This window comes from Pseudomonas taetrolens, from assembly GCF_900475285.1.
Taxonomy (GTDB): domain Bacteria; phylum Pseudomonadota; class Gammaproteobacteria; order Pseudomonadales; family Pseudomonadaceae; genus Aquipseudomonas; species Aquipseudomonas taetrolens.
The window spans coordinates 4,638,318-4,693,942 of the sequence record NZ_LS483370.1 but is presented as its reverse complement, the minus strand read 5'-3'; the positions used below and the strand labels follow the sequence as shown (position 1 = coordinate 4,693,942).

The 55,625-nt window shown below is 58.4% G+C and carries 53 protein-coding genes, 1 other RNA gene and 1 pseudogene (2 of these 55 cut by a window edge); 26 read left to right on the top strand and 29 right to left on the bottom strand.

Features of this window, described 5'->3' with window-relative positions:
- The 5 genes from DQN55_RS21580 to DQN55_RS21560 form a co-directional block, all read left to right on the top strand.
- A protein-coding gene (locus tag DQN55_RS21580) for an ATP-binding cassette domain-containing protein (RefSeq protein ID WP_048383798.1) crosses the window boundary here: on the top strand, positions 1-1,153 show its 3' portion. Its footprint begins 758 nt before the window's first position; the window shows 1,153 of its 1,911 coding nt (coding positions 759-1,911); its start codon lies beyond the left edge, outside the window; its stop codon occupies positions 1,151-1,153.
- Entirely contained in the window at positions 1,153-1,710 is a 558-nt protein-coding gene (locus DQN55_RS21575; protein ID WP_048383799.1) for a mechanosensitive ion channel family protein, read from the top strand. Before DQN55_RS21580 ends, DQN55_RS21575 begins: the two co-directional genes overlap by 1 nt.
- A 109-nt stretch (positions 1,711-1,819) precedes the next feature.
- Positions 1,820-2,452, top strand: a complete 633-nt coding sequence (locus tag DQN55_RS21570; protein ID WP_048383800.1) for a LysE family transporter — start codon at positions 1,820-1,822, stop codon at positions 2,450-2,452.
- Between the two features lie 66 nt (positions 2,453-2,518).
- A complete protein-coding gene (locus tag DQN55_RS21565; protein WP_048383801.1) occupies positions 2,519-4,414 on the top strand; it encodes an FTR1 family protein in 1,896 nt (631 codons plus the stop codon).
- 90 nt (positions 4,415-4,504) lie between these two features.
- Positions 4,505-4,957, top strand: coding sequence for a YaiI/YqxD family protein (locus DQN55_RS21560; RefSeq protein ID WP_048383802.1), 453 nt, complete (start codon positions 4,505-4,507; stop codon positions 4,955-4,957).
- On the opposite strand, the gene elbB is transcribed toward DQN55_RS21560, so the two are convergent.
- On the bottom strand, positions 4,958-5,623 hold the full coding sequence (gene elbB / locus DQN55_RS21555; RefSeq protein WP_048383803.1) for an isoprenoid biosynthesis glyoxalase ElbB: 666 nt from the start codon (positions 5,621-5,623) through the stop codon (positions 4,958-4,960).
- 200 nt (positions 5,624-5,823) lie between these two features.
- On the bottom strand, positions 5,824-6,444 hold the full coding sequence (locus DQN55_RS21550) for a DedA family protein (protein ID WP_048383805.1): 621 nt from the start codon (positions 6,442-6,444) through the stop codon (positions 5,824-5,826).
- 342 nt (positions 6,445-6,786) lie between these two features.
- Here DQN55_RS21550 and ppk1 point away from each other — a divergent pair, with 342 nt between their 5' ends.
- Positions 6,787-9,024 carry a polyphosphate kinase 1 gene (gene ppk1 / locus DQN55_RS21545; RefSeq protein ID WP_048383806.1) on the top strand — a complete coding sequence of 746 codons (2,238 nt, stop codon included), beginning with the start codon at positions 6,787-6,789 and terminating at the stop codon, positions 9,022-9,024.
- 149 nt (positions 9,025-9,173) lie between these two features.
- On the opposite strand, the gene ppx is transcribed toward ppk1, so the two are convergent.
- On the bottom strand, positions 9,174-10,676 hold the full coding sequence (gene ppx, locus DQN55_RS21540) for an exopolyphosphatase (RefSeq protein ID WP_048383807.1): 1,503 nt from the start codon (positions 10,674-10,676) through the stop codon (positions 9,174-9,176).
- A 378-nt stretch (positions 10,677-11,054) separates the two neighbouring features.
- Between ppx and trxA the strand changes: the two genes are divergently transcribed.
- The 4 genes from trxA (at position 11,055) to DQN55_RS21520 (ending at position 15,455) form a co-directional block, all read left to right on the top strand.
- Entirely contained in the window at positions 11,055-11,384 is a 330-nt protein-coding gene (gene trxA / locus DQN55_RS21535) for a thioredoxin TrxA (RefSeq protein WP_048383808.1), read from the top strand.
- Positions 11,385-11,617: 233 nt separating this feature from the next.
- The gene (gene rho, locus DQN55_RS21530) at positions 11,618-12,877 is read left to right on the top strand and encodes a transcription termination factor Rho (RefSeq protein WP_003438291.1); all 1,260 of its coding nucleotides are present in this window, start codon (positions 11,618-11,620) and stop codon (positions 12,875-12,877) included.
- A gap of 143 nt (positions 12,878-13,020) precedes the next feature.
- Positions 13,021-14,487: a 4-hydroxy-3-polyprenylbenzoate decarboxylase gene (ubiD, locus tag DQN55_RS21525; RefSeq protein WP_048383809.1), complete on the top strand. Its 1,467-nt coding sequence runs from the start codon at positions 13,021-13,023 to the stop codon at positions 14,485-14,487.
- A complete protein-coding gene (locus tag DQN55_RS21520; RefSeq protein ID WP_048383810.1) occupies positions 14,487-15,455 on the top strand; it encodes a CDP-6-deoxy-delta-3,4-glucoseen reductase in 969 nt (322 codons plus the stop codon). The genes ubiD and DQN55_RS21520 overlap by 1 nt, the downstream gene beginning before the upstream one ends.
- A 5-nt stretch (positions 15,456-15,460) precedes the next feature.
- Here the strand turns inward: DQN55_RS21520 and DQN55_RS21515 are convergent, their stop codons facing one another.
- The gene (locus DQN55_RS21515; RefSeq protein WP_082150784.1) at positions 15,461-15,910 is read right to left on the bottom strand and encodes a sn-glycerol-3-phosphate transporter; all 450 of its coding nucleotides are present in this window, start codon (positions 15,908-15,910) and stop codon (positions 15,461-15,463) included.
- A 270-nt stretch (positions 15,911-16,180) separates the two neighbouring features.
- Here DQN55_RS21515 and DQN55_RS21510 point away from each other — a divergent pair, with 270 nt between their 5' ends.
- Positions 16,181-16,828 (top strand): gamma-glutamylcyclotransferase, encoded by a 648-nt coding sequence (locus DQN55_RS21510; protein ID WP_048383812.1) that lies wholly within the window; start codon positions 16,181-16,183, stop codon positions 16,826-16,828.
- Here the strand turns inward: DQN55_RS21510 and glpT are convergent.
- Positions 16,825-18,174, bottom strand: coding sequence for a glycerol-3-phosphate transporter (gene glpT / locus DQN55_RS21505; protein WP_048383813.1), 1,350 nt, complete (start codon positions 18,172-18,174; stop codon positions 16,825-16,827). The two genes, DQN55_RS21510 and glpT, sit on opposite strands and share 4 nt — an antisense overlap.
- Before the next feature lie 299 nt (positions 18,175-18,473).
- Here glpT and DQN55_RS21500 point away from each other — a divergent pair, with 299 nt between their 5' ends.
- Positions 18,474-18,878, top strand: a complete 405-nt coding sequence (locus tag DQN55_RS21500) for a flagellar basal body-associated protein FliL (RefSeq protein WP_048383818.1) — start codon at positions 18,474-18,476, stop codon at positions 18,876-18,878.
- 48 nt (positions 18,879-18,926) lie between these two features.
- Here DQN55_RS21500 and DQN55_RS21495 read toward each other — a convergent pair whose 3' ends face one another.
- From DQN55_RS21495 to DQN55_RS21480, 4 genes are all read right to left on the bottom strand, one after another.
- Positions 18,927-20,045, bottom strand: a complete 1,119-nt coding sequence (locus tag DQN55_RS21495) for an ABC transporter permease (protein ID WP_074703068.1) — start codon at positions 20,043-20,045, stop codon at positions 18,927-18,929.
- The gene (gene rbbA, locus DQN55_RS21490) at positions 20,045-22,774 is read right to left on the bottom strand and encodes a ribosome-associated ATPase/putative transporter RbbA (RefSeq protein WP_048383822.1); all 2,730 of its coding nucleotides are present in this window, start codon (positions 22,772-22,774) and stop codon (positions 20,045-20,047) included. Before rbbA ends, DQN55_RS21495 begins: the two co-directional genes overlap by 1 nt.
- A complete protein-coding gene (locus DQN55_RS21485; protein WP_048383824.1) occupies positions 22,771-23,736 on the bottom strand; it encodes an HlyD family secretion protein in 966 nt (321 codons plus the stop codon). Before DQN55_RS21485 ends, rbbA begins: the two co-directional genes overlap by 4 nt.
- A gap of 213 nt (positions 23,737-23,949) precedes the next feature.
- Positions 23,950-24,399 (bottom strand): EVE domain-containing protein, encoded by a 450-nt coding sequence (locus tag DQN55_RS21480; RefSeq protein ID WP_048383827.1) that lies wholly within the window; start codon positions 24,397-24,399, stop codon positions 23,950-23,952.
- 196 nt (positions 24,400-24,595) lie between these two features.
- Between DQN55_RS21480 and DQN55_RS21475 the strand changes: the two genes are divergently transcribed.
- On the top strand, positions 24,596-24,745 hold the full coding sequence (locus tag DQN55_RS21475; protein WP_088500048.1) for a hypothetical protein: 150 nt from the start codon (positions 24,596-24,598) through the stop codon (positions 24,743-24,745).
- 43 nt (positions 24,746-24,788) lie between these two features.
- On the opposite strand, the gene DQN55_RS21470 is transcribed toward DQN55_RS21475, so the two are convergent.
- The 4 genes from DQN55_RS21470 to DQN55_RS21455 all read right to left on the bottom strand — a co-directional run bounded on the left by DQN55_RS21470 (position 24,789) and on the right by DQN55_RS21455 (position 26,215).
- A complete protein-coding gene (locus tag DQN55_RS21470) occupies positions 24,789-25,394 on the bottom strand; it encodes a 5-formyltetrahydrofolate cyclo-ligase (RefSeq protein WP_048384031.1) in 606 nt (201 codons plus the stop codon).
- A gap of 88 nt (positions 25,395-25,482) precedes the next feature.
- A non-coding RNA gene (gene ssrS / locus DQN55_RS21465) (6S RNA) lies at positions 25,483-25,660 on the bottom strand.
- A 31-nt stretch (positions 25,661-25,691) separates the two neighbouring features.
- Positions 25,692-26,009: a cell division protein ZapA gene (locus tag DQN55_RS21460; protein ID WP_048383829.1), complete on the bottom strand. Its 318-nt coding sequence runs from the start codon at positions 26,007-26,009 to the stop codon at positions 25,692-25,694.
- Positions 26,006-26,215 (bottom strand): TIGR02449 family protein, encoded by a 210-nt coding sequence (locus DQN55_RS21455; RefSeq protein ID WP_048383831.1) that lies wholly within the window; start codon positions 26,213-26,215, stop codon positions 26,006-26,008. The genes DQN55_RS21460 and DQN55_RS21455 overlap by 4 nt, the downstream gene beginning before the upstream one ends.
- A 135-nt stretch (positions 26,216-26,350) precedes the next feature.
- On the opposite strand from DQN55_RS21455, the gene DQN55_RS21450 reads away from it, so the two are divergent.
- From DQN55_RS21450 to gcvH, 8 genes are all read left to right on the top strand, one after another.
- Positions 26,351-26,905: a YecA/YgfB family protein gene (locus DQN55_RS21450; RefSeq protein ID WP_048383833.1), complete on the top strand. Its 555-nt coding sequence runs from the start codon at positions 26,351-26,353 to the stop codon at positions 26,903-26,905.
- A gap of 29 nt (positions 26,906-26,934) precedes the next feature.
- Positions 26,935-28,269 (top strand): Xaa-Pro aminopeptidase, encoded by a 1,335-nt coding sequence (gene pepP / locus DQN55_RS21445; protein ID WP_048383835.1) that lies wholly within the window; start codon positions 26,935-26,937, stop codon positions 28,267-28,269.
- Positions 28,266-29,453 carry a 2-octaprenyl-6-methoxyphenyl hydroxylase gene (ubiH, locus tag DQN55_RS21440; RefSeq protein ID WP_048383837.1) on the top strand — a complete coding sequence of 396 codons (1,188 nt, stop codon included), beginning with the start codon at positions 28,266-28,268 and terminating at the stop codon, positions 29,451-29,453. Before pepP ends, ubiH begins: the two co-directional genes overlap by 4 nt.
- Positions 29,454-29,538: 85 nt before the next feature.
- Positions 29,539-30,756: a 2-octaprenyl-3-methyl-6-methoxy-1,4-benzoquinol hydroxylase gene (locus DQN55_RS21435; protein WP_162837547.1), complete on the top strand. Its 1,218-nt coding sequence runs from the start codon at positions 29,539-29,541 to the stop codon at positions 30,754-30,756.
- Between the two features lie 138 nt (positions 30,757-30,894).
- Positions 30,895-31,896, top strand: coding sequence for an extracellular solute-binding protein (locus DQN55_RS21430; RefSeq protein WP_048383847.1), 1,002 nt, complete (start codon positions 30,895-30,897; stop codon positions 31,894-31,896).
- Between the two features lie 163 nt (positions 31,897-32,059).
- Positions 32,060-33,676, top strand: a complete 1,617-nt coding sequence (locus DQN55_RS21425) for an ABC transporter permease (protein ID WP_048383848.1) — start codon at positions 32,060-32,062, stop codon at positions 33,674-33,676.
- Positions 33,677-33,832: 156 nt separating this feature from the next.
- Entirely contained in the window at positions 33,833-34,915 is a 1,083-nt protein-coding gene (gcvT, locus tag DQN55_RS21420) for a glycine cleavage system aminomethyltransferase GcvT (protein WP_048383854.1), read from the top strand.
- A 62-nt stretch (positions 34,916-34,977) separates the two neighbouring features.
- Complete coding sequence (gene gcvH, locus DQN55_RS21415) at positions 34,978-35,361, top strand: glycine cleavage system protein GcvH (RefSeq protein WP_048383857.1); 384 nt, start codon at positions 34,978-34,980, stop codon at positions 35,359-35,361.
- Positions 35,362-35,457: 96 nt separating this feature from the next.
- Here gcvH and DQN55_RS21410 read toward each other — a convergent pair whose 3' ends face one another.
- The 4 genes from DQN55_RS21410 to DQN55_RS21395 form a co-directional block, all read right to left on the bottom strand.
- Positions 35,458-36,600 carry a DegT/DnrJ/EryC1/StrS family aminotransferase gene (locus DQN55_RS21410; protein WP_048383858.1) on the bottom strand — a complete coding sequence of 381 codons (1,143 nt, stop codon included), beginning with the start codon at positions 36,598-36,600 and terminating at the stop codon, positions 35,458-35,460.
- 153 nt (positions 36,601-36,753) lie between these two features.
- On the bottom strand, positions 36,754-37,068 hold the full coding sequence (locus DQN55_RS21405) for a DUF2388 domain-containing protein (RefSeq protein WP_048383859.1): 315 nt from the start codon (positions 37,066-37,068) through the stop codon (positions 36,754-36,756).
- 107 nt (positions 37,069-37,175) lie between these two features.
- Positions 37,176-38,954, bottom strand: coding sequence for a type IV pilus assembly ATPase TfpB (locus tag DQN55_RS21400; RefSeq protein ID WP_048383860.1), 1,779 nt, complete (start codon positions 38,952-38,954; stop codon positions 37,176-37,178).
- Positions 38,955-39,082: 128 nt separating this feature from the next.
- On the bottom strand, positions 39,083-39,430 hold the full coding sequence (locus DQN55_RS21395; protein ID WP_048383862.1) for a hypothetical protein: 348 nt from the start codon (positions 39,428-39,430) through the stop codon (positions 39,083-39,085).
- Positions 39,431-39,557: 127 nt separating this feature from the next.
- Between DQN55_RS21395 and DQN55_RS21390 the strand changes: the two genes are divergently transcribed.
- A complete protein-coding gene (locus tag DQN55_RS21390; protein ID WP_048383863.1) occupies positions 39,558-40,022 on the top strand; it encodes an Lrp/AsnC family transcriptional regulator in 465 nt (154 codons plus the stop codon).
- A 179-nt stretch (positions 40,023-40,201) separates the two neighbouring features.
- On the opposite strand, the pseudogene DQN55_RS21385 reads toward DQN55_RS21390, so the two are convergent.
- The 4 genes and pseudogenes from DQN55_RS21385 to fdhD form a co-directional block, all read right to left on the bottom strand.
- Positions 40,202-40,627, bottom strand: a pseudogene (locus tag DQN55_RS21385) (hypothetical protein); the annotation flags it as partial.
- A gap of 214 nt (positions 40,628-40,841) precedes the next feature.
- A complete protein-coding gene (locus DQN55_RS21380; protein ID WP_048383865.1) occupies positions 40,842-41,312 on the bottom strand; it encodes a glycine zipper domain-containing protein in 471 nt (156 codons plus the stop codon).
- A 224-nt stretch (positions 41,313-41,536) separates the two neighbouring features.
- The gene (locus DQN55_RS21375; RefSeq protein ID WP_048383867.1) at positions 41,537-43,885 is read right to left on the bottom strand and encodes an FdhF/YdeP family oxidoreductase; all 2,349 of its coding nucleotides are present in this window, start codon (positions 43,883-43,885) and stop codon (positions 41,537-41,539) included.
- On the bottom strand, positions 43,882-44,721 hold the full coding sequence (fdhD, locus tag DQN55_RS21370; RefSeq protein ID WP_048383870.1) for a formate dehydrogenase accessory sulfurtransferase FdhD: 840 nt from the start codon (positions 44,719-44,721) through the stop codon (positions 43,882-43,884). The genes DQN55_RS21375 and fdhD overlap by 4 nt, the downstream gene beginning before the upstream one ends.
- A 191-nt stretch (positions 44,722-44,912) precedes the next feature.
- Here fdhD and lysM point away from each other — a divergent pair, with 191 nt between their 5' ends.
- Entirely contained in the window at positions 44,913-45,353 is a 441-nt protein-coding gene (gene lysM / locus DQN55_RS21365; RefSeq protein ID WP_048383872.1) for a peptidoglycan-binding protein LysM, read from the top strand.
- A gap of 53 nt (positions 45,354-45,406) precedes the next feature.
- Here lysM and yrfG read toward each other — a convergent pair whose 3' ends face one another.
- Positions 45,407-46,069: a GMP/IMP nucleotidase gene (yrfG, locus tag DQN55_RS21360; protein WP_048383874.1), complete on the bottom strand. Its 663-nt coding sequence runs from the start codon at positions 46,067-46,069 to the stop codon at positions 45,407-45,409.
- An 87-nt stretch (positions 46,070-46,156) separates the two neighbouring features.
- On the opposite strand from yrfG, the gene nudE reads away from it, so the two are divergent.
- Both nudE and cysQ read left to right on the top strand, forming a co-directional pair.
- Positions 46,157-46,723, top strand: coding sequence for an ADP compounds hydrolase NudE (gene nudE / locus DQN55_RS21355; protein WP_048383876.1), 567 nt, complete (start codon positions 46,157-46,159; stop codon positions 46,721-46,723).
- Positions 46,724-46,731: 8 nt separating this feature from the next.
- Positions 46,732-47,565: a 3'(2'),5'-bisphosphate nucleotidase CysQ gene (gene cysQ / locus DQN55_RS21350; RefSeq protein WP_048383878.1), complete on the top strand. Its 834-nt coding sequence runs from the start codon at positions 46,732-46,734 to the stop codon at positions 47,563-47,565.
- Positions 47,566-47,599: 34 nt separating this feature from the next.
- Here cysQ and DQN55_RS21345 read toward each other — a convergent pair whose 3' ends face one another.
- The 6 genes from DQN55_RS21345 to rfbB form a co-directional block, all read right to left on the bottom strand.
- Positions 47,600-48,055 carry a thioesterase domain-containing protein gene (locus tag DQN55_RS21345; protein WP_048383880.1) on the bottom strand — a complete coding sequence of 152 codons (456 nt, stop codon included), beginning with the start codon at positions 48,053-48,055 and terminating at the stop codon, positions 47,600-47,602.
- Between the two features lie 21 nt (positions 48,056-48,076).
- Positions 48,077-49,471 carry a sigma-54-dependent transcriptional regulator gene (locus tag DQN55_RS21340; RefSeq protein ID WP_048383883.1) on the bottom strand — a complete coding sequence of 465 codons (1,395 nt, stop codon included), beginning with the start codon at positions 49,469-49,471 and terminating at the stop codon, positions 48,077-48,079.
- Positions 49,468-51,282 (bottom strand): sensor histidine kinase, encoded by a 1,815-nt coding sequence (locus tag DQN55_RS21335; protein WP_048383884.1) that lies wholly within the window; start codon positions 51,280-51,282, stop codon positions 49,468-49,470. The genes DQN55_RS21340 and DQN55_RS21335 overlap by 4 nt, the downstream gene beginning before the upstream one ends.
- A 129-nt stretch (positions 51,283-51,411) precedes the next feature.
- On the bottom strand, positions 51,412-51,906 hold the full coding sequence (locus DQN55_RS21330) for a DUF3916 domain-containing protein (RefSeq protein ID WP_231995632.1): 495 nt from the start codon (positions 51,904-51,906) through the stop codon (positions 51,412-51,414).
- Positions 51,907-52,120: 214 nt separating this feature from the next.
- Positions 52,121-53,011: a dTDP-4-dehydrorhamnose reductase gene (rfbD, locus tag DQN55_RS21325; protein ID WP_172601037.1), complete on the bottom strand. Its 891-nt coding sequence runs from the start codon at positions 53,009-53,011 to the stop codon at positions 52,121-52,123.
- Positions 53,008-54,090, bottom strand: coding sequence for a dTDP-glucose 4,6-dehydratase (gene rfbB, locus DQN55_RS21320; protein ID WP_048383886.1), 1,083 nt, complete (start codon positions 54,088-54,090; stop codon positions 53,008-53,010). The genes rfbD and rfbB overlap by 4 nt, the downstream gene beginning before the upstream one ends.
- 339 nt (positions 54,091-54,429) lie before the next feature.
- On the opposite strand from rfbB, the gene aguA reads away from it, so the two are divergent.
- Positions 54,430-55,536: an agmatine deiminase gene (aguA, locus tag DQN55_RS21315; protein WP_048383887.1), complete on the top strand. Its 1,107-nt coding sequence runs from the start codon at positions 54,430-54,432 to the stop codon at positions 55,534-55,536.
- A gap of 56 nt (positions 55,537-55,592) precedes the next feature.
- Here the strand turns inward: aguA and DQN55_RS21310 are convergent, their stop codons facing one another.
- Positions 55,593-55,625: the end of a TonB-dependent receptor gene (locus DQN55_RS21310; protein ID WP_048383890.1), read on the bottom strand. Its footprint extends 2,040 nt past the window's final position; only the last 33 of its 2,073 coding nucleotides appear in the window; the start codon falls outside the window, past its right edge; it ends in the stop codon at positions 55,593-55,595.

The following is a 55,625-nucleotide window of genomic DNA, read 5'->3' as shown; positions in this document are numbered from 1 at the left end:
GGCGCAACGTGCGCACATGGAAAGCTACATTGCCCGCTTCAAGGCTCAAGCTACCAAGGCGCGCCAGGCGCAAAGCCGGATCAAAGCCCTTGAGCGCATGGAAGAACTGAGCGCGGCCCACGTCGACTCGCCGTTCGATTTCGTATTCCGTGAGGCGGTCAAGCTTTCCAGCCCACTGCTTGATTTGTCCGATGCGCGTTTGGGCTATGGCGACAAGACCATCCTGGAGAAGGTCAAGCTGCAGCTGGTTCCGGGCGCGCGTATTGGTTTGCTCGGGCCGAATGGCGCGGGCAAGTCGACCCTGATCAAAAACCTCGCGGGCGAGCTGGAGCCGATCTCGGGCCGTCTGGCCCGTGGCGAAAACCTGGTGGTGGGTTACTTTGCCCAGCATCAGCTCGACTCGCTGGACTCCAAGGCCAGCCCGCTGTTGCACATGCAGCGTCTGGCGCCGACCGAGCGTGAGCAAACCCTGCGCGACTTCCTCGGTGGCTTCGACTTCCGTGGCGCACGCATCGACGAGCCGGTATTGAACTTCTCGGGTGGCGAAAAAGCCCGCCTGGCGCTGGCTTTGATTGCATGGGGCCGGCCGAATCTGCTGTTGCTCGACGAACCGACCAACCACCTTGATCTCGAAATGCGCCTGGCGTTGACCATGGCCTTGCAAGAGTTCAGTGGCGCGGTACTCGTGGTGTCTCACGATCGGCATTTGCTCAAAAGCACCACCGATGAGTTTTTGCTGGTAGCCGATGGCAAGGTGCAGGAGTTTGACGGCGACCTTGAAGACTACGCGCGCTGGCTGGCGGATTACCGTTTGCGCAATGCGCCGGTCAGCAACACTCCGGTCAACCCGGACAAAACCGATAAGAAGGCTCAGCGCCAGGCCGCAGCGGCCTTGCGCCAACAATTGGCGCCGCACAAGCGTGAAGCCGACAAGCTCGAAAGCGAGTTGGGCAAAGTCAACGAGAAGCTGGCTCAGATCGAAACCAGTCTTGGGGACAGCGCCGTGTATGAAGCGGCCAACAAAGACAAGTTGCGAGAACTGTTGGCCGAACAGGCCCGGCTGAAGGTGCTGGAAGGCGAGCTCGAAGAACGATGGATGGAGGCTCTGGAGCTATTGGAGAGCCTGCAGGCAGAGCTTGAGGCGCTTTCCTGATGGAGGCCCTCAACCTGCCAGTTCCTGCCGAGTTGGTCGCGCCGCTATGGATTGGCATCCAGATCTTGCTGATTCTGTTGGCGGGCTATTTCTCGCAACGCTTAGTGGCTCGCTTCCTGACACGCCTGAGTGAGCGTTATCCGTTCCCGCCGCAGTTGCTGATGCCGCTGCGCGGTGGTCTGCGCTGGTTCATCATGGGCAGCGCGGTGATTTTCGTGCTCGAGCGCCTGGGTGTCTCTGCCACTGTGTTGTGGACGGCACTGTCGGGCTTTGTCGCAGTCGCAGCGATTGCCTTCTTCGCCATGTGGAGCGTGCTTTCCAATCTGTTGTGCGCGGTGTTGATCTTCACCGTGGGGCCGTTTCGCATCGGTGATGTGGTGGAGTTGGTCGATACCCTCGACAAGCCGGGCATGAAAGGCCGGGTCGTGGCCATTAACCTGCTGTACACCACCTTGATCGAAGCCGCCGAAGCGGGATCGGGCAGCAGCATGGTTCAGGTGCCCAACAGTTTGTTCTTCCAGCGCTCGGTTCGCCGTTGGCGCGAAGGCGACTTTTAACGCCTCATTTCTTTCGCAGCCTGCGGTAGCGGCTACAAAAAGTAGTGGTCAATTTTTAGCCAGCGCATTAGCTTATTGGACTTGTTACAGCTTTTGTCCGGGGTGAGCGATGTCGTTGGAAACGTGGTTGGCCTTTTTTGCGGCTTCCTGGGTGATCAGCCTGTCTCCAGGCGCCGGCGCAATTGCCTCAATGTCGTGCGGCCTGCAATACGGTTTCTTGCGTGGCTATTGGAACGCGTTGGGGCTGCAGTTGGGACTGGCGCTGCAAATCGCGATCGTCGCCGCGGGCGTGGGCGCAATTCTCGCGGCATCATCCACCGCCTTCTATGCGATCAAATGGTTTGGTGTGGCCTACCTCATTTACCTGGCCGTCAAACAATGGCGTGCCCTGCCGGCCGATCTTAGCGATGACGCCGCCGTGCGTCCCATTGGCAAGCCGATGGCGCTGGTGTTCCGCGGCTTCCTGGTCAATGTGAGCAACCCCAAGGCGCTGGTCTTTATGCTGGCGGTATTGCCGCAGTTTGTTGATCCGCACGCACCGCTGGTTGCGCAATACCTGATTCTGGGAGCGACCATGATCAGCGTGGACTTGATTGTCATGGCCGGTTACACCGGGCTTGCCTCCAAAGTCCTGCGTCTGCTGCGCACGCCTAGACAGCAACGGCGAATGAACCGCACATTTGCAGGGTTATTTGTCGGGGCTGCGGGATTTCTGGCGACATTGCATCGGACTACCACTTAAAAATCTTGAGTGAAAGAGATGGGAAGTGAACAATGTGTTACTTCTCATTTCCATCCGGATGTATCGATGACCGCCCGCTCGCGTTTTTTGGCATGGCTGATGTTGCCCGTACTCGCCTTATGCAGCCTTGCTGTATCTGCCAACTCCCCGGAAGGTGCCTCACAGGCGCTTCACTTAATTGACTACATCGGCGCGGACTATCCGCCCACCGTTGATGGTGGCAAGGTTGTTGATGAAACCGAATACCGCGAGCAGCTGGAGTTTCTGGCTGTCCTCAAGGGGTTGATCGCGGACTTGCCGGAGCGCCCTGAGCGTGCCGAGCTGGCACAGGGCGTCACTGCTTTGCACAAAGCGATTGAACAGCACCAGGACGGTGCAGATGTGGCCCGTTCAGCACGTCAGCTGGGCGCCAGGCTGGCGGTGGCCTATGAGGTCAGTCAGGCTCCGGCCATTACCCCCGACCCTGTACGCGGTGAGCCGCTGTACGCCCAGCACTGTTCGGTGTGCCACGGGGCAACAGGTGTAGGTGACGGGCCTGCGAGTGTCGGCATGAGCCCTCCACCGGCCAACCTGCGTGATACGCAGCGTCTGGACCGCCTGAGCCTCTATGCCATCTTCAACACCTTGGGCCTGGGTGTCGAAGGCACCGACATGCCTTCGTTTGCCGACCAGTTGGACGAGCGTCAGCGCTGGGATCTGGCCACTTATATCGCTGGGCTGAGTGTTGATCCGGCTGCCACCAAAGCCGACAAAACCTACAACCTTGCAGACCTTGCGCGTCAAACCCCCAACGAGATACTGACCGCAGAAGGTCCGGAAGCGACGGCGACTTTCCGTGCTCAACGGGCCCGGCCGCCGCAGGTTCAGCGCGGTCCTGGGCAATTGCTCGACTACACCAGCGAGACCCTCGACAAAAGCCTGGCGGCTTATCGGGCGGGCGATCACGAGCAGGCGTATGACTTGTCCGTTGCGGCCTATCTGGAAGGGTTCGAACTGGTTGAAAGCTCGCTGGACAACGTTGACGCCAATGTCCGCAAGAACAGCGAAAAAGCCTTGATGGCTTATCGACAGTCGTTGCAAGACGGCTTGCCGATCGAGCAGGTCGAGCAGCGCCTGGATGCGGCAAAAGCCTTGCTGAAAGAGGCGGCCGGCCTGTTGGGCAGCGATGGCCTGAGCTGGTCGCTGAGCTATATCTCGGGTTTGCTGATTTTGCTGCGTGAAGGCCTGGAAGCCATTCTGGTTTTGGCCGCAATTCTTGCCTTCTTGCGTAATACCGGCCAGCAATCGGCGGTACGCAGCGTCAACATCGGCTGGGCCCTGGCCTTGGTCGCAGGTCTTGCGACCTGGGCGCTGGCGGCCTATGTGATTGACGTCAGCGGTGCCCAGCGCGAATTGCTCGAAGGTTTCACCGCCTTGTTTGCCAGCGTCATGGTCCTGTGGCTGGGCGTGTGGATGCATGACCGGCGTCATGCAGCTGCCTGGCAGGACTACATCAAAAGCAGTCTGGTCAGCGGAGGCGGGCGCTTTGGCTTCGCCATCCTGGCGTTCTTCTCGGTGTACCGCGAGCTGTTCGAAGTGATCCTGTTTTACGAGACCCTCTGGCTGCAAGCGGGCCCGGCCGGTCATAACGCTGTCCTGGCGGGCGGCGCGACGGCACTGGTGTTGCTGATGGGGCTGGCCTGGATCATCCTGCGCGGCTCGGCCAAGTTGCCGTTGGCCCTGTTCTTCGGGATCAATGCCGCGCTGCTCTGCGCGTTGTCGGTGGTCTTCGCCGGACATGGTGTGAAAGCGCTGCAGGAAGCGGGTATCTTCGGCACCCGACCTGTGGCGTTCTTTGACTTCGACTGGCTGGGCATCCACGCTGATGCCTATTCGTTGTTCGCCCAGGCCGTGGCCATCCTGGCCATTGTGGTGCTCTACAGCCGCAGCAAGCGCGCTGAAAAGCGCCGGTTACAGGCCTAGCCTTATAACGGTTACCGCCCGCGGGTTGCGATCACAGCGGGCGGTAATCGCGACGAATGATCATTCCCCATCATTATTTGGAGCTTATCCATGCGTGTCTGGATCGACGCAGACGCCTGTCCCAAGGCGGCGAAGGATCAAGTCATCAAGTTCGCGCTCAAGCGTCAGTTTGAGGTGCTGCTGGTGGCGGGGCAGAGTCAGATCAAGCCGGCGTACGCGCTGGTCAAGTTGATTGTGGTGCCCAGCGGCCCGGATGCCGCCGATGACTACTTGGTGGAACACGCGGTGCCCGGTGAGTTGGTGATATGCAGCGATGTGCCATTGGCCGATCGGCTGGTAAAGAAGGGCGTGGCGGCGCTGGACCCACGGGGCAAGGAATTTGATCCGCAGAATATGGGCGAGCGGCTGGCGGTGCGTAACCTGTTCACTGACCTGCGTGAGCAAGGTCAGATGAGCGGCGGGCAGGGCGCATATGGCGAACGTGAAAAGCAGGCGTTCGCCAATGCGCTGGACCGGATATTGACCCGGCTGGCACGAGGCTGATCAATCTTCGTGGGTCAGTTCCAGCACGCGATCGACCATTTTATTGATGCCTGAAGCCGCTTCACTGATGGATTTGGCAAGCATATAGGCCGGAGTGCTGACCAGTTTCCGGGCTTTGTCTTCGACAATGTCGCTGACTTCACACTCCTGGTGGGTGGCGCCCATTTTGCTCACCGCGGCGGCTGTCTCAGGGTCTTTACCGATGGTGCAGGTCACGCCGGGGCCATAGATTTTGGCGGCGATGGCTGGCGTGATGCACATCAGGCCAACAGGCTTGCCAGCTTCGGCAAATGCTTCGGCCACCGCCAGTACATCGGCCTGAACGCTGCAAGCGCTCCCTTCTGAGGCAAAGCTGGAGAGGTTCTTGGCCGAGCCGAACCCGCCAGGCACGATCAAGGCGTCAAAATCTTCCGCCCTGGCTTCGCGAATATCCTTGATTTCGCCGCGCGCGATACGCGCCGACTCCACCAGCACATTACGCGACTCGGGCATTTCTTCGCCGGTCAGGTGATTGATCACATGCAGCTGCGCAACATTGGGGGCAAAGCATTGCACGATGGCACCGCGCTGATCGAGGCGCAGCAGGGTGATAACGCTTTCGTGGATCTCGGCGCCATCGTAGACACCGCAGCCAGACAGAATCACGGCAACTTTTTTGTGGGTCATATTAGGTCTCCTTGTTCATGGCGCTAATGTCGCCTGATTTGGCGCGTGATGCCATAGCCATTTGACTGCGCACGCAGGGCGATTGACGCTCTCTACATGGATCGCAATTTGGCTCTGGCGTTCAGTTTAGTGCGGGATCAGAGGCGAAGGCATGGCGCTGCACGGGCAGCGCCTGGAGGGTGTGCGAACGCAGACCCCGATTACTCAGTTGGCGGGTTTTCAGCCTCGGCTGCGGGCTTGTTTTTTTCGTCGAGTGCAGTCTGTTTGGCCACGCGCGCATTTTTGAAGCGGCGGCGGGCCCACAGGCACAAACCCAGCAGCAACAAGGCGCCCAGCACCCACAACTCATACTTCTTCACGCTGCCCAGCATGCCTTCGAGCACGGCGCCAAAGTGGTAGGCGGCAGTTGCCAGGGCAATCGCCCAAATGGCTGCGCCAATACCGTTCAGCAACAGATAGCGGCCCGGCGGGTAGCCCGAGAGGCCGATGGCTACAGGCATGACGGTGCGCAGGCCGTAAACAAAGCGGAAGCTCAAGACCCAGATGTCCGGGTGCTTGCGGATATGTTCCAGAGCCTTGTCGCCCATGAGTTGCCAGCGCGGTTTGCGCGCCAACAGTTTGCGGCCGTGCTTGCGCCCCAGAAAGTACCAAAGCTGATCGCCGGCATAGCTGCCGAGGAACGCCACGATCATGACCAGTTTGAGGTCCATGTATCCGCGAAACGCCAAGAAGCCTGCGAGAACCAGAATGGTCTCACCTTCAAAGAACGTCCCTAGAAACAGGGCGAAGTAACCGAATTCTTGAAGAAATTGTTGGAGCATTGTCTGGATGCTGGCGAAATGAACGCGCAGCCTACGCCTTAAGGCACTTTCATGAAAGTATCGAAATGTGTCTTGTCGTTAACATTTCCTACAATGGTTGTGCTTTTGCCTGACGTTTTCAGGATGTGTCATCTAGTGTTCATCGACATCAGTTATAAATAGCGCGCGCGTATCTGCAGGGCGTCAGAACAATTTTCACAAATTACCCTCTAATGGGCTTCAGCCCGCATAAAGCGTTGTTGAGCGGTTTAATCCCACTGGCGTTGGTGGCATTCTGGCAGCTTGACTGCCCGTGTCGCTTAACGGTTACGAGAGTCAGACTCGCTCTTACAGGAACATTCAATGAATACCGAAGGACATACAGAACTCGTTGCCACTGAAGCTCAACCGATTGTTGAGTCAGTCACCGAAACCCCGCCAGTCCCGGAGACACACGCGCCTGCCGTGGCTGAAGCCCATGTGGCGGCGCATCCGGTGATAACCATTCCTGGCCTGGATGACAGCAGCCTGTATATCCATCGTGAGCTGTCACAATTGCAGTTCAATATTCGCGTGCTGGAACAGGCGCTGGATGAGTCCTATCCGTTGCTGGAGCGGTTGAAGTTCCTGCTGATCTTCTCGAGTAATCTGGATGAGTTTTTCGAGATTCGTGTCGCGGGCCTGAAGAAACAAATTACCTTTGCCCGCGAACAGGCTGGCGCTGACGGTTTGCAACCACATCAGGCGTTGGCCCGGATCAGCGAGCTGGTTCACGGCCATGTAGATCGCCAGTACGCGATCCTCAATGACATCCTGTTGCCCGAACTTGAGAAGCATCAGGTGCGCTTTATCCGGCGCCGACACTGGAACACCAAGATCAAAGCGTGGGTACGCCGCTTCTTCCGCGATGAGATTGCGCCGATCATCACCCCGATCGGCCTCGACCCGACGCACCCGTTCCCGTTGCTGGTGAACAAGAGCCTGAACTTTATCGTAGAGCTGGAAGGTATCGATGCCTTCGGCCGAGACTCGGGTCTGGCGATTATCCCGGCCCCGCGCTTGCTGCCGCGGGTGATCAAGTTGCCTGAAGATGTCGGCGGTACAGGGGACAACTATGTGTTCCTGTCATCGATGATTCACGCGCACGCCGATGACCTGTTCCAGGGCATGAAAGTGAAGGGGTGCTACCAGTTCCGCCTGACCCGAAACGCGGACCTGGCAGTTGATACCGAAGATGTCGAAGACCTGGCCCGCGCCTTGCGTGGCGAGTTGTTCTCGCGTCGTTATGGCGATGCCGTGCGCCTGGAAGTGGCCGACACTTGCCCGAAACACCTTTCCGACTACCTGCTCAAACAGTTCAGCCTGCACGAGACTGAGTTGTATCAGGTCAATGGGCCTGTGAACCTCACGCGTCTGTTCAGCATCACCAGCCTGGACAGCCACCCCGAGTTGCAATACACCCCGTTTACTCCGGCGATCCCCAAGCTGTTGCAGAACAGTGAGAATATTTTCAGCGTGGTCAGCAAGCAGGACATCTTGCTGCTGCACCCGTTTGAATCGTTTACCCCGGTGGTGGATTTGCTGCGACAGGCAGCCAAGGATCCTCATGTATTGGCCGTGCGCCAAACGCTGTACCGCAGTGGCGCGAACTCGGAGATCGTGGATGCGCTGGTCGACGCCGCGCGCAACGGCAAGGAGGTCACAGCGGTGGTTGAGCTGCGCGCGCGGTTTGACGAAGAGTCCAACCTGCAACTGGCCAGCCGTCTGCAAGCGGCCGGCGCCGTGGTTATCTATGGTGTGGTGGGTTTCAAGACCCACGCCAAGATGATGCTTATCCTGCGCCGCGAGGCCGGCGAAATTGTGCGTTACGCTCACTTGGGTACCGGTAACTATCACGCCGGCAACGCCAAGCTTTATACCGACTACAGCTTGCTGACCTCGGATGATGCATTGTGTGAGGACGTAGGCAAACTGTTCAGCCAGTTGATCGGCATGGGCAAAACGTTGCGCATGAAAAAGCTGCTGCATGCGCCGTTTACCCTGAAGAAAGGCATGCTCGACATGATTGCCCGCGAAACCCAGTTCGCGTCTGAGGGCAAGCCGGCGCACATCATCGCCAAGTTCAACTCCCTGACCGACCCGAAGATTATTCGCGCCCTGTACAAGGCCAGCCAGTCCGGAGTCCGTATCGACCTGGTGGTACGTGGGATGTGCTGTTTGCGTCCGGGCATTCCCGGGGTTTCGCACAATATTCATGTGCGCTCGATCATTGGCCGCTTTCTGGAGCACACGCGGGTCTTCTACTTCCTCAATGGCGGCGAAGAGCAGATGTTCCTGTCGAGCGCGGACTGGATGGAGCGCAACCTCGATAAGCGCGTCGAGACGTGCTTCCCGGTCGAAGGCAAAAAGCTGATTCTGCGCGTCAAGAAAGAGCTGGAGTGCTACCTCACCGACAACACCCATAGCTGGACACTGCAGTCTGACGGGCGATATGTGCGCAACACGCCAACCGGTAACCAAAACCCGCGCAGCGCCCAGGCCACGTTACTTGACCGTTTGAGCCTGCCGGTGTTGACGGTGAGCACCGGGCCGTCTGTTTGACTCAACCCGGTAGGTACTCTGCTGCCAGTCAAACATCGCAGCCTTCGTGCCTCGGCAGCGGCTACAGACCGTAGCAGCTGCCGAGCTCAGGGCTATGTCCGGCTGCGCAAGTGCGGTAAAGCCCCTGGGCAGCGGCAACAACAAGCGTCTTAAGACACCGTCAGCACAATCCCGACGCGAGTCAGCCACTGTGCTTCTTGTTCGAAGTCGGCCTGTGTCAGCGGGTTTTTCTCCAGCCAGCCCTCGGGGAAGATCACGTCGAGGTGATCACCCTCTGCACGCAGCTTCACTTGCGAAGCTTCCTGGTTACCGCGGATGTGGTAGAACAGGATCGCAAAGCGCAGCAGCACGCACAGGCGAATCAGCTTGGTGCCGTCCTTGCCGAACTCGGCAAACTTGTCTTTGGGAATGTTACGGCGATGCCCGCGCACCAGCAGCGCAAGCATTTGCTGGTCTTCGCGTGAAAACCCGGCCAGGTCTGAGTGTTCGATCAGGTAGGCGCCGTGCTTGTGGTAGTGATAGTGGGCAATGTCCAGCCCGACCTCATGCACCTTGGCGGCCCAGCCCAGCAACTCACGCCAGATCCCGTCCTTGAGCTCCCACGACTTGGCGACCTGATCAAAGGCCAGCAGGGCTTTGCGTTCAACCCGGGCGGCTTGCTCGAGGTCCACGTGGTAGCGGTCCATCAGCGAGCCCAAGGTGCGCTCACGCACGTCTTCGTGATGATGGCGACCCAGCAGGTCGTACAGCACGCCTTCGCGCAGCGCACCGTCGCAATGGTCCATGCGCTTGAGCTCAAGGGCGTCGAAAATGGCTTCCAGAATTGCCAGGCCAGCCGGGAAAATGGCCCGGCGATCGGGTTTGATACCCTCAAAGTCGATTTTCTCGACTTCACCCATCTTGAACAGTTTGCGCTTGAGCCATGCCAGACCTTCGGCATTGACCTCGCCATTCCCATGACCGCCGGCCTTGAGTGCCAGACCAATGGCGCGGATGGTGCCGGACGAACCGATGGCCTCGTCCCAGCTCAAGCGGTGCAGGGCGTGTTCAATGCTCATGATTTCGAGGCGTGCAGCGGTATAGGCCTGAGCATAACGGGCCGGGGTGATTTTTCCGTCACGGAAATACCGCTGGGTAAAGCTGACGCAGCCCATTTGCAGGCTTTCGCGCAGCAGCGGCTCAAAACGCTGGCCGATGATGAATTCGGTACTGCCGCCACCGATGTCGGCAACCAGGCGCTTGCCCGGGGTGTCGGCAAGGGTGTGCGAGACGCCCAGATAGATGAGGCGCGCCTCTTCACGACCGGAGATGACTTCAACGGTGTGTCCCAGGATATCTTCAGCGCGCTCGATGAATTCATTGCGGTTGCGTGCTTCACGCAAGGCGTTGGTCCCAACGATACGAACAGCGCCCAATGGCATACCGTTGATCAGTTGAGCGAAACGTTTCAGGCAATCGAGCCCGCGCTGCATGGATTCTTCATTGAGCTGGCGTTCTTCGTCGATGCCGGCAGCTAACTGCACTTTATCGCCAAGCCTTTCGAGAATACGGATTTCACCGTTCTGGGCCTTGGCCACCACCATATGAAAGCTGTTAGAACCCAGATCAATGGCGGCGATCAGGGACGGATTCTTGGCTTGGGATTGGGGCATGGTTGAGGGGTCTCGGTCGATAACTTCGCCATCGTGCCACGATCAAACGCTCGCGCCAACGCGTGATATCAGATGCATTGATATGGAGCATGCAAGCCATGACATTAGCTTCTTTATGACAAAGCGCCGTTTTTGTGGATATGAACTTACCCATAACGGCATCGATACGCAGCGCGTTTGGGCTTGTCAGCTACATTGCGTACAACCAATTCCTATATTAAGAACATCGCAGATCATGCATCCCGGGCTCGTCAGGGACGGCATCGATATCCGCGCTCATAAATCATCATAGTGAGAGTCAATCAACCCTCACCTTCCTGAACGCGAGGATGACAGCTATGATGTGCTACGTTTTTGCTTACAACTACGGAGACTTCCATGAGCAGCGATCTAATTAAACACGTCACCGACGCTAGCTTTGAGGCCGAGGTTCTCAAGGCTGAAGGCGCTGTATTGGTCGATTACTGGGCTGAATGGTGTGGCCCATGCAAAATGATCGCGCCAGTTCTGGACGAGATCGCCGAGACTTACAAAGGCAAGCTGACTGTTGCCAAGCTGAACATTGACGAAAACCAGGAAACCCCGGCCAAGCATGGCGTACGCGGTATTCCTACGTTGATGTTGTTCAAAAACGGCAACGTCGAAGCCACCAAGGTCGGTGCGCTGTCGAAGTCGCAGTTGGCTGCATTCCTTGACGCCAACATTTAAGCGTCAATAAAGGCCCCGCAAAATGCGGGGCTTTTTCATGGCTCAAGGACTAGACGCTGTGAAACTCAAGTGTTACATTCGGCCCCGCACTGGTTTCTCCATTGCCCCCTGCAAGCCGTCGCCGACGCACTCCTTATCGAATTAGTACGCGATCCTGTCGCCTTCTCTGCGGCGCGGCCTCATTAAGCCAAAAGCTTAATTTCCCCCTCCATAAATGATTACGTCATTCCTATATGAACCTGACTGAACTCAAGCAAAAGCCGATTACCGAACTGCTCGAATTGGCCGAACAGATGGGCATAGAAAATATGGCCCGTTCGCGCAAGCAGGACGTGATTTTCTCCCTGCTGAAAAAGCACGCGAAAAGCGGCGAGGAAATCTCCGGTGATGGCGTGCTGGAGATCCTCCAGGACGGCTTCGGCTTCCTCCGTTCTGCTGACGCCTCTTATCTGGCCGGCCCGGACGATATTTACGTCTCGCCTAGCCAGATTCGTCGCTTCAACTTGCGCACTGGCGACACCATCGTCGGCAAAATCCGTCCGCCAAAAGAAGGCGAGCGGTACTTCGCACTGCTGAAAGTCGACACGATCAACTACGATCGTCCCGAGAACGCGAAAAACAAGATTCTCTTCGAGAACCTGACCCCGTTGTTCCCGACCGTACGCATGAAGATGGAAATCGGTAACGGTTCCACTGAAGATCTGACCGGTCGCGTTATCGACCTGTGCGCTCCGATCGGTAAAGGTCAGCGTGGTCTGATCGTTGCTCCGCCAAAAGCGGGCAAGACCATCATGCTGCAAAACATTGCGTCGAACATTTCGCGTAACAACCCCGAAGTGCACTTGATCGTTCTGTTGATCGATGAGCGTCCGGAAGAAGTAACCGAAATGCAGCGCACCGTGCGCGGCGAAGTGGTTGCTTCCACCTTCGACGAGCCGCCAACCCGCCACGTGCAGGTTGCCGAAATGGTGATCGAGAAGGCCAAGCGCCTGGTCGAACACAAAAAAGACGTGGTGATCCTGCTCGACTCCATCACGCGTCTGGCTCGTGCCTACAACACCGTGATCCCGAGCTCCGGCAAGGTATTGACCGGTGGTGTTGATGCTCACGCCCTTGAGAAACCAAAGCGTTTCTTCGGTGCTGCGCGCAACATCGAAGAAGGTGGTTCGCTGACCATCATCGCGACCGCGCTGGTTGAAACCGGCTCGAAGATGGATGAAGTGATCTACGAAGAGTTCAAGGGCACCGGTAACATGGAGCTGCCTCTGGACCGCAAAATCGCTGAAAAGCGCGTCTTCCCTGCGATCAACATCAACCGCTCCGGCACACGCCGTGAAGAGTTGCTGACCGCTGATGACGAATTGCAACGCATGTGGATTCTGCGCAAGCTGTTGCACCCAATGGACGAAGTCGCAGCGATCGAGTTCTTGATCGACAAGCTGAAACAGACCAAGACCAACGATGAGTTCTTCCTGTCGATGAAACGCAAGTAAATCGCCGGAAGCCAAGCAAGAGCCGGGGAAACCCGGCTTTTTGCTGTCTGACCTTTCTTGAAGCGGGCAGCTCTCTCTTCTGAATAGCCGGCTTGGGCGCTAAACTCAGCCTCCCAACGCCACGGCCAACATGAGGCTCAAGCATGCAATATCGCGACTTACGCGACTTTATCAGCGGCCTGGAACAGCGCGGTGAACTCAAGCGCATCCAGGTTCCGGTGTCTCCCAAGCTGGAAATGACCGAGATCTGCGACCGCACATTGCGCGCCAAAGGCCCGGCTTTGCTGTTCGAGAACCCGGTGGGTTACGACATTCCTGTATTGGGTAACCTGTTCGGTACACCTGAACGTGTTGCCTTGGGCATGGGGGCCGAAGCGGTCAGCGAGCTGCGGGAAATTGGCAAGTTGCTGGCGTTCCTCAAAGAGCCAGAGCCGCCTAAAGGTCTTAAAGATGCATGGTCCAAGCTCCCCATCTTCCGCAAGATCATTGCCATGGCCCCGAAAGTTGTCAAAGACGCGGTGTGTCAGGAAGTGGTCATTGAGGGGGATGACGTCGATCTTGGCCTGTTGCCGGTACAGCACTGCTGGCCGGGCGACGTAGCGCCCCTGATAACCTGGGGCCTGACTGTGACCAAGGGTCCGAACAAGGAGCGTCAGAACCTTGGGATTTATCGCCAGCAGGTGATCGGCCGCAATAAAGTCATCATGCGCTGGTTGAGCCATCGCGGCGGCGCGCTGGATTATCGCGACTGGTGCGAAAAGCATCCCGGTCAGCCATTCCCGGTTTCTGTGGCGCTGGGTGCAGACCCTGCGACGATTCTGGGTGCGGTCACTCCGGTGCCGGACAGCTTGTCCGAGTACGCATTTGCCGGCCTGCTGCGCGGTAATCGCACGGAGCTGGTGAAGTGTCGCGGCAATGATCTGCAGGTACCGGCTACCGCTGAAATCATCCTTGAGGGTGTGATCCATCCCGGTGAGATGGCACCTGAGGGTCCTTACGGCGATCACACCGGTTACTACAACGAAGTCGACAGCTTTCCGGTGTTTACCGTTGAGCGCATCACCCATCGGGTCAAGCCGATCTATCACAGCACCTACACGGGCCGTCCACCGGATGAGCCGGCGATTTTGGGTGTGGCGCTCAACGAAGTCTTTGTGCCGATCCTGCAAAAGCAGTTCCCGGAAATCACTGACTTCTATCTGCCACCTGAAGGCTGCTCGTACCGCATGGCCATCGTGACCATGAAGAAGCAGTACCCGGGGCACGCCAAGCGCGTAATGTTGGGTGTTTGGTCGTTTTTGCGCCAGTTCATGTACACCAAATTCGTTATCGTGACCGACGACGACATCAACGCCCGCGACTGGAATGACGTGATCTGGGCCATCACCACGCGCATGGACCCCAAGCGCGACACGGTGATGATCGACAACACGCCCATCGACTATCTGGATTTTGCTTCGCCGGTTTCCGGTCTTGGCTCGAAGATGGGCCTCGATGCAACCAACAAATGGCCGGGTGAAACCACCCGCGAATGGGGTCGGGTCATCGTCAAGGATGAGGCTGTTACTCGCCGGATTGATGACATTTGGAATCAATTAGGAATAGATTGATGCGTGTAACCTTGCAGCCATCAGGTGCGGTGCTGGAAACCTTGCCTGGTGAGCGGATACTGGATGCAGCGCAGCGCTTGGGCTATGAATGCCCGCAAAGCTGTCGCAATGGTAATTGTCACGTGTGCGCGGCCTTGCTGGTTGAAGGTCAGGTGGAGCAGGCAGGTGAAGTGCGCGATCAGGGCGAGGTCTATACCTGTCTGGCAGCGCCGCTTGAAGACTGTGTGGTGCTATGGGATGGCGTGCTTGCGTTGGGAGAGTTACCGGTGCGTAGCCTGGCATGTCAATTGATCGAATGTGTCGATATGGGTGGCGATGTGTGGCGGGTGCGCTTGCGGGCTCCCGCAGGCAAGCCGCCGCGTTATCACGCCGGGCAATACCTGATGCTGGAGCGTGAGAACGGTGAGAAATCAGCGTTTTCCCTGGCCAGTGCTCCGCACTCCGGGCGTGATCTTGAGTTGCATGTGCTGGTGCGTGAAGACAGCGCCCGCAGCCTGATCGAGCAACTGCAGCGCAACAGAATGGTCCGCGTAGAGCTGCCATTTGGCGACACGCATTTGTCGGAGCTGCCGGACGGCCCGCTGGTCTTGATCGCGGCGGGTACCGGTATGGCGCAAATGCACAGCCTGATCGAGCATTGTCGCAAAGAAGGCTTCCGGCATCCGGTTCATCTGTACTGGGGTGTCCGTCGTCCTGAAGACTTCTACACCCTGGAAGAGTGGGACGCGTGGCAACAGATCCCCAACTTGTTCCTGCACAAGGTGGTGAGCGATCTGTGTGGTTGGGAAGGGCGTTGCGGGCTATTGCATGAAGCTGTGTGTGAAGACATAAGCGACCTCAAGGCTGTGCATGTTTATGCCAGCGGCTCACCGGCCATGATCTACGGCACGCTGGATGCACTGGTCAGTGCCGGGATGGACGCGCATCAAATGCGCGCTGACGTGTTTGCCTACGCACCCCGGGGCTGATCCGTCTAGAAGCGCAAACCGGTTGTAATCATGGCTGCATTGGCGCCGAGCAGCACCAGCTCGGCGGCCACCGGGCCGTAATGGGCGCCCACGGACGGGATGATGACGGGCGCGACGCCGAAACGGTTGAGCGGGATCTTGTCCTGATATTCACCGTGATAGCCCTCCAGCAAGCCACCGGTCAGCTTCAAATAGACCGGGTAGGTGTCACTCTCAAAGCGTTTACCGGCGTAGGCGTAATACGAGCGTTGCCTGAATGAATTGCGAAAAGTTGCGCCCCCCACAAGCCAGCCTGAGCCGTCGTGGTATTCAAGGCCAATCAAATCCTGATTGTTGTTGTGCTCCGGGTCGGGCGAAAAGTGCTTGGTATAGACGCTGGTTTGCACATACCAGAAGTCTTTGTCGCGGGTGGGCGTGTCGCTTTGCGCCAGTGCCACACTGGCGTAAGCCAGCATTAACAGGCCGCAGATCCCTGTTTTTTTCATCAAAAGCCTTTGTCGACAGACAGGTACGCGAGAGGGCGGCCACTATAAAGTGATCTTTAATTCACAACCTGAACATAGCCTTTACAGAGTTGGCCGCTCATGGGCAATTCAGTCCGGGTTCTGGAGTTGCCAGGTCATCCGTCCTGCGACGCGGGCGAATTCATTTTTAGTGCTATAAGATCAGCAACGCCCTTTCTGTTTATATCCATGTATTGCCTGCAGGACCCTTCACCTCCCGTTATGACTGCCATTGAATCTGCCTGTTTAAACTCACCCTATCCCCCGCGACTCGATCTTGGGGCGCCATTGACGCCCGAACAGCTTCAGCACTCCTTGCAAGACACACTGGCGCGCCATAAAGGCGGACCGATCTGGCTTTTCGCCTATGGTTCTCTGATTTGGCGTCCTGAGTGTCCGGCAGTCGAGCGTGTCCGGGGCCGCGTGCATGGCTACCATCGAGGGTTGTATTTGTGGTCCCACGAGCATCGCGGCACGCCGCAATGGCCCGGCCTGGTATTTGGTCTGGACCGTGGCGGTTCGTGCAGTGGCTTTGCCTACCGCCTGCCTGAAGAAAACCTCGACACTGCGCTTGAGGCTTTATGGCGACGTGAAATGCCGGTGCCATCCTATCGACCGCACTGGCTAAGCTGCCGGCTCGAAGATGGGAGTCGGGTACAGGCATTGGGATTTGTGCTGGAGCGACATTTGCCCAGCTACGCGGGCAACCTGTCAGACGGCATACTGAGCCAGGTATTGGCCAATGCCAGCGGACGCTATGGCACCACTCGCGATTATGTCGAGCAGACCATGAGCGCCCTGCGTAGCCACGCCATGCCAGATCGAAACCTGGAGGCGCGGCTCAAGCGCTGTCGTTCAGTCGAGCCTTAAGCTTCGACTGCACGCCCTTCACTGGCTACATTTTTGTGGCGCAGTGTCGGGATCATAAAGGCTATTGCTAACAGGCATGCACTGATCAGCAACACAAAACCGCCATCCCAACCGAAGTGGTCAACCAGGTAGCCCATTGCCGCACTGGCCGCCACCGAACCGCCGAGGTAGCCAAACAGCCCGGTGAACCCTGCGGCCGTACCGGCTGCTTTCTTCGGTGCCAACTCCAGCGCCTGCAAACCGATCAGCATTACGGGTCCGTAAATCAGGAAGCCGATGGAGAACAGCGCGATCATGTCTACCGTCGGATTGCCCGGTGGGTTAAGCCAGTAAACCAGTGTGGCGACGGTCACCAATGACATGAAGACGATGCCGGTCAGGCCGCGATTGCCCCGGAAGATTTTGTCCGACATCCAGCCGCACAGCAGCGTGCCCGGAATACCTGCCCACTCGTAAAAGAAGTACGCCCACGAGGTTGTATCTACGGTGAAGTGCTTGGCTTCCTTGAGATAAGTAGGTGCCCAGTCCAGAACGCCGTAGCGCAGCAGGTAAACGAACACGTTGGCCAGGGCGATGTACCACAGCATTTTGTTGCGCAGCACGTATTTGACGAAGATCTCTTTGGCGCTGAATTCGTCTTCATGGCTGGAATCGTAACCGGCCGGGTAATCATTCTTGTACTGCTCAATCGGCGGCAAACCGACCGACTGCGGAGTGTCGCGCATGGTGATAAAGGCAAACAACGCGACTAGCAGGGCAACGGTGGCCGGAACGTAAAACGCCGCGTGCCAATCGTTGAACCAGGCCATGCCCAGCAAAAACAGTGGGCCGATCAAACCGCCGCCCACGTTGTGCGCCACGTTCCACACGGACACTACGCCGCCGCGTTCTTTCTGCGACCACCAGTGAACCATGGTCCTGCCGCTTGGCGGCCAGCCCATGCCCTGTGCCCAGCCGTTAATAAACAGCAAGATGAACATCATGGTCACGCTGGATGTTGCCCAAGGTGCAAATCCAAAAATGAACATGACCCCGGCTGAAATCAGCAAGCCGAAGGGCAGGAAAAAGCGCGGGTTAGAGCGGTCAGAGACCAGTCCCATGAGGAATTTTGATAGCCCGTAAGCGATGGCAATCGCGGACATGGCGAGACCCAGCTGCCCGCGGGTATAACCCTCGTCAATCAGGTAGGGCATGGCCAGCGAAAAGTTCTTGCGCAGCAGGTAATAGCCCGCGTAGCCAAAGAAAATACCAGCGAAAATCTGCCAGCGCAGGCGTCGGTACGTACTGTCTATTTTTTCTTCGGGCAGAGGTGCCCGGTGTGCGGCAGGTCGGAAAAAAGCAAACATTCAAGAGCTCCAAATTTCTTGTTATATCAGCGAGCTCGAACATTACATTTTCGTTACTGAAAATGACAGGCGTTACCTCCATCTGATGGGGGAAAAATCAGTTCGTGAATTTTCAGTAGTGAACATTTTGTGCAGCTGCTTTCAGCCGATCTTTTTAATTTTCTAGCGTGTTCTGTCGCCGACAGGCTATTTTCCCAACCGCTTTGGCCGATAACGTCATGAACAGAGGGGCAGGGCGCTGAGCTATGTCCTTTTCTTAAAGGCATGGTTTCCCATCCGTGCAAAGAAAGGAGCGAATTGTGAACGCGTGGATCGTATTGATGCTGGCCCTGTTTTTGCCGATGGCGGCGGTCGCTGAAGAGGCAGAGGACGCCGCTGCAAAGATCAGCTATATCACTCTGAGCCCGCCGTTCGTGGGCAATTACGGGTTGGATGGCGGCTCGAAACTCAAAGTGTATAAGGCCGATATATCACTGCGGGTGACAGGTGCCGATGCAGCCAAAGCGGTTAAAGCCAATGACCCGCTGATCCGCAATCAGTTGGTGGGGTTGTTTACCCAGCAAGCCAGCGACGGGATGAGCAATGTCGAGGCCAAGGAGAAGTTGCGTCAGGAAGCCCTGAAGCAGGTCCAGCAAGTGATGAGCGATGAGACAGGCAAACCGATGGTAGATGACTTGCTGTTCAACAATTTGATTGTTCAGTAACGCTTCTCGGCCCGGCCTTCCCAGGGAGGCTCGGGGTGAGGGCGCCGCCTAAGATGCCAGGCTCTTGCGGAACCGCGCCAGCGCAATGGCGAAGAACACCAGGCCAATACCGGTCAGCGCCAGCAGGTCCGGCCACACCACGTTTATGCCGGCATCACGAAACAGAATCGCTGCGCTCAAGCTCACGAAGTGGGTCGATGGCGAGCATTGCATCACCCATTGCAACCACTCGGGCATGCTGTCCAGTGGTGTACTGCCCCCCGAGAGCAAGAGCATTGGGATGATGACCGGGATCGCCAGCAAGCCGAACTGCGGTGTTGAGCGAGCCAGCGTGGCGAGGAATATCCCCAGCGCGGTACTGGCGAACAGGTACAGCGCGGTCACCAGCAAAAACAGGGTCAACGACCCGGCCAGGGGCACGCCCAGTGCCCATTTCACCACTACTTCCAGTGATATCCAGGTGCACAGCACTACCACCAGCATGTTGCTCCAGATTTTCGCCAGCATAATTTCCAGCGCAGTCAGCGGCAGAACCAGCAAGTGATCGAGAGTGCCATGCTCACGTTCACGCAGGAGTGCAGTGCCGGTCAATACGATGGCCAGAATGGTGATGTTGTTGACGATCTGGATCACTGCCAAAAACCAGCCCCCTTCCAGATTGGCGTTGAACAGGGCGCGGCTGCTGATTTTCACTGGGGTTTTCGCGCCAGCGTCGGCCTGACTGGTGTAATCGAGCAACTCACGCTGGAAAATCCGGCCGATATAGCCCGCGCCCATGAACGCCTGGCTCATGGCCGTGGCGTCGACGTTGACCTGTACACTCGGCTCGCGTCCGGCCAGCAAGTCGGCTTGAAAGTTGGCCGGCACGTTGATGACAAACGTGTATTGGCCGCTGTCCATCGACGGATCGAGTTGATCGTAAGGCAAGGGCTGTGGTGGCTGGAATTCAGGTGGCAACAGTGACTCGCCGAGCTTGCGGGACAGCGTGCTGTGGTCTTCATCGATAATGGCAACGCTGGCGTTATGCACACCAATGATTGAGCCCGCGGCCGGCATATAGATCGCCACGGTGAAGGCATAGACTAAAAACAGCAGCAGAACGCTGTCGTGGCGCAGGCTGGTCAGCTCTTTGAGGCCCAGGCGCAGGATGTGCGAAAGCTTGTGCATCATACCTCCTGCTTCTTGAGCATGATCAGGCTCAGCCCGGTAAAGGCAATAAAGAACCCCAGCAGCGCCAGGCATTGTGGCCACAGCTGGCGCAGGTCCAGCGCTTTGGTGAAGGTGCCCACGGCAATGTCGAGAAAGTGCCCGGCCGGAAACAGCATGCCCATCAGCGCTGCCGAGCCGTCGAGGGATGAGCGTGGCACGATCAGCCCCGAGAACTGAATGGTCGGTAAGCTGGTGATGATCATGGTGCCGAGAATCGCCGCGATCTGGGTACGGGTAAACGCGGATATCAGCAGACCCATGCTGGTGGTGGCCAGTACATACAGCAACCCGCCGACAGCCAGAGTGAGGCCGCTGCCTTTAAACGGAACGCCGAACAGCCAGCGGTTCATCGCCACCAGCAATCCCAGGTTTATCAGGCTGACAGCCAGATAGGGCGCCTGTTTGCCGAGCAAGAATTCGAGCCGAGTGAGTGGCGTGGCATAGAAGTTGGTAATTGACCCCAGCTCTTTCTCACGCACGATGCCCAGGGCGGTCAGCATGGCCGGAATAAACGCAAGGATCAGCGCCATCACGCCTGGCCCGATGGCATTCACGCTGATCACGTCCTGGTTGTACCTGAAACGGGTTTCGAGTTTGGCCACTGCCTGCTTGTTTTGTGCAGGACTGCTTTGCGCCGCCAACTGTCCAAGATTGGCGGTGTGTACTGCTTCAACATAGTTGCGGCTGGTTTCGGCACGAAATGGCATGCCGCCGTCGAGCCATGCCGCGACGGTGGGCTGGCGCCCGGCATAGAGATCACGGCCGAAGCCAGGCGGGATCTCCAGCGCGATTTTGATCTCTGAGCGTTGCAGGCGTTTATGCAACTCGTCCGCGCTTTGAATGGGGGCGTGTTCTTCGAAGTAGCGTGAACTGCGGAAGGCTTCGAGGTAAGCACGGCTTTGAGGGCTTTGATCCTGGTCATAAACGGCAAAGGCGAGATTTTCGACATCCAGCGAAATGCCGTAGCCAAAAATCACCATCATGAATACCGCACCCAGCAAGGCGAAGGCCATGCGCACCTTGTCGCGCAATAGTTCTTTGGATTCGCGGCTGGCGACTGCAGTTAAGCGGGCCAGGCTAAAACCGTTCTTGCTCGGAGGAGGGGGTGCGTTGGGGGTGGAGCTGGTTGTGTCACGCGGCTCAGGATCACGGGCTGCAGGCTCGCTTTGCGCGCGTTCCAGGCAGGTGACAAAGGCGGCTTCCAGCGTTTCTCCCTTGAACTGCTGCTGTAGTGCCGCGGGTGTGTCGCAGGCCAAGACCTGGCCCGCGTGCATCAGCGAGATTCGGTCGCAGCGCTGGGCTTCGTTCATGAAGTGGGTGGACAAAAAGATCGTCACACCTTGTTCGCGCGACAGTTCAATCAGCAAGCGCCAGAAGTCATCGCGCGCGGCCGGATCCACACCAGATGTCGGCTCATCAAGGATCAGCACCTCAGGACGATGCAGCACCGCTACCGCCAGCGACAGGCGCTGACGCAGACCTAGCGGCAACTCACCGGATTGCTGGTCAGCTACGTCGCCCAGGTCGAAGCGCAGGATCAGCTCTTCAATGCGGGTCTGGCTTTCAGCCTTGGGCATATCGAACAACTGAGCATGCAGCACCAGATTTTGCCGCACGCTCAGTTCGCCATACAGCGAGAAACTCTGGGACATGAATCCCACGCGCTTGCGGGTGGCCAGATCCTTGGCGTTCACCGGGTTGCCCAGCAGTTTTGCGCTGCCCTCAGTGGCCGGCATCAACCCCGTGAGGACTTTCATGGTGGTGGTTTTGCCGCAGCCATTGGAGCCCAGAAAACCGAAAATCTCCCCCCGGCCAATGGCAAAACTGACCTTGTTCACCGCCGTAAAATCGCCAAACCTGAGCGTCAGGTCATGGGCTTCGATGGCGATGTCGCTGTTGTCTTGAGCACGTGGCGGAATTACCAAGGGTTCACTGTTATGCCCACTGTCACCCTGGAAATGGGTGAAGGCATCATCGAGCTTGCCAGTGGGCGTGGCGTCAACCAGTTCGCGGCTCAGCCCGGCCGCAATCAACTGGCCGCGGTCGAGCATCAGGCAGTGTTCAAACTGCTCAGCCTCTTCCATGTAGGCGGTCGCTACTAGCAGCGTCAGTAGCGGTCGCTGCCTGCGTACGTCGTCCACCAACTCCCAGAACCGTCGGCGTGACAGCGGATCGACGCCGGTGGTGGGCTCATCGAGGATCAACAAGTCCGGCTCATGAATCAGCGCACAGCACAGCCCGAGCTTTTGCTTCATGCCACCGGATAATTTTCCTGCCGGACGTTCGGCAAAGCGGTCAAGGTCAGTGGCCCTCAGCAGGCTTGTCATGCGCTGCTCGCAGTCATGATTGGACAGGCCGAAAAGGGTGCCGAAAAAGCGGATGTTTTCGCGGATCGACAACTCTGGGTACAGATTCCCGCCCAAGCCTTGGGGCATAAAGGCGATCAGCGGGTACAAGGTGTTGCGATGGCGGCGGTCATCAATTGGGCCGCCGAGCACTTCCAGACTGCCTTGTTGAAGCTTTTTGACCCCGGCAATCAGCCCCAGCAAGCTCGATTTGCCCGCGCCGTCCGGGCCGATCAATCCGCAGCGCGTACCTTTGGGCAAGCTGAAGGTGATATCGAGCAGCGCCTGTTGCTGACCGTAGCGGTGACTGATGCCGCGGGCATTGAGCACCAGGTCATTCATTGCAGATTAGCCGGCCAGTCCACGTCGGCTGTGCGTACATAACCAGCGCCCGGCATGCCCGGCTTGGCTTGCGGTACGGCACTCGGGTCATTCAGGCGCAGCTTGACACGGAACACCAGCTTTTGGCGTTCATCGCGGGTCTCGACTTCTTTGGGGGTGAACTGCGACTTGGCAGCGACAAAAGCAATTTTGGCGGGCAGGGGCTGCTCGGGCAGGGCATCGAGTACGATGCGCGCGTCAGCGCCGACGGTCAGCTTGCCGACCACCGACGCGGGCAAGTACAGGTTCATGTACTGGTCACTGGGGTCGATCATCATAAACACGCGTCCGCCTGCTCCGAGTACTTCACCGGGTTCGGCCAAGCGCAGCTGGATCACCCCGTCGATAGGGGCGCGCAAGCTGCTGTCATCGATTTCGCTGGTGAGCTGCGCAACCCTGGCCTGGCTGGCACCAATCGCCGCCCTGGCTGCCGCGACCTGAGCTTGGGCTGCCGTTACGGCGGCGTTGCTGGTGTCGAAGCGTGCTTGTTGCTGGTCGAGTTGCTGGCCGCTGGCAAACCCGCGCTCGGACAGTTGGCGAAAACGCTTGAGTTCCTGGCTGGCCAGTCGCTTTTCGCTCTGGCGCAGTTGAACATTGGCCTCGTTGGCAGCCAGGGTTTCACGGGCACGCAAGACTTCGGCCTCGGCCTGGTTGCGAGAGGCCTCAAGGGTTCGGGTGTCCAGGCGTGCCAGCAATTGGTCGCGGACAACGCGATCGCCTTCATCCACCAGAACCTCAGCCAAACGGCCCGGGATTTTGCTGGCGATCTGGACTTCTGTGGATTCGAGTCGACCGTTGCCCATGCTGATGCCTTCCGGGAGGCGGTCTTGCAGAGACTTCCAGTAACCGAACCCGCCTGCTGCAATCAGCAAGAGGGCCAAAGGAATAACGAAATAATGGGAAATACGGTGATTCTTTGACATGACCACATCCTGTGTCACAGAGCACTCTAGTTTGACGGCTTCAATGCCGGGGCAACTTGATGCCAGTCAAAGGAAAGATAGAGCCTAGACGCTAAAGCAGGATGTTGCCGTGTGGATTCCGATCCTCTGCTGCTGACACGGGCCAGTCCGCGATCGGGAGAGACGCGGTGGCGTTATCGCGAGCAAGCACTGTCCTGAGGGTGATCGGTTTTTTCAGAGCAAGCCCAGCACGGCAGCCCATTGATCATCCGTCACCGGCATGACGGAAAGCCGACTGCCTTTTTGCACCAGGGGCATGTCGGCCAAGGCACTTTGCTGTTTCAAGTAGTCGAGCTTGATGACCTTGGGGAAGGTTTGCACGTGGGCCACTTGCAACGCACTCCAGGGATTTTTCTCGACGCTGGCCTTGGGGTCGAAATAATGGCTCTCTGGATCGAGTGCGCTGGGGTCCGGGTAAGCCGCCTGGACGATTCGACCAATCCCGGCAATTCCGGGCTCGGGGCAGCTTGAGTGATAAAAAAAGAACGCGTCGCCCTCGGCCATGGCTCGAATAAAATTGCGAGCCTGGTAATTGCGCACGCCGTCCCAGCGCGCTTCGCCGATTTTCTGCAAATCCTTGATCGAGAACTCATCAGGTTCGGATTTCATCAACCAGTAGGCCATTTTCACTGCTCCTCAAATCCTGCTTGGTCATTTTGTCTGGCAACATTTTGTCAAACCGACAGTCGGTTGATGCCAGTGTTTGCGTGTGTGTTCCTGTTACCGCAGAATGCCGGGCTTTTAAGCTTGACGCTGCTGCACGGCCGATAACAAAAACCGTTGCTGTCATCGTGTTGATTTGCCTGGAGGGGGGCAATCGATGAAACGCAAACCGGATTTACTGTGGGTTTTGGTTATTTTGTTCGGTTTGGGCGTGGTTACAACGGGTTATACACAAAGTCTCTGGACAAACCCGTCCGATGCGCCGATTGAGCTGACACAACAGCAAGTACAACCATTCAAGCGCTAATCACTGATTGAATGGCATCGCTTTGACCGCGATGCCATGGCGTTCAGTGCGCGACGTACCAGTGCTCGTCCGAGACGGTACCTTGTAACGGTACATCCCAGCTGGCCTGAGCCAGACGCTCGACTTTCTGACATTCGTGGGCCAGCCCCAGCAATATCGGCTTGCGCCAGCTTTGGCGTCTGCTTTGGTACGCCAGGCTGCGGTCATAAAAGCCGCCGCCCATGCCCAGCCTTCCGCCCGTTGCATCAAAACCCACCAAGGGCAGCAGTATCAGGTCGAGTGCCCAGATCTTGCGTTGGCGTGCGCGGTTGATGCGCGGTTCGAGAATGCGATAGCGGTTGGGGATCAGCTTTTCGCCGGGGGAAATTCGCTGAAAGACCATTTTGGTTCTGGGCCATGCGCTCAACACAGGCAGGTAGGTAATCTTGCCCCGTCGCTGAGCTTCACGCAGCAGCAAATGCGGGCTGATTTCACCGTCTGTGGGTAGGTACAGCGAGATGTGTCGGGAGCGGCGGAACAGCGGATGTTGCGCCAGCTGCCGGTACAGGCCGCGGGCGGCCCGACGTTGCTCGCAGGGCGATAGTTCGCGGCGGGCTTTGCGCAGCATTCGGCGAAGTTGCGGGCGGGTAGGCGGCGCAGGTTCGATCATGGTGGCGTGCTGTTCAAGGTCGAGTTCACCGGGCGGTTGGCTCGTGAAAGCCAATGCCAGCAAGTGGCTGGCATTGTGCTAGGAAATCAGGCTCCCCGACGTACCGCTGTCGGCTTGGCCCTTGAACCCGAAAGTTCAAGGTGGAAGTTGCAGTAGACCTTAAGGCTTTCCGTCAAGCGGACATGCACACCGGTCCAACGTGCAAGCTCCAGGGTAGTGCGAATCGGCTCAGGGACATCGCTAACTGGCGAATACTCCAGGGAGTGCCGCGAGTATACCCCAAAGAAACCTTTTGAATCAGCTTTGACGTTCGTTCGGATCAGTGGCGAGCACCAGATCAACACGTTCGAGCAGGTCTCGCACTTGCTCGCGAGTTGAGCTGCTGGTCTGAACTTCGGCGACTTCCTGCTTGTGCAGCAGATCGTGGGTGATATTCAGGGCGGCCATGACGGCAATGCGGTCGGCGCCGATCACTTTTCCGCTGCTACGGATCTCGCGCATCTTGCCATCCAGATAACGGGCGGCGCTGACCAGATTGCTGCGTTCTTCCTGGGGGCACATGATCGAATATTCTTTATCGAGGATATGCACGGTGACGCTACTGCTTGAAGTCATGAGTCTTGCTCCAGGGCTTTGAGGCGCGAAATCATCGATTCGACCTTGTGTCGGGCGATTTCGTTCTTTTCAATGAGGTGCGCGCGTTCCTCGCGCCAAGTCTTTTCCTGAGCAATTAAGAGTCCGTTTTGACGTTTAAGTTGCTCGACCCGGTTAATCAACAACTCGAGTCTAGCCATCAGTGCATGCAGGTCGGTATCTTCCATTGTGTCCTACTGTGTATTTTCTGATGGATGGTGACTGTCAAACGAGTTGACGCCTCGATGGTCTTGGAACGTCTGCCGATGCTAGGATACAAGGCCTCCATTCTAGACATTGCGCCGCTTGGCGCCTAGCAGCCCATGCCCATTCAAAATTCCCCGTATCAAGCCTTTGTCACCCTGCTGACCGCCAGCGGCCATTCTGTTTCGCCTGCTGAACTGCATGGCCACTTGCTGGGCCGCAGTTGTGCTGGTGCCGGCTTCGATGCCGACGGCTGGTTGGCCGATGCCAACGAGCTGCTTTTAGGCGAACCGCAAGACAACGTACGCAATGCCCTTATCGGCTTGCAAGAAATGGTTAAAGGCGAGCTGACCAGTGACGACATGACGGTCGTTCTGTTGTTGCCGACCGATGACGAGCCGCTGACCGAGCGTGCTATTGCGCTGGGCCAATGGTGCCAGGGCTTCCTGTCCGGTTTTGGGCTCAACTATCGTGACAATGCCTTGAGCTCTGAGGCCAAGGAAGTGTTGCAGGACCTGGCGGCCATTGCTCAGGTTCAGGATGCCCTGGAAGAGTCTGAAGATGGCGAAACCGACTACATGGAAGTGATGGAATACCTGCGCGTTGCGCCGTTGTTGCTGTTCACCGAAACCAAGAAAACCGTTGAGCCCGCTGCCAAGCCTTCGCTGCACTGATTGATCGTCAAGAGGGAACCCGTCTGCCCATGATTCATATCCCGAAATCGGAATACACACGTCGCCGCAAGGCGCTCATGGCGCAGATGGAGCCCAACAGCATCGCGATTCTGCCCGCCGCTGCGGTGGCCATTCGTAACCGCGATGTTGAACACGTTTACCGTCAAGACAGCAACTTCCAGTATTTGAGCGGTTTTCCCGAGCCCCAGGCGGTGATCGTATTGATCCCTGGCCGGGTGCACGGTGAATACGTGCTGTTTTGTCGTGAGCGCAATGCCGAGCGTGAGTTGTGGGATGGCTTGCGCGCGGGGCAAGAAGGCGCCATCCGTGACTTCGGCGCTGACGACGCGTTCCCGATTGCCGACATTGACGACATCCTGCCCGGCCTGATTGAAGGTCGTGACCGGGTGTACTCGGCAATGGGCAGCAATCCCGAATTCGACCGTCATCTGATGGAATGGATCAATGCGATTCGCTCCAAGGCCAGCCTTGGGGCCCAGCCGCCTAATGAATTCGTTGCGCTGGATCATCTGCTGCATGACATGCGGCTGTATAAATCAGCGGCAGAGATCAAGGTCATGCGCCATGCGGCGCAGATTTCAGCCCGCGCCCATATCCGTGCCATGCAGGCCAGCCGTCACGGCTTGCATGAGTACAGCCTTGAAGCCGAGCTGGATTACGAATTTCGGCGAAGCGGGGCAAAAATGCCGGCATACGGTTCGATCGTCGCTTCCGGCGACAACAGCTGCATCCTGCATTATCAGGAAAACGACGCCCTGCTCAGGGATGGCGATCTGGTCCTGATTGATGCGGGCTGTGAAATCGACTGCTACGCCAGCGACATCAGCCGCACGTTCCCGGTGAGCGGCACCTTTTCGCCGGAACAAAAAGCCATTTACGAATTGGTGCTGGCAGCGCAAGAAGCCGCTTTTGCCCAGATCGCCCCGGACAAACACTGGAATCAGGCGCACGAAGCGACGGTTCAAGTGATTACCGAAGGTCTGGTGACGCTGGGCTTGCTGGAAGGCGATGTCGACCAGTTGATTGCCAGCGAAGCCTACAAAGCGTTTTACATGCACCGCGCGGGTCATTGGCTGGGGCTCGATGTGCATGATGTGGGTGAGTACAAAGTGGGCGGCGAGTGGCGCGTGCTGGAGGCCGGCATGACCTTGACCGTGGAGCCCGGCATTTACATCAGTCCGAACAATCAGCAGGTTGCCAAAAAATGGCGCGGCATCGGTGTGCGCATCGAGGATGATGTAGTCGTGACCAAAGGCGGCTGTGAAATTCTGACCGGCGACGTGCCAAAAACCGTTGTTGAAATCGAAGCCTTGATGGCAGCAGCACGAGCGAGCGCGGCATGAATCGAGTCACTCTGGCAATCATCGGCGGCGGTCTGGTTGGCGCCAGCCTGGCTTTGGCGTTGCAAGCTGGAGCCAAGGCCCGGGGCTGGAAGATCGTATTGATTGAGCCGTTTGCCCCCGGTAACAGCTACCAGCCCAGTTACGATGCCCGTTCATCGGCACTGAGCTATGGCGCGCGGCAAATCTACGAACGCCTCGGTCTTTGGACTGCCATTGCCGAACGCGCCGAGCCGATCCTGGATATTCACGTGTCCGATCGGGGGCGCTTCTCGACGGCGCGCCTGTCGGCTGGCGAGGAAGGTGTTCCGGCGCTGGGTTATGTGGTCGAAAACGCCTGGCTCGGCCAGTGCCTGTGGAAGGGGCTGGACCCGGACGTGATCATTTGGCGTTGTCCGGCTGAAGTGACTCGCCTGCAGCCGCTTGAAGACGGGTATTGCCTGACGCTCAATGACGAAACCACGCTGGAATGCGACCTTGCGGTATTGGCCGACGGCGGCCGTTCCGGGTTGCGCGAGCAACTGGGTATTAACGTGCGCCAGCGGCCCTACGATCAAAGTGCGTTAATCGCCAACATCACTCCCAGTCAGCCCCACGCCGGGATGGCCTTCGAGCGCTTCACCGACGAAGGCCCGATGGCTCTGCTGCCCTTGTCGGATAACCGCTGCGCATTGGTGTGGACCCGTCTCGGCATGGACGCCCAGCGCCTGGCCGGACTGGATGAACGCAGTTTTCTGAGTGAGTTGCAGGGCGTGTTCGGCTATCGCCTTGGGACCCTCAAGCAGGTAGGTGCCCGGCACCTGTACCCGCTGACGCTGATTGAAGCTGAAGAACAGGTACGCCCGCACCTGGCGGTACTGGGCAACGCGGCTCATAGCCTGCATCCAATTGCCGGGCAGGGCTTCAACCTGTCGTTGCGTGATGCCCAGGCCCTGGCAGATGCCTTGCTGGCGAGTGACAAACAGCCTGGTGACCTGGCAACGCTCTTGAGTTATCAACAGCGCCAACAGTTGGATCAACAACTGACGATTGGTTTTTCGGATCAAGTGACACGTCTGTTTGGCAGTGATCAGACACTGCTCTCGTTTGGTCGTAACCTGGGCTTGCTGGGGCTCGATTTATTGCCGCCGGCCAAGCGCTGGTTTGCCCGTCAGGCCATGGGCCTGGGCACCCGCCCGGACAGTTGATAGCGACCGGGGCGAGCAAGCTCCGTGTCGATTCTTTTTTCAGGTGCGGCCCAGGCCGCTAGCGAGACAGGCTTAAAGCATGGAAATGCGCGCAGATCTGCTGATTGTTGGGGCCGGAATGGTCGGAAGCGCACTCGCGTTGGCGCTCAAGGACAGCGGGTTAAACATCCTGCTGCTCGATGGCAGCCCGCTGAGTGTCAAACCCTTTGCTGCCGAGCTGCCGTTTGAACCGCGTGTCAGCGCCTTGTCTGCCGCCAGCCAGCGTATTCTGGAGCGCCTTGGCGCCTGGGCAGGCATCACCGGTAGGCGCACCAGCCCGTATGCACACATGCAGGTGTGGGACGGCAGTGGCACAGGTGAGATCCATTTTTCGGCGGCCAGCGTGCATGCCGAAGTCCTGGGGCATATCGTCGAAAACCGCGTGGTGCAAGACGCCCTGCTGGATTGCCTGCACGGCACCGCCATCGAAATGCTGTCCAATGCGCGCCTTGAACAAATGCGCCGCTCCGGCGACGACTGGCTTCTGACTCTGGCCGATGGCCGAACGCTGCGCGCGCCGCTGGTGGTGGCTGCCGATGGCGCCAACTCGGCCGTGCGCCGCCTGACAGGCTGTGAGACCCGCGAGTGGGATTACAAGCATCACGCCATCGTGACCAGCGTGCGTTGCTCCAGGCCGCATCAACAGACCGCGTGGCAGCGCTTTACTGACCACGGGCCCTTGGCATTCCTGCCGTTGGCGCGCGACGGGCAACAGGACTGGTGCTCGATTGTCTGGTCGACCACACCTGAGCTGGCCGAACGGGCGATGGCGATGGACGATGCAGCCTTTTGTCGTGAGCTCGAACTGGCCTTTGAGGGGCGTCTGGGTCAGGTGCTCAGCGCCGATCCGCGGGTGTGCGTACCCTTGCGTCAGCGTCATGCCAAGCGCTATGTCGCCGAGGGGCTGGTGCTGATCGGAGATGCGGCGCATACCATTCACCCGCTGGCCGGGCAGGGCGTTAACCTGGGGTTCCTGGATGCGGCTGTCCTGGCACAGGTGCTGCTGCACGCCGCCGATCGTGGCGAACGATTGGCCGATGTCCGCGTGCTGAGCCGTTACGAGCGCCGCCGCATGCCGCATAACCTGGCGCTCATGGCCGCAATGGAGGGCTTTGAGCGATTGTTCCAGGCCGACTCGTTGGCCGTGCGCCTGCTGCGTAACACCGGTTTGAAATGGGTCAACAACATGCCCGAGGCCAAAGCCGTGTTTGTGCGCCAGGCCCTTGGCCTGACCGGTGATTTGCCGCCGCTGGCCAAACCCTGACCGATTGCGGCAGCGGCTGTCGCAGGCTTTTGTCGGGCCTGTAACATCTGGTAACGCCTCGGGGGCGAGTTAGGTTGAGCTGGCAAATGTGATTCACTACCATTTACGCCCGATTCGCATTAAGAGAGACCGCCCTCCATGTTGGCACCCAAGCGTCTACTGACTGCCCTGGCCCTTACCCTTTTCGGGAGCAGCGTATTTGCTGCCGACGAAGTGGTGGTCTATTCCTCGCGTATCGATGAGCTGATCAAGCCGGTATTTGATGCCTATACCGCCAAGACCGGGGTCAAGGTCAAGTTCATCACCGACAAAGAGGCACCATTGATGCAGCGCATCAAGGCTGAAGGCGAAAACGCCACGGCCGACCTGTTGCTGACCGTGGACGCCGGCAACCTCTGGCAAGCCGAGCAAATGGGCATCCTGCAGCCGCTCACTTCTGACGTGATCGACAAGAACATTCCTCCGCAATACCGCTCTTCTTCCCACCAGTGGACCGGTCTGAGCCTGCGCGCCCGTACCATCGCCTATTCGACCGACCGCGTTAAACCTGAAGAGCTGTCGACCTACGAAGCCCTGGCTGGCAAGGAGTGGGAAGGCCGCCTGTGCCTGCGTACGGCCAAAAAGGTGTACAACCAGTCGCTGACCGCCACCATGATCGAAGTAAACGGTGCGCAAAAAACCGAAGAGATCCTCAAGGGCTGGGTGAACAACCTGTCCACTGACGTATTCTCGGATGACATCGCGGTGCTGGAAGCGATCAACGCCGGGCAGTGCGATGTCGGCATCGTCAATACCTACTACTACGGTCGCCTGCACAAGCAGAAGCCGGATCTGGCGGTCAAATTGTTCTGGCCGAACCAGGCGGACCGGGGTGTGCACGTCAACCTGTCGGGCATTGGCCTGACCAAATATGCGCCGCACCCGGAAGCGGCCAAGGCACTGGTCGAGTGGATGACCACACCTGAAGCCCAAGCGATTTTTGCCGGCACCAACCAGGAATTCCCGGCCAATCCAGGCGTTGCCCCTTCGGCTGAAGTCGCCAGCTGGGGGAGTTTCAAGGCCGACGCCATGCCCGTTGAAGTTGCAGGCAAGCGACAGGCCGAAGCGATCCGCATGATGGACCGCGCTGGCTGGAACTGATAAATACACAAAACGCACAACCTTTGTAGCCGCTGCCGCAGGCTGAGACAGGGGCCGCAGGACTTTCAAATTATTGAGGGTACTGCGCGACCCGTCGCATTCTGCGGCAGCGGCTATATGCTTTCTGCGTGTTGTACCTCCACCCACCTTCCGAGAGTTCTTCGTGGCCCATCCTGCCCAACGTCGCTGGTATCCGCTGGTCTTTGTCATTGCAGCTCTGGTTCTGTTGCCGCTGAGCGTCTTGCTGCTGTCCTGGCAAAGCATTGATACCCAGATATGGAGCCATCTTTGGGACACGCAAATGCCACGTTTGCTGGGTAACACCCTGACACTGATCGTGGGGGTCGGCATTGGGGTGACGCTGCTCGGCGTGAGTCTGGCGTGGCTGACCAGTTTGTGCGAGTTCCCGGGCCGGCGCTGGCTGGACTGGGCCCTGATGCTGCCGTTTGCGATTCCGGCCTATGTGCTGGCATTCGTGTTTGTGGGTTTGCTCGACTTTGCCGGGCCAGTGCAAACCCTGCTGCGTGAATGGTTTGGCATGGGGCTGCGATTGCCGCGGGTGCGTTCTACTGGTGGCGTGATCATTGTCCTGATTCTGGTGTTTTATCCGTACGTTTACTTGCTGGCGCGCACCGCCTTCCTGGCGCAGGGCAAGGGCCTGATGGAAGCCGCCCGAGTGTTGGGCCAAAGCCCCTGGCAGGCATTCTGGCGCGTGGCATTGCCGATGGCCCGTCCGGCGATCGGGGCCGGGGTGGCGCTGGCGTTGATGGAAACCCTGGCTGATTTTGGCGCCGTGTCGGTGTTCAATTTCGACACGTTTACCACTGCCATCTACAAAACCTGGTACGGCTTTTTCAGTCTGTCGACGGCTGCGCAACTGGCCAGCTTGCTGTTGCTGGTGGTGATGGTGGTGCTCTACGGTGAACGCAAGGCCCGCGGGGCCAACCGTGCCAGTAACGAACGACCACGGGTCAAGGCCCTGTATCACCTGCGGGGGCTGAAGGCCTGGTTGGCCAGTGGCTGGTGCTTGCTGGTGTTCGCCTGCGCTTTTGTGATCCCGATGCTGCAACTGGTGGTGTGGTTCTGGCAGCGCGGGCGCTTTGACCTGGATGAGCGTTACACCGGTTTGATCGTGCATACCCTGTACCTGGGCAGCATGGCGGCCTTGATTACCGTCAGCGTGGCGCTGGTGCTGGCCTTTGCCCGGCGCCAGGCACCGACCCCGACCATTCGCGCCGGTGTCAGCCTGGCGAACCTGGGGTATGCCTTGCCTGGGTCGGTGTTGGCCGTGTCGATCATGCTGGCGTTCAGTTATCTGGACCGTGAGTTGGTCATACCGGTGTCCGGCTGGCTGGGCGGCGCGGGGAAACCGCTGTTGCTGGGCAGCCTGTCGGCCTTGCTGTTGGCCTATCTGGTGCGATTCATTGCCGTCGCTTATGGCCCTCTTGAAAGCAGCCTCGCGCGGATTCGACCGTCATTGCCGGAAGCTGCCCGTAGCCTGGGCGTGAGTGGGCCACGACTGTTTTTCAAAGTGTATCTGCCGCTATTGCTGCCGGGCACCTTGAGTGCGGCGCTGCTGGTATTTGTCGATGTACTCAAGGAAATGCCCGCCACCTTGCTCATGCGCCCGTTTGGCTGGGATACGTTGGCGGTGCGCATCTTTGAAATGACCAGTGAAGGCGAATGGGCGCGGGCATCATTGCCGGCCCTGACACTGGTACTGGTTGGCTTGTTGCCCGTGATCGGGCTGATCCGGCGCTCGGCACATCGAATCGGCTAGGTGTCAGTCCTTCCCCATGCGGATACAATGCGCGGCATTCGGTGCGGTCTGTCTGTCAGATCAGGTTCTCTGCCAAGCGTAAGATAGCCACCTTTGGCGGCTTTAAATGCTTGATAAGCCTGTCCGCACCTTCGCCAAGCCCGGAAGGAGAAACCCATGGGACAGCGTACGCCTCTGTATGACCTGCATCTCGCCCTTGGCGCGAAGATGGTCGATTTTGGCGGTTGGGATATGCCTTTGCATTATGGCTCGCAAGTCGAGGAGCACCATGAGGTGCGTCGAGACTGTGGGGTTTTTGATGTCTCGCATATGACCGTGATTGACGTCACCGGGGTCCAGGCCAAGGAATGGCTCCAGTATTTATTGGCTAACGATGTCGAACGTCTTAACACGCCCGGCCGCGCGCTCTATAGCGCCATGCTCAATGAAAAAGGCGGTGTGGTCGACGATATGATCGTCTACCTGATGCCCGCGGGTTATCGGCTTATTGTCAACGCCGCCACTCGCGATCAGGACCTGGCGTGGATGACCGCCCAGCTGCAAGGCTATGACGTGCAACTGCGTGAGCGTCCCGAATTGGCCTTGCTGGCGATTCAGGGGCCGCATGCACGGCATAAGGTCGCCGAGCTGGTGGATCAGGCTCGCAGCCAGCTTATCCAGCAGCTCAAGCCCTTTGAAGGACAGAGCAGCGGTGACTGGTTTATCGCCCGCACCGGCTACACCGGCGAAGATGGCCTTGAAATTGTGCTCCCGGCCGATCAGGCCCCGGCCTTTTTTAACGACCTGGTAGGTGCCGGTATCTCGCCGATTGGCTTGGGTGCCCGCGATACCTTGCGTCTTGAAGCGGGCATGAACCTTTACGGGCAGGACATTCACCTGGCGGTGTCGCCACTTTCCGCCAACATGGCCTGGACCATCGCGTGGGAACCTGCCTCGCGAAAATTCATTGGGCGCGAAGCGCTGGAAGCCGAAAAGGCTGGCGGCGTACAGCTTAAACTCGTGGGGCTGGTGCTTGAAGAACGAGGCGTTTTGCGCGCTCATCAAGTGGTTCGTATCGCCGATGTTGGCGAAGGGGAGATCACCAGTGGTAGTTTCTCTCCTACGCTAAGCAAATCGATCGCTCTGGCGCGAGTTCCGATGGCCACGGCTGACCGGGCCGAGGTTGAGATCCGTGGCAAGTGGTACCCGGTTCGTGTAGTCAAACCGACTTTTGTTCGTCAGGGCAAAGCCTTGATCTAACGTTTACTGGCGGACTCGCGCAGAGTGCGGGCTGCTGACATTTCTTCTTGAGGACACTGAATATGAGCGAAATTCCTGCTGACCTGCGCTTTGCTGAAAGTCACGAGTGGGCGCGTCTGGAAGCGGATGGCACGGTTACCGTGGGCATCAGTGATCACGCTCAGGAAGCCTTGGGGGATGTGGTGTTTGTTGAGTTGGCCGAAGTCGGCAAGGTGTTCGCGGCAGGCGATACCGCGGGTGTTGTTGAGTCGGTAAAAGCGGCCTCTGACATCTACGCGCCGGTGTCTGGCGAAGTGATTGCGGTCAACGAAACCCTGGCGGACAGCCCTGAAGAGCTGAACAACGCGCCGTACGCAAGCTGGATCTTCAAGCTCAAGCCAAGCAACATGGCAGAGCTGGAAAAGCTGCTGGACGCTGCCAGCTACAAAGCCGCTATCGGCGAGTAAGCCAGACGCCCTGACTCCTGCAGGAGCGAGCTTGCTCGCGATAGCATCACTGCGGTGAAACACACTGCGTTGTATGTTTCGTGAGCAAGCTCGCTCTTACACGGCGTTAAGCACAGCTTTTACCGCCGCCACTGAGCGCTCGACATCTGCCTTGGTCATCGCTGTAAACATCGGCAGTGACACGATCAATCGCCCGACACGTTCGGCAATCGGCAACATCCCTTCGGTAAATCCGCGCGCACGATAAAGACTCAGCAAGTGAATGGGCGGGTAGTGATAACCCACGCCGACACCCAGCGCCTGCATCTCTTTCATGAAGGTGGCGCGAGCCGGCTGACCATCCTTGCGTTCTGGCAACACCAGCTGGAATAAATGCCAGTTGGTGTTAGTGAAGTCGGCCACCGGCAATTGCGCGCCGTAGGTGGCTTCGAAATCGGGTCCGAAGCAGGCGAAATAATGCTTGGCCAATTCCCGGCGATGGGCCGTGATTGCTTCAATGTGGGCAAACTGGCCCAGCCCGATGGCTGCAGCGATATCCGTCATATTGAACTTGCCACCCAGCACGTCGACATCCAGCCCGTCGAAGCCGCTACGTGTCACGCCCTGCAAGCGGTATTTCTCGGCCAGTCTGGCCTCGTCTTCATTGTTCAGCACCAGGCAGCCGCCCTCGGACGAGGTGATGTTCTTGTTGGCCTGAAAGCTGAACGAAACCAGATCGCCGCGAGCACCGATGCGCTGGTCTTGCCAGTTCGAGCCCAGGGCCTGGGCGGCGTCTTCGACAACACGCAGATGATGCTTGTCGGCCAGGGCGTACAACGCATCCATGTCGACCGGCAGGCCTGACAAATAGACCGGGATGATGGCTTTGGTTCGCGCCGTTATGGCCGCCTCGACCTTGGCCAGATCGATATTTCGGGTGACCGGGTCGATATCGGCAAACACCGGGGTAGCGCCTACTTCCAGAATCACGTTGGCGGTGGCGACCCATGAAATCGGGGTGGTGATCACTTCATCGCCAGGGCCTATGCCCGCGATGCGCAATGCGATTTCCATGGTGCACGTGCCGGAGTTGAAGGTCCGTACCGGGCGTCCGCCGAAGTACTCGGACAGTTGCGCTTCGAATGCCTGAACCTTGGGGCCGCTGGTGATCCAGCCGGAGCGCAGCACGTCGCCTACGGCGGCAATGGTGGCTTCATCGATGGAGGGTTTGGAAAACGGCAGGAAAGGCAGCGAGCTCATAGAGGCAAGGCGTCCGATGTGAGATGAAGAGAGGTGATCCGTAACCACAAGATCATACCCAGAGCATGGCTCACATCAGTTGAAAATACTGTATCAACGCTGAATGAAGTGGCTTGCAGGAGCGAGCTTGCCCGCTCCTGCAATTGGCCGGGCTTACTCGGCGGTGGCGTTTTTCGCCAGAATGGCGTTTGCCAGATCCATATCGGTCGCTTTCAGACCTGGATTGTCGGCACGCACTTGCTGCATGGCGGACTCCAGGTATGGACCACGGATCGAGCCGTTACTGGCTACGAAGCTGCCAGCATCATCCTGGGCTGCGATCACTTTACGGTCCTTTTTGAAGGTCAGATAAGTGGACCCTGTGGTAGCACCCGAGGACAGGACGTTACGCCAGAACGTATCGGCCATTGCAGAACCAACAGGAAGGGACAGTAGTGCGATAGCAGCTACAGCATATTTAAGGCGCATGACGGGTGACTCCGATATTAGTTAACTGCCAAGTTTGATCCTGGTCAGGCCAGTCTAGTTCCGCAAATCAACGGCCAGACGCAACATTTAGCCATATTGCCTGAGGCTTATCCCACAAAACTGTTGGGTGTCACCCTCAGGGCTTCCTCCAGCGTCGTCATTCCCGTCGCCACTTTGTGCGCCGCCGCGAGCCTCAAGGGCTGCATGCCTTCGCTGCAGGCCATGTGGTACAAGGCGTTGACGTCTGTTTGCGAGCTAATCAATGCTTTGAGCCGGGGGCTCATGAGCATCATTTCATACACCCCCGTCCGCCCGCGATAACCGGTGTCTCGACACTCCACGCAGCCAACAGCCCTGCAAGCACGAGCAGGTGACGGCTCAGCCCAGCCCGGGGCAAAACTTTGCCAGTCACTGCGCGCCAGCGCCTGCTCGGTCTTGCAGTGAGGACACAGGACTCTGACCAAACGCTGGGCCATGACGCCCAGCAGAGTGGCTTTGATCAAGTAGGGGGCGATACCGAGCTCTTGCAGGCGATTGATCGCGCTCGGTGCGTCATTGGTGTGCAGCGTCGACAGCACCAGATGCCCGGTCAAGGCGGCCTGGATCGCCATTTCAGCGGTTTCCAGGTCCCGTATCTCGCCGAGCATGATGATGTCCGGGTCCTGGCGCATCAGGGCCCGTACGCCGTTGGCGAAGGTCAGGTCGATACCGGGTTGAACCTGCATCTGGTTGAAGGCCGGTTCGATCATCTCGATGGGGTCTTCCAGAGTGCAGAGATTGATCTGGGGTGTGGCGAGCTGTTTGAGGGTGGCATAGAGGGTGCTGGTTTTGCCCGAGCCGGTAGGCCCGGTGAGCAAAATGATGCCATTGGGCTGGGTGGTCATCTGTTGCCAGCGATGCATGTCTTCGGGGGTGAAACCCAGCTGATCGAAGCTCTTTAGCAGTACCTGCGGATCGAAAACACGCATGACCATTTTTTCGCCAAAGGCGGTGGGCAAGGTGCCAAGCCTTAACTCCACCTCGGCCCCGCCAGGCGTTTGGGTTTTTATCCGGCCGTCCTGAGGTTTGCGTTTTTCGGCGACATTCATTCGGCCCAGGCTTTTCAGGCGACTGACAATGGCGGTCGTGACGGGAGGTGGAAATTGGTAAACGTTATGCAGCACTCCGTCGATGCGTAAACGCACGCAGCCCTGTTCTCGGCGCGGCTCAATGTGGATATCGCTGGCTCGCTGCTCAAAGGCGTACTGCAACAGCCAGTCGACGATATTTACGATATGCGCATCATCGGCGTCGGGCTCCTGGTTGCTGGTGCCAAGGGTGAGCAACTGTTCGAGGGCGTGCTGCTGAACGCCTTTCTGGTCATTGAGCACGGCCCCGGTGACCGATTTGGCCAACTGAAAAAACTCCACGCTCAGGCGCTGGATTTCCTGGGGGTTGGCAATGACCCGCTTGATCGGCCGCTTGAGCACCTGCCTGAGATCGGCCTCCCAACTGCTGATCCAGGGCTGTGCGCTGGCAATGGTGACGGCCTGTTCGTTGGCCGCCACCGCGAGGATTTCATGGCGCTGGGCAAAGGCAAAAGACATCAGCCCGGTGACGCTGGCCACATCGATTTTTAGCGGATCAATGCGCAGGTAAGGCTGCTGGCACTGTTCGGCGAGCCAGGCGGTGAGGGTTTCAAGGTCAAGAGTTTTGCCGGGACGGCTGAGATCCTGGAGGCGCTGTTCGGCCAGAAGCACCAGCGGGTGCAACAGATTGCACGGGGCGTTGCGGCCCGTGATCAACACCTGTTCGGCGCAGGTTTGCCGGAGCCGGCCTTGAGTGAGCAAGGTGGATACCAACTGCTGGAGGTCCAGTGGCTGGTCATGGGAGAGGGGGTTGCGCATAAAGGCTCCTGGGTGACATCGGCTAAGCATCGGCCCGGACATCTCCTTGTCCTGACCGTGAAACCCAAGCCTAGTAGTGTCGTGGATATCCCGAAGCGCTCAATGATTGCTGGCTATTACCCGCCGGTTCAGCAGTGTCTGATGGCGATATCCGCAAATTCTGCCGTCTTTGCAGCATGCGCCGGTTGTACTTGCAGGTCGAAAACGCTGACCAGATTGCGCAACTTTTCACCGATCACCTGGGCCCGATGCCAGCTCTGTTCGTGGCTGAGTATCTCAATGCGCACGGTATCGCCGTTGCGTATGGACTCGACGCGTTGAGGCATCAGTTGCTGCAAGGCAAACAGATTGAGTACCCGGCAGACCACATCAGCATCCGCCTCGGCCTGGATACGAAACAACACGGGGCAGGGCGCGGCATTGCTGGCCCAGACATCGGGGCGGGTCGACGTGTGAACGGCTTCCAGGTGCGGCATGAAATAGCTCCTCTCAAGACTGGAGAAATATTTACACGCCGCGTGGGAATTTTTTTATCTAAGATGGAATGAATTCGCCAGAAATAGACTTGTTCAAGTCGGTGTTTATCAATTTTCAGGAGTTTTTATGCACGGCAGTCTGGATGTTTACGACCGGCGTATTCTCGCGCTGTTGCAAGAGGACGCTTCGCTGTCCAGTGCGCAGATCGCAGAAAAGGTGGGGTTGTCGCAATCACCGTGCTGGCGCCGTATCCAGCGGATGAAAGACGAAGGCATCATTCGCGGGCAGGTGACCTTGCTGGATCGCAAGAAAATCGGCCTCAATACGCAGATTTTTGCCGAAATCAAACTCAATGCTCACGGGCGGTCCAACTTCACCGAATTTACCGACGCGATCCGCGGTTTTCCCGAGGTGCTGGAATGCTACGTGCTGATGGGGGCTGTGGATTTCCTGCTGCGCATCGTCACTGCCGATATCGAAGCCTACGAACGTTTTTTCTTTGAGAAACTGTCCATGGTGCCTGGTATTCAAGAAGTGAACTCGATCGTTGCGCTCTCCGAGATCAAGTCCACCACCTGCTTGCCGGTGTAACGCATGCCATAAAAAACGGCCTTCGCGAGGAAGGCCGTTTTTTAGTCGGTCAGTGCACAAACAGGGCGATCAGAATGATGATCGGGATCGGGATCGGGATCGGGATACCGAGAAAAAACAGCAGAAGTGAGCGCATTTTTATTCTCCAGAATCAGTAGGCTGCAGAGGATGGGGGGAATAGTTGCCAGAGACGTCACGGCATCGCGCCGACGGCCGCCAACGGTGGCGCACAGGCTGGCAAAGAAGGCGCCGATCAGCAGCGTGATGAACATCCACAAGGTGGTCCAGGCGGCTACTTTGGCTGCGGTATCGGCTGCTTCCTTGGCTTTGACCTTGGCGTCTTCAACGGCTTGATGTGCGTTGGCATAGACCTGACCAACCCGCTGCTCGGCTTCAGCCAGGCAGGTACGGTCTTCGGCACTGAGTTGTCCGTCATTGCCCAGGCTGCGGACAAAGATGCGCGTCACAATGCCGTGGGCAGCATCTTCGCTGACAGCCGTACCGCGCTCATCACGAAACAGCGTGTCGCGAAAGTACACTTCATCACCGTGTACGCTGGTCCATTTGACCTGCAGGCGACCGGCCAGGTAGCCGCCCATGTTGTTGTGCTCCTGAAGTGGGGAAGTGCGGTGTTCACTCAGGAGATTGGAATAAATCAGTTATTTATCAGCGCGTTAAAAAACTGAAGCGTCCTTGCGGTCATGCAGGTTGCATGGTTGACGCATTTTGTTACGGGCTTAATGCATTAAAGTGCCAGCATTGACCCTGCTGTACTGGGGCCAAAAAAAACGGGAGCCTTTCGGCTCCCGTTCTTGTGCATCAATGACGATGCTTGTTGCGCTTGCGGTGGCCATACGCATGGCCACGGCCAGGGTGGTCATCACGGTAGTAGCGACGGTCGCGGTCACGATAACGATGATCATCGTTATCGCTCTTATTACCCATGTAGTTGCCCAGGGCACCCCCTGCACCACCACCAGCAGCCGAGCCTACCAAAGCGCCGGTGCTGCCGCCGACACTGCGGCCCAACACGTTGCCGCCTGCAGCGCCCAGTGCGCCGCCAATGGCCGCTTCGCCACGGCTGCGTCTGTCGGCACCCACGGCACTACCGGCTGCGCCGCCCAGGCCTGCACCAATTGCAGAGCCAGTGGAGCCGCCTATTTGTTGACCGACCACGGCACCCAGAACACCTCCTAATGCGCCGCCTACACCGGCTTCGGTGGAGCCACCGGCCGAGGCTACGCCACTGACCAGGCCAAGGGACAACAAGAGAATCGAGGTGAGCTTCATAAGTAAGCCTCAAAGGGATGACGACGCGATCCTGAGGCTGCAGGGCGTTGCTGACAATCAAAATCCGACCAGTAACACGAGTTGTACACAATTTTCTAAGTTATTGTTTTTAGTCGGGAACTTAATCAAATTTCGATGGTCTGTTTATTAGTTCGGACAGGCCGCTTTCGCAGGAAAGCGGCCTTTTTTGTGCCTGGAATATGACCCGTGGGCGCTGCGACGGGTTATCCCGCGTTGGCCGCGATCAGTACCGAAGGGCTGGCCGCCTCCAGACAAATGGCCACGAACTTGGATGTCGGTGTGTGGCTGCCGGCGCCGGTGCTTTCCAGAGGCACCAGCGGGTTCACCTCAGGGTAATAAGCGGCGGCTTGTCCGGCCGGGATATCAAAGGCCAGCAAGGTGAAGTTCTTGACCCGGCGCTCATGCTGGTCGTTCCAGATTGAAACGATATCCACTTTCTGTCCCGGCTTGAAGCCCAGTCGAACAATGTCGGCTTCATTGACGAACAACACATCACGCTGACCCTTCACCCCACGGTAACGGTCATCAAGCCCATAAATCGTGGTGTTGTACTGATCATGTGAACGCATCGACTGCAGGATCAGGTCGGGCAGCCGGCCTGTGGCACGGGTGCGTTCGTCTATCAGGTCACCTGGCAACACGTTGGGGCGGAAGTTGGCCCGTTTTGTCGGAGTGTTCCACTGCCGGGCCCCGGCCGAGTTGCCGAGATAAAAGCCGCCCGGGTGCTGCAGACGGGTGTTGAAATCCTTGAAGCCGGGAATGGTGTCGGCGATCAGCTCGCGAATACGGCTGTAGTCAGCCACGACCCAGTTCCAGTCGATGGGGTGGGTGCCCAATGTGGCAGCCGCCATACCGGCGATGATTGCAGGCTCCGAACGCATCTGGCTGGACAGCGGCTGCAGTTGGCCGTTGGAGGCGTGCACCATGCTGAACGAGTCCTCCACGGTGACGGCCTGCGGGCCTTGAGCCTGGATATCGATATCGGTGCGGCCAAGGCACGGCAAAATCAGCGCTTCCTTGCCGTGCATCAGATGGCTGCGGTTGAGTTTGGTACTGATCTGCACCGTCAGATCGCAATTTCGCAGGGCTTGCGCGGTTCGCGGGCTATCCGGGGTGGCCTGGGCAAAGTTGCCGCCCAGACCGATAAACACCTTGGCCCGGCCTTCGAGCATGGCGTGGATGGCTTCCACCACGTTGTGGCCGTTCTCTCGGGGGACCTTGAATTTGAAGCGACTCTCGAGCGCGTCAAGAAAGGCCACAGGCGGGCGTTCATTGATGCCCATGGTGCGGTCGCCCTGCACGTTGCTGTGACCGCGCACCGGACACAGGCCGGCTCCCGGGCGGCCGATGTTGCCGCGCAGCAGCATCAGGTTGGCGATTTCCTGGATGGTCTGTACGGAATGACGATGCTGGGTAATCCCCATCGCCCAGCACATGATGACGTTTTTGCCCTTGAGGTACATGCGCGCGGCACGTTCGATATCGACCAGCGTCAGGCCGGACTGCTCGACAAGATGATCCCAGGCGGTGTCATCGAGGCTGGCGGTGTAATCAAGGATACCCGTCGTATGTTCATTCAAAAAACCATGGTCGAACACGGCTGGTTCGCCAGCGGCCTGGGCATCGCGTTCCCACTGCAAAAGAAACTTGGCCATGCCGCGCAATAGCGCCATGTCGCCGCCCAATGCGGGACGCAGGTAGGCGGTGTTGGTTGGACGGTCGCCGTTGGTGAGCATCTCGAGCGGGTGCTGCGGGTGCTGGAAGCGTTCCAGGCCGCGCTCTTTGAGCGGGTTCACACACACCACCTGAGCGCCGCGTTTAACCGCTTCTCGCAGCGGTTCAAGCATGCGCGGGTGGTTGGTGCCCGGGTTCTGGCCCAATACGAATATGGCGTCGGCGTGTTCAAAGTCGTCGAACGTTACCGTGCCTTTGCCGACGCCGATACTTTGCGCCAAGGCCACACCGCTGGCTTCATGGCACATGTTCGAGCAGTCGGGAAAGTTGTTGCTGCCAAACGCACGTATAAACAGTTGGTACAGATACGCAGCTTCGTTGCTGGCACGTCCTGAGGTATAGAACTCGGCCTGATCAGGGCTGGCCAGGTCCTGTAAATGCTCGGCGATCAGTGCAAACGCGGCCTCCCAGCTGACGGGGGTGTAACGGTCGGTTTCTGGGTTGTAGCGCATCGGTTCGGTCAGGCGGCCCTGATACTCCAGCCAGTAATCGCTTTGCTCCAGCAACGCGCTGACACTGTGCTTGGCGAAAAAAGCGGCATCGACGCGACGTTTGGTGGCTTCCCAGTTCACCGCCTTGGCGCCGTTCTCGCAAAATTTGACCAAGCCGCTTTCCGGGGAATCGCCCCAGGCGCACCCCGGGCAGTCGAAGCCGCCATTCTGGTTGGTCTTGAGCATCATGCGCAGGTTCTTCAAGGCGTTGTCACTGGTCAACCAGGCTTGCGCCACACTGATCAGTGCACCCCAGCCGCCGGCCGGCCCTTTGTAAGGCTTGTAGCGCGGGGTCGGGGTTTTGTCTGCTTGATGATGAGTGCTCACGCTTGATTCTCCTGCGCGGGGCTGTACACCCGTGGCGCACTTTTTTGTGGCAGATGAATAAGGTTGAGGTTGTGGCGGCGAGCCCATTGCAGCGCAAGGCCTGTAGGCGCGGACAGGCTGATCAGGGTCTGGATGCCGGCACGCAACACTTTTTGGATCAACTCAAGGCTGCAACGGCTGGTCACGATCGCAGCTCCGCCGTCCAGGTCAATGTCCTGGCGTATCAGAGCACCGATCAGTTTATCCAGCGCGTTGTGGCGACCGATGTCTTCGCGGCCCAGCAGCAACTCACCTTGGTCATTCATGAAAACGGCGGCATGCACCGCCCCGCAATGTTGGCCCAGTGGCTGAAAGGCACTGATACGCTGACGCAAACCGTCGAGCCACTGCGCGGGTGGCAGGGCTGCCCCGGCCAGGACCTTGAGCTCAGGCAGTGCCTGCTCCAGGGCTTCGACGCCACACAGGCCGCAGCCGCTGGTGCCCGCCAGTTGCCGGCGTTGCTGCTTGAGGTTCCAGAACGCACGGCTGGCAATTTCGACGTCTGCGTATTGGGCAGAGCCGTTACCTGTGAGCCTGAGATCGTAGATTTCGCTGGCATCGTGAATGATGCCGCTGCCCAGGCTGAAGCCGACGATAAAGTCTTCGAGGTCAGTGGGGGTCACCAGCATTACGGCCTGGTTGATCCCGTTGAAGGCAATCGCCAAAGCGACTTCTTCGGCCAGGGCGGTTTCAGCGCCACTGCTGTGATCCAGCGTAACGTAGTGATAAGTCTGACTTGCAGCGGGCGCGGACGAAACAGAGGCAGGCGCCGCGCACTGGGGGGGCTTGGCGTTCATAGGACTTTACCGAGATCAATCTCAAGCGCTTAGCCTAGGCGCGACACCGTGTCACGTCTAATTGCTAGTACTGATCTATTGATAGATGGCGTCGATCAAGAACACTTTCAGCGTGCGTGCCTCGGAACCCGCTTTGGCAATATTGGTCTACGCTCATGTATCTGGATATTCCAACCCTAGGAGCGTGACGAATGAGTATTTTTAGCTTTGTGAAAGAAGCCGGCGAAAAACTGATCGACCTGCTGACACCGGGCAACGCCAATGCCAGCGAGCAACTCAAAGAGCACGTACAAAAAGTAGGTTTGGGAAACCCTAATATTACGGCCACCGTTGAAGGCGACAAGGTGACGGTGAGCGGCGAAGTGGCCACCCAGGAAGAGAAAGAAAAAATCATTCTGGCGGCCGGTAACATCGAAGGCGTTGGCAGTGTTGACGACCAAATTACCGTGACGGGCCCGTCCGTTGTGGCTTCGCGTTTCGTCGTGGTGAAAAAAGGCGACACCCTGAGCGCGATTTCGCTGCAGGTCTACGGCAACGCCAACCAGTACAACAAAATTTTCGAAGCCAACAAACCGATGCTCAAGGACCCGAACAAGATCTACCCGGGTCAAACCCTGCGTATTCCTGAGTAATCCCGCTCTCTGACAGGCGCGGCCAAGCTCGCACCTGTCAGAGGCTGCAGGTATTAAAGCCCTTCCAGCAACTCGCGGTAATCCCCCAACGCTGCAAACTCCTGAGTGTCTTTCGGGCCTTTTCGGCTGTCCGGCTGTTTGACAGCCAGCAAGTGGGCCACGCCAAAATCCCGGGCACTGCGCAAAATCGGCAAGGTGTCATCGATAAACAGGCTGCGGCCGGGTTCAAAGCCGATATCCGCTTGCAGTGCGTCCCAAAACGCGGGACTTTCTTTAGGGAAGCCATAATCATGGGAGCTGATCAGCCGCTCGAAATAGGGCGCCAGCTCGATCCGTTCCAGTTTCAGCGACAACGAATCACGGTGAGCATTGGTGATCATGATGACCCGCTTGCCGGCCTGCTTGATCGCGGCTAAAAAGGTATCTGCATCGGGGCGCAAGGCAATCAGGTGGGCCGTTTCCAGTTTGAGCTCGCGCACCGGGATCTTCAGTTCGCGGCTCCAGAAGTCCAGGCAATACCATTGCAGCTGCCCGGCATTACGTTCGAACAAAGGCGTCAGCTCAAGCTCTGCCATTGCACGGCTGATGCCATGCAGGTCGGCATAGCGCTGGGGCAGGTGTTCCAGCCAAAAATGGTTGTCGTAGTGCAGGTCGAGCAGCGTGCCGTCCATGTCGAGCAGCACGGTATCAATGTCGCGCCAGGGTAACGCCGTCATGCAAACTTCTCCCGCAATAGAAAAACATCCGACACAAACAATCGGAAAAGCCGGGGTATAGTAACCCGTTCATATTAAGGAGCCCCTATGCGCCAAAAACCCACCGTGCTTGCCCGTGAAATTGTTGCCAGTAGCCGATTGTTTCGGGTCGAAGAAGTGCAGCTGCGTTTCTCCAATGGCGTTGAACGCACTTACGAACGGCTGGTGGGGCGTGGCACTGGTTATGGGGCTGTGATGATTGTGGCGATGATCGATACTGAACACGCCATCCTGGTCGAAGAATATTGCGGCGGCACGGATGAATATGAAGTGTCGTTGCCCAAAGGTCTTATCGAGCCAGGCGAAGATGTACTGGCGGCAGCCGAGCGAGAGCTCAAAGAGGAAGCCGGGTACGGCGCTCGTCAACTTGAGCACCTGACAGAGCTGTCGTTGTCGCCCGGTTACATGAGCCAGAAAATCCAGGTGGTGCTGGCCACCGAGCTTTACGAAGCACGGCTGGAAGGCGACGAGCCGGAGCCTATGCGAGTGGATCGGGTCAATCTGCGTGAGTTGTCGACGCTGGTACAGAACCCGCAGTTCAGCGAGGGACGTGCCTTGGCGGCGCTGTACCTGGTGCGTGATCTGTTGACTCAGCGCGGTGTGTTTCAGCCATGACCACCCCTATGGCTCATTTACCCCATCCATTGCTGGCCCCGGTCATTGAGCTGGCCCATCGTGCTGGCGAAGCGATCCTGCCATTCTGGCGCGCTGATGTGGCGGTTACGGCCAAAGCCGATGATTCCCCGGTCACGGCAGCGGACCTGGCGGCTCATCAGGTCTTGCTCGATGGCCTGACGGCGCTGGACCCGGGCATTCCGGTGCTCTCGGAAGAAGACGCCAATATCCCGCAAAGCGTGCGTGCCGGCTGGACCCGCTGGTGGCTGGTGGATCCGCTCGATGGCACTAAAGAGTTCATTTCTGGCAGTGAAGAGTTCACCGTCAATATCGCGCTGATTGAACAGGGCCGAGTGGTATTCGGCGTGGTTTCAATGCCCACCAGCGGTCGTTGCTACTACGGTGGGGCGGGTTTGGGGGCATGGCGTGCGGATGCGGACGTGATTGTACCGATCACCGTGCGTACTCAGCCGCCAGCAGGCGATGCACTGATCGTGGTTGCCAGTCGCCGGCATTCCAGCCCCGAACAAGAGCATCTGCTCGCCGGCCTTGAAGGGTGTGTGGGCGCGTTGCAAATGGCCAATGTCGGTAGCTCATTGAAGTTCTGCCTGTTGGCCGAGGGCGCCGCTGATTGTTACCCGCGCTTGGCGCCGACCTCGCAATGGGACACCGCTGCAGCTCAGGGCGTACTCGAAGGGGCAGGCGGAGTGGTGCTGCAACTGGACGGCACGTCATTCAGCTATCCCCCCCGGGAGTCGCTGCTCAACGCCTCGTTTCTGGCGCTGCCGGCCGATGCGCCGTGGCGCGACAGCTTGCTGACATTGGCTCGAGGCCTGGCGTAGCAGGCGTAAATCGCCGGTAGCCGAGCCCGGACGATTAGCGGTGCAGAACGTACTGCCCGGTAAACCGCACCGCATCGTCCGCGCCTTCAGCATTGATCACCCGCGTATCGAGGCTCAGACGTGCCCGGCCGTAGCGCTTGTACATCGTCAGAAATTTGTTCCACGCAGCGTCTGCGGGTGCATCGCACAGCACGATCGCGTCCTGGGTGACCGGCAGCGGGTAGCTGATGTGGCCCTCCTGAATCACGATATGTCCGTCCTCGATGCCCGCTTCGCGCAAGCGCATGTGCAGCCAGCCCCAGCCGGCGAGCACGGCGCCGCAGTAAAGGCTGCCGCCAAACAAGGTGCTTTTATGATTGATATTGGCGGCCAGGGGGAGATGCAGACGCAATTGATGGTCTTGCCAGCTCAGTACCTTAAGACCCATTTCACGGGTGAGCGGAATGTCGTGGTGGAGGACGGATTCCAGGTAACGACTGTCGCGGTTCATGCAATGGGCTCCTTGCTCAGGTTAATCGAGATCATCAGTGTGGCTATTATTGCCGCTCTCAAAATTCAATCCGTGTTTGCGCAGCTTGTCATGCAAGGTTTTGCGTGGCACACCCAAGGCTTCGGCCAGGCTGCGCATTGAGCTGTGAGAGCGTTCGAGTTCGGCAGCAATCAGGCTCTTTTCGAACTGTTCAACCTGCTCGCTCAGGCCGCCCGAAGCCTCGGGCATGAACGCCTGCATGGCCTCGTCATGGCTTTCATCGAGGGCCAGTTCCAGCCCAAGAGCAAAACGTTCGGCGACGTTCTGCAGTTCGCGCACGTTGCCAGGCCAAGTATGGCGCAGTAACAGCGCACGCTGTGCCGGCTGCAGCACATTGGGGGGCATGCCATGGCGGATGCTGGCTTCGTCGGCAAAGTATTTGAACAGCATCAGCACGTCTTCACCCCGTTCGCGCAAGGGTGCGATGCGTAACGGCGCAACGTTGAGACGGTAATACAAGTCAGCGCGGAACCGGCCCTGATCGGCCGCCTGACGCAAGTCTTCCTTGGTGGCGGCGATCACCCGGATATCCAGCGCAATCAGTTGGTTGCCCCCCAGGCGCTCGACCACCCGCTCTTGCAGCATGCGCAGTAACTTGACCTGCACGTCCAGGCTCATGCTTTCAATTTCGTCGAGAAACAGCGTGCCGCCATTGGCAAATTCGAACTTGCCGATACGGCGTTTTTGCGCACCGGTAAAGGCTCCGGGTTCATGACCGAACAGCTCGCTTTCAACCACCGATTCGGCCAGCGCACCGGCATTGATTGCCACGAACGGGCCGTTGCGGCGGCTGGACAAGTCATGCAGCGCTCGCGCAACGACCTCTTTGCCAGAGCCGGTTTCGCCCAGAATCAACACGTCGGCCTTGGTCGCCGCCAGGGCACCGATTTGCTCACGCAGGCGCAACATGGCCGGTGACAGGCCTACCAGGCGTGTGCTCAATTGCTGGCGATCGCTCAAGGCCAGGCGCAGGCTGCGGTTGTCCAGCACCAGGGCACGCAGGGCCAGTGCCCGGCGTACGCTGTCGAGCAAGGCGTCGCTGGCGAAGGGTTTTTCAAGAAAGTCGTAGGCGCCGGCACGCATGGCCTGCACGGCCAGCGGGACGTCACCATGGCCGGTGATCAGCAACACGGGCAGATCCGGGTCCTGGCCGTGCAACTGGGCCAGCAACTCAAGGCCGTCCATGCCCGGCATACGGATGTCACTCACCACGACGCCTGGCCAGTTGCGTTCAATGCGCTCGGCCAGACCGGTGGCTTCGGCCAGTGGCAGCACCTTGAGGCCCGCGAGGTCGAGGGTTTGATACAGCGCCTGGCGCAGGTGCGGGTCATCATCGATCAGGATGATCTGAACGCGCGGATCGATGGGTTGGCTCATGACCTTGAGTCCTCGGGTGCTTGCAAACTGACGCCTGGCGCGCCTGCGCGCAGTCGCAGGGTAATTAACGCGCCGCCTTCTTTATGGTTGGAGAACAGCAACTCGCCTCCAAACCCGCGGATCAGGGTGTCGCATATGGCCAACCCAAGGCCAAGCCCCTGAGTGCGGGTTTTGGTGGTGTAAAACGGCTCACCGGCGCGGCCCAGCGCCTCCATGCAAAAGCCCGGGCCATTATCGCGAATGTACACAGTGACGCCTTCTGCGGTGGATTCGGCACTTAGCCACAAGCGTCGCGGCGGCCCCTTTTCAGTCAACGCATCGAGGGCGTTGGCCAGCAAGTTACCCAGCACCTGACGCAAGCGGGTTTCACCGGCTTCGACCCATAGCGTGGCAGCAGGCAAGTCGCGAATCAGCTCGACCTCCATGCTGCGTCGACGCTTGGCCAGCAACGCCAGGGCATCATCCAGTGCCGGTTGCAGGGCGACGCTTTCCGGCGCATGCCGATCACGACGGGCGAAAGCGCGCAGGTGGGCAATGATCGAGGCCATGCGCCCGGTCAGTTCGTTGATCAGCTTGAGGTTGCCGCGGGCATCATCAATGCGTTGGTGATCGAGCAGCACTTCGGCGTTTTCGGCATAGCTGCGGATGGCCGCCAAAGGCTGGTTCAGCTCATGGCTGATACTGGCGGACATAGTGCCCAACGCTGACAGTTTGCCCGCCTGCACCAGATCGTCCTGGGCACGCACCAGCTCCTGTTGCGCATGCTCGCGCTCCAGCACTTCTTCACGCAAACGCCGGTTGAGCCCTTCCAGGTCACTGGTCCGTTCTGCCACGCGCATTTCAAGTTCGCGGCGGGTCTTGGCTTCAAACGCGATGCGATCCAGGTAATGGCGCCGGCGTTGCATCATCAAACCAATCAGCAGCATGACCACCAGCAAGGTGGCTCCGCCAATGGCCAGCACCGTGCGCACGGGGCGATCGATCAGCGTTCGCGGGGCAAGAATATTGACGCTCCAGCCTGTTTCATCGATTTTCTTGGTCTGAACCAGCCAGGCATTGAAATCGAGTTTGAGCGGCTTTGGGTCTCTAGTCGGGTAGGGCAAGACTGCAAAAATGGCCTGGCGTTCTTCTTCCGACAGCTCACGCGTCGCTCTGAAGCGCCACTCTGGCCGCGAAGTGAGGATCACCACGCCATAGTTATCGGTCATCAACAGTTGTTCAGGTGTCTTGCCCCACAGCTGCTCGGTGTGGTCCAGGTCAACCTTGACCACCAGCACGCCCATTTTTTTATCGCTATCGAGCACGGGGGCAGCAAAGTAGTAACCGCGCTTGCCCGAGGTGGTGCCCAGGCCAAAGAAACGCCCCAGCTTGCCTTCCATCGCCTCGCTGAAATACGGCCGAAACGCGAAGTTGCGCCCGATAAAGCTGTCGCTCTTGTCCCAGTTCGAGGCGGCCAGGGTGTCGCCGTGAGCATCCACCAGGTACATGACTTCAGCGCCCGTCTGGTTGCTGATTTCATTGAGCAACTGATTGGCTTTGGCCAGGTTCAACGGGTTTTCGGGGTCGGCCAGCAGGGCTTGCAATGCCGGCAGCTCGCCGAGGATTTGCGGCAGCACTTCGTAGCGGTGCAACGTCCCCAGCAAGTTGGCGACATACAGATCAAGCGTCTGCCGGTTCTGGCTGGTCAGCTCACTGCGGTAATAGCGCTCGGCCAAATGCTGCAGGGGCCACAGTAAAGGCGCCAGACACAACGCAAGTAAGGCCAGGCTGCGCCAGCGGGGTCTGCGAGGAACTGAGGGAGTTGTGATCATCGGAAGAATGCGCCACTGAAGTACGGTGCATTATGCCTAGGCTCATGGGGCGTGTAATGGGGATAAGGTGAATCCCGGGCGAGATACCTCCACCTGCAGGCATGTCGATCGTGTCATGGGTGCTGGATGTCAGGATTGATCAGGTTGGGCTGTGACTTCACCGAAGTACCAGCGTTGGCCAATGTATGCGTTCCCGTTTGCCTCAAACCCTTTGCACTCAAACGCCAGGCCCACGCACTGCATGCCGGGAGGAATCTTCAGTCCCCACTGCTCGGTCAGACCTTGACCGGTTATGCACAGGCTGTAGCCGTATTGATCGTGCGAGGGCTGCGTATGAGCACGGTGATAGTCCGCATCGGTATAGATGCACACTTCACTGGAGAACATGTCGGGCAACGAGATTGAAGCCACGATTTTGCAATCGGATGCGTCGTCGGGGCGGGCGTCAATCAGGTGCTGACACGCGTTGATCAGGTGCTGGGCACATTGGCTGCGAATGGCGTCGGTCGCTTGCTTGCCTTCAACCATTGTCGCCAGGACGGGGATCTTGAAATTGTAATAGCGTGCAGCTTGAGCCAGGTCATCGGGGAAATAGCCTTTGAAACTGTTCGCCCAGCGAGCCACGGCCCTGAGCCGCCTTGGAATGCCCCGGACCTTCTTGTTGCTGAATGCTATTTGCCGCATGTCGTGTAACTCGCAAAGGTGAATGCTGTGTTCTGAAGAACACCGACCCTAACCGAATTCATGTGTATAAAAAGTGAACCTCGAATAAACAGATGTTTCTGACTTTGTCTGTGTATGCATCTGACAAGGTTGACCAAGGTGGCGAGGTGAGCATTCAGTCTTGCTCGCTCAGGCACTCACCCAAGGCGCTGCGCCAGCCGGGCAGGCTGATGTGCCATTCGCGTTCCAGACGGCCACAGTCGAGTCGCGAGTTCAGCGGTCGCGGCGCAGGGGTCGGGTAAGCGCGGGTGGGGATGGCCACGAGGGTTGCGCACGGTTTGCCTTGGGCGATCAAGTCTTCGGCAATGGCCTGGGCAAAACCAAACCACGAAGTTTCACCCCTGGCCGTGAGGTGATAAGTGCCCCAGGCACCGGCCTCACCGGTGTGCCAGCGCTCGATCAAGGCTCGTGTACTTCGGGCTAGCGTGCCGGCCCAGGTCGGTGCGCCGATCTGATCCGCCACCACGCGGACTTCGGATCGTTGTTGCAGCAAACGCTGCAGGGTCAACAGGAAGTTTTTGCCATGGGTGGAATACACCCAACTGGTGCGCAAGATCAGATGTTGAACGCCGGTCGCGGTGATTGCGCATTCGCCCATCCATTTGCTTTTGCCATAGACACCCAGCGGGTTGGGTGTGTCGCTTTCGGTATAGGGTGCTGTTTGGGTGCCATCGAACACGTAATCGGTGGAGTAATGAATCAGCGGGATGCCCAATGCACCCGCCTCTTCAGCCAATACGCCAGGCGCGGTGCCATTGATTGCATACGCCAGCGCCGGTTCGCTTTCAGCCAGATCCACCGCGGTGTGCGCGGCGGCGTTAATGATCAGGTCGGGCGTGTGTGCCCGCACCTGAGCACGGATTTGCGCGGGCTGGTTCAGATCAAGCGTGTCGCGGCCCAGCACAATCAGTTCGCCAAGTCCGGTCAGGTGCTTTTGCAGCTCGATTGCCACTTGCCCGGTTTTGCCGATGACGAGGATTTTCAAGGGCGCTGCGGGCTGCTTCATGCCATCAGATCCCGCGGAGCAGTGAAGCCCAGGCGCTGGCCCTGATAGCTGCCGTCCTGAACGTGCTTGCACCAGTCAAGGTTATCCAGATACCACTGCACGGTTTTGCGCAGGCCGGTTTCGAAGGTTTCTTCGGGCACCCAGCCCAGTTCGCGCTCGATCTTGCTGGCGTCGATGGCATAGCGTCGGTCGTGACCGGGGCGGTCTTCGACAAAGGTAATCAGGTCGGCAAACCGTGCAATACCGGCAGGACGCTCTGGCGCGAGTTCATCAAGCAGTGAGCAAATACTGCGCACCACGTCGATGTTCTTTTGCTCATTGTGGCCACCAATGTTGTAGGTCTCGCCAACTACGCCCTTGGTCACGACATCGAGCAGGGCTCGGGCGTGGTCCTCAACGAACAGCCAGTCACGTACTTGCAGGCCATCGCCATACACGGGCAATGGTTTGCCGGCCAGCGCGTTGAGAATCACCAGCGGGATGAGTTTTTCCGGGAAATGAAAGGGCCCGTAGTTGTTCGAGCAATTGCTCAGCACTACCGGCAAACCGTAGGTGCGGTGCCAGGCCCGCACCAGATGATCCGAAGCCGCTTTACTGGCCGAATAGGGCGAACTGGGTGCGTACGGTGTGCTTTCGCTGAACCGCTCATCGATACCGTGCAAGTCGCCATACACTTCGTCGGTCGACACATGATGGAAGCGGAACGCGCGTTTGGCGGGCTCCTCAAGGGTCATCCAGTAAGCGCGAGCGGCTTCCAGCAAGCTGTAAGTGCCCACAATGTTGGTCTGGATGAAATTCGAGGGGCCATCGATGGAGCGGTCAACGTGCGACTCGGCCGCCAGGTGCATGATCGCCTGGGGCTGGAACCGTTGAAGCGTCGCGCTCACGGCGGCTTGAACGACGATATCGGCTTGAACGAATTCGTAGCGGGTATCGGTGGCGATGCTCTGCAGCGATTCAAGGTTACCGGCGTAGGTCAGCTTGTCGAGGTTAAGCACCTCGTGCCCGGTGTTCTTGATCAGATGACGGATCAGGGCTGAACCAATGAAACCGGCCCCGCCAGTCACTAAAATGCGCATGTGGATAATCCTTGATGCCCAGGCAGTCGTTAAGCGTTCGAGGCCTAGCTTGTGGGGATACAGGAAGGGGTGCAAGTCGACGTGACCGGGGGTCTTCGGAGGTTGATGACAGGCCGCGGTGATGAGGGTGTCTAATATCGATTTATATCGGTAAAATATTAAGTTAACGAGGATTAATTTGTTTTTATGCCTTTAGTTATGGATTTTTATCGATAATTAAAGCCTTCCTCATTGACGTGGATCCTGCCTGCGTCCACAGTTTTGTGCCTGTCCTGATCGCCGTCCTGACCTTTACGGCCCGATCAAACCCTTCGACGGTTACCTGGAGTCCTGATTGTTATGACCACTTTGCATAGTTCGCCGCGCGCTGACGGTTTTTACATGCCGGCTGAATGGGCTGCACAGACCCAGACCTGGATGATCTGGCCAGAGCGTCCGGACAACTGGCGCTTGGGTGGCAAACCCGCACAGGCAGCGCACGCCGCTGTGGCCAAGGCCATTGCGCGCTTTGAGCCGGTGACCGTAGGTGTCTCGGCCGGCCAGTACGAAAACGCCCGTGCCCAACTCGACGTGCCGAATATTCGCGTGGTCGAAATGTCCAGTGACGACGCGTGGGTCCGTGACAGCGGACCGACCTTCGTGATCAACGACAGCGGTGAAGTGCGTGGCGTGAATTGGGATTTCAATGCGTGGGGCGGCTTTGACGGCGGCTTGTACGCGCCGTGGAACCGCGATCAACAAGTGGCCAGCAAGGTACTGGAGATCGAGCGTTGCCCGCGCTACTACACCGAAGGTTTTGTGCTCGAAGGCGGTTCGATCCATGTGGATGGCGAAGGCACGCTGATCACCACGGCCGAGTGCCTGATGAACCGCAATCGCAACCCGCACCTGTCTCGTGAAGAGATCGAAGACGTGCTGCGCATGCAGTTGGCTGTGGATAAGATCATCTGGCTGCCGGACGGCTTGTTCAACGACGAAACCGACGGCCATGTGGATAACTTCTGCTGCTATGTGCGTCCGGGTGAAGTGTTGCTGGCCTGGACCGATGACGAACTCGATCCGAACTACGGGCGCTGCCAGGCGGCCATGAACGTGCTGCGCAACAGCACTGACGCCAAGGGTCGGCCGTTCGTGGTGCATAAAATGCCCATTCCGGGGCCGATGTACGCCACTCAAGAAGAGTGTGATGGCGTGGACAAGGTCGCCGGTAGCCAGGACCGCAATCCGTCGGAACGCCTGGCCGGCTCTTATGTGAACTTCCTGATCGTCAACGGCGGGCTGATTGCACCGAGCTTTGACGACCCGATGGACGCCGAAGCCAAGAGCATCCTGCAAAACCTCTTCCCGGACCATGAAGTGGTCATGGTCCCGGGCCGTGAACTGTTGCTGGGCGGTGGCAATATCCATTGCCTGACCCAGCAACAGCCCGCGCCGCACAAGGCGTAAGGCCGCTTAAGCCTCATTCCCGCCTTCTCCTTAAGGGAGAGGGGGGATGCGGGGCTTTAGAATCTGTACGTACCCGTCATCACCAGGCT

What these genes read in the sequence shown, in the direction of transcription:
- DQN55_RS21435 (WP_162837547.1), top strand. Translation starts at nt 29,539, where the DNA reads ATGCGCGCAGATCTGCTGATTGTTGGGGCCGGAATGGTCGGAAGCGCA.
- DQN55_RS21410 (WP_048383858.1), bottom strand. Translation starts at nt 36,600, where the DNA reads ATGAGCTCGCTGCCTTTCCTGCCGTTTTCCAAACCCTCCATCGATGAA.
- fdhD (WP_048383870.1), bottom strand. Translation starts at nt 44,721, where the DNA reads ATGAACGCCAAGCCCCCCCAGTGCGCGGCGCCTGCCTCTGTTTCGTCC.
- lysM (WP_048383872.1), top strand. Translation starts at nt 44,913, where the DNA reads ATGAGTATTTTTAGCTTTGTGAAAGAAGCCGGCGAAAAACTGATCGAC.
- DQN55_RS21430 (WP_048383847.1), top strand. Translation starts at nt 30,895, where the DNA reads ATGTTGGCACCCAAGCGTCTACTGACTGCCCTGGCCCTTACCCTTTTC.
- ppk1 (WP_048383806.1), top strand. Translation starts at nt 6,787, where the DNA reads ATGAATACCGAAGGACATACAGAACTCGTTGCCACTGAAGCTCAACCG.
- DQN55_RS21560 (WP_048383802.1), top strand. Translation starts at nt 4,505, where the DNA reads ATGCGTGTCTGGATCGACGCAGACGCCTGTCCCAAGGCGGCGAAGGAT.
- DQN55_RS21480 (WP_048383827.1), bottom strand. Translation starts at nt 24,399, where the DNA reads ATGGCCTACTGGTTGATGAAATCCGAACCTGATGAGTTCTCGATCAAG.
- pepP (WP_048383835.1), top strand. Translation starts at nt 26,935, where the DNA reads ATGATTCATATCCCGAAATCGGAATACACACGTCGCCGCAAGGCGCTC.
- cysQ (WP_048383878.1), top strand. Translation starts at nt 46,732, where the DNA reads ATGGCTCATTTACCCCATCCATTGCTGGCCCCGGTCATTGAGCTGGCC.
- DQN55_RS21395 (WP_048383862.1), bottom strand. Translation starts at nt 39,430, where the DNA reads ATGCCGCACCTGGAAGCCGTTCACACGTCGACCCGCCCCGATGTCTGG.
- DQN55_RS21565 (WP_048383801.1), top strand. Translation starts at nt 2,519, where the DNA reads ATGACCGCCCGCTCGCGTTTTTTGGCATGGCTGATGTTGCCCGTACTC.
- DQN55_RS21460 (WP_048383829.1), bottom strand. Translation starts at nt 26,009, where the DNA reads ATGACTTCAAGCAGTAGCGTCACCGTGCATATCCTCGATAAAGAATAT.
- rfbD (WP_172601037.1), bottom strand. Translation starts at nt 53,011, where the DNA reads ATGAAGCAGCCCGCAGCGCCCTTGAAAATCCTCGTCATCGGCAAAACC.
- rbbA (WP_048383822.1), bottom strand. Translation starts at nt 22,774, where the DNA reads ATGAATGACCTGGTGCTCAATGCCCGCGGCATCAGTCACCGCTACGGT.
- yrfG (WP_048383874.1), bottom strand. Translation starts at nt 46,069, where the DNA reads ATGACGGCGTTACCCTGGCGCGACATTGATACCGTGCTGCTCGACATG.
- DQN55_RS21575 (WP_048383799.1), top strand. Translation starts at nt 1,153, where the DNA reads ATGGAGGCCCTCAACCTGCCAGTTCCTGCCGAGTTGGTCGCGCCGCTA.
- ubiD (WP_048383809.1), top strand. Translation starts at nt 13,021, where the DNA reads ATGCAATATCGCGACTTACGCGACTTTATCAGCGGCCTGGAACAGCGC.
- DQN55_RS21475 (WP_088500048.1), top strand. Translation starts at nt 24,596, where the DNA reads ATGAAACGCAAACCGGATTTACTGTGGGTTTTGGTTATTTTGTTCGGT.
- glpT (WP_048383813.1), bottom strand. Translation starts at nt 18,174, where the DNA reads ATGTTTGCTTTTTTCCGACCTGCCGCACACCGGGCACCTCTGCCCGAA.
- DQN55_RS21390 (WP_048383863.1), top strand. Translation starts at nt 39,558, where the DNA reads ATGCACGGCAGTCTGGATGTTTACGACCGGCGTATTCTCGCGCTGTTG.
- ppx (WP_048383807.1), bottom strand. Translation starts at nt 10,676, where the DNA reads ATGCCCCAATCCCAAGCCAAGAATCCGTCCCTGATCGCCGCCATTGAT.
- DQN55_RS21455 (WP_048383831.1), bottom strand. Translation starts at nt 26,215, where the DNA reads ATGGAAGATACCGACCTGCATGCACTGATGGCTAGACTCGAGTTGTTG.
- DQN55_RS21450 (WP_048383833.1), top strand. Translation starts at nt 26,351, where the DNA reads ATGCCCATTCAAAATTCCCCGTATCAAGCCTTTGTCACCCTGCTGACC.
- rho (WP_003438291.1), top strand. Translation starts at nt 11,618, where the DNA reads ATGAACCTGACTGAACTCAAGCAAAAGCCGATTACCGAACTGCTCGAA.
- DQN55_RS21520 (WP_048383810.1), top strand. Translation starts at nt 14,487, where the DNA reads ATGCGTGTAACCTTGCAGCCATCAGGTGCGGTGCTGGAAACCTTGCCT.
- DQN55_RS21485 (WP_048383824.1), bottom strand. Translation starts at nt 23,736, where the DNA reads ATGTCAAAGAATCACCGTATTTCCCATTATTTCGTTATTCCTTTGGCC.
- rfbB (WP_048383886.1), bottom strand. Translation starts at nt 54,090, where the DNA reads ATGCGCATTTTAGTGACTGGCGGGGCCGGTTTCATTGGTTCAGCCCTG.
- DQN55_RS21400 (WP_048383860.1), bottom strand. Translation starts at nt 38,954, where the DNA reads ATGCGCAACCCCCTCTCCCATGACCAGCCACTGGACCTCCAGCAGTTG.
- trxA (WP_048383808.1), top strand. Translation starts at nt 11,055, where the DNA reads ATGAGCAGCGATCTAATTAAACACGTCACCGACGCTAGCTTTGAGGCC.
- DQN55_RS21345 (WP_048383880.1), bottom strand. Translation starts at nt 48,055, where the DNA reads ATGAACCGCGACAGTCGTTACCTGGAATCCGTCCTCCACCACGACATT.
- DQN55_RS21470 (WP_048384031.1), bottom strand. Translation starts at nt 25,394, where the DNA reads ATGATCGAACCTGCGCCGCCTACCCGCCCGCAACTTCGCCGAATGCTG.
- aguA (WP_048383887.1), top strand. Translation starts at nt 54,430, where the DNA reads ATGACCACTTTGCATAGTTCGCCGCGCGCTGACGGTTTTTACATGCCG.
- DQN55_RS21515 (WP_082150784.1), bottom strand. Translation starts at nt 15,910, where the DNA reads ATGCTGGCTTACGCCAGTGTGGCACTGGCGCAAAGCGACACGCCCACC.
- DQN55_RS21570 (WP_048383800.1), top strand. Translation starts at nt 1,820, where the DNA reads ATGTCGTTGGAAACGTGGTTGGCCTTTTTTGCGGCTTCCTGGGTGATC.
- DQN55_RS21510 (WP_048383812.1), top strand. Translation starts at nt 16,181, where the DNA reads ATGACTGCCATTGAATCTGCCTGTTTAAACTCACCCTATCCCCCGCGA.
- DQN55_RS21380 (WP_048383865.1), bottom strand. Translation starts at nt 41,312, where the DNA reads ATGAAGCTCACCTCGATTCTCTTGTTGTCCCTTGGCCTGGTCAGTGGC.
- elbB (WP_048383803.1), bottom strand. Translation starts at nt 5,623, where the DNA reads ATGACCCACAAAAAAGTTGCCGTGATTCTGTCTGGCTGCGGTGTCTAC.
- ubiH (WP_048383837.1), top strand. Translation starts at nt 28,266, where the DNA reads ATGAATCGAGTCACTCTGGCAATCATCGGCGGCGGTCTGGTTGGCGCC.
- nudE (WP_048383876.1), top strand. Translation starts at nt 46,157, where the DNA reads ATGCGCCAAAAACCCACCGTGCTTGCCCGTGAAATTGTTGCCAGTAGC.
- gcvH (WP_048383857.1), top strand. Translation starts at nt 34,978, where the DNA reads ATGAGCGAAATTCCTGCTGACCTGCGCTTTGCTGAAAGTCACGAGTGG.
- DQN55_RS21340 (WP_048383883.1), bottom strand. Translation starts at nt 49,471, where the DNA reads ATGAGCCAACCCATCGATCCGCGCGTTCAGATCATCCTGATCGATGAT.
- gcvT (WP_048383854.1), top strand. Translation starts at nt 33,833, where the DNA reads ATGGGACAGCGTACGCCTCTGTATGACCTGCATCTCGCCCTTGGCGCG.
- DQN55_RS21550 (WP_048383805.1), bottom strand. Translation starts at nt 6,444, where the DNA reads ATGCTCCAACAATTTCTTCAAGAATTCGGTTACTTCGCCCTGTTTCTA.
- DQN55_RS21495 (WP_074703068.1), bottom strand. Translation starts at nt 20,045, where the DNA reads ATGCACAAGCTTTCGCACATCCTGCGCCTGGGCCTCAAAGAGCTGACC.
- DQN55_RS21405 (WP_048383859.1), bottom strand. Translation starts at nt 37,068, where the DNA reads ATGCGCCTTAAATATGCTGTAGCTGCTATCGCACTACTGTCCCTTCCT.
- DQN55_RS21335 (WP_048383884.1), bottom strand. Translation starts at nt 51,282, where the DNA reads ATGATCACAACTCCCTCAGTTCCTCGCAGACCCCGCTGGCGCAGCCTG.